General features: G+C 60.5%; 53 protein-coding genes (1 of these 53 running past the window's edge). 17 read left to right on the top strand and 36 right to left on the bottom strand.

Features of this window, described 5'->3' with window-relative positions:
• Positions 1–81 precede the first annotated feature (81 nt).
• On the top strand, positions 82–1,521 hold the full coding sequence (locus GSQ83_RS29210) for a hypothetical protein (RefSeq protein ID WP_158806587.1): 1,440 nt from the start codon (positions 82–84) through the stop codon (positions 1,519–1,521).
• A 121-nt stretch (positions 1,522–1,642) separates the two neighbouring features.
• Here the strand turns inward: GSQ83_RS29210 and GSQ83_RS29205 are convergent, their stop codons facing one another.
• Both GSQ83_RS29205 and GSQ83_RS29200 read right to left on the bottom strand, forming a co-directional pair.
• The gene (locus GSQ83_RS29205; protein ID WP_158806586.1) at positions 1,643–2,149 is read right to left on the bottom strand and encodes a hypothetical protein; all 507 of its coding nucleotides are present in this window, start codon (positions 2,147–2,149) and stop codon (positions 1,643–1,645) included.
• A gap of 2 nt (positions 2,150–2,151) precedes the next feature.
• On the bottom strand, positions 2,152–2,292 hold the full coding sequence (locus tag GSQ83_RS29200; protein WP_158806585.1) for a hypothetical protein: 141 nt from the start codon (positions 2,290–2,292) through the stop codon (positions 2,152–2,154).
• Positions 2,293–2,576: 284 nt separating this feature from the next.
• On the opposite strand from GSQ83_RS29200, the gene GSQ83_RS29195 reads away from it, so the two are divergent.
• Positions 2,577–3,614, top strand: a complete 1,038-nt coding sequence (locus GSQ83_RS29195; protein WP_158806584.1) for a hypothetical protein — start codon at positions 2,577–2,579, stop codon at positions 3,612–3,614.
• An 81-nt stretch (positions 3,615–3,695) separates the two neighbouring features.
• Here the strand turns inward: GSQ83_RS29195 and GSQ83_RS29190 are convergent, their stop codons facing one another.
• The 11 genes from GSQ83_RS29190 to GSQ83_RS29140 form a co-directional block, all read right to left on the bottom strand.
• Positions 3,696–4,721: a hypothetical protein gene (locus GSQ83_RS29190; protein ID WP_158806583.1), complete on the bottom strand. Its 1,026-nt coding sequence runs from the start codon at positions 4,719–4,721 to the stop codon at positions 3,696–3,698.
• Positions 4,722–4,724: 3 nt separating this feature from the next.
• A complete protein-coding gene (locus GSQ83_RS29185; RefSeq protein ID WP_158806582.1) occupies positions 4,725–5,825 on the bottom strand; it encodes a carbohydrate kinase family protein in 1,101 nt (366 codons plus the stop codon).
• An 85-nt stretch (positions 5,826–5,910) separates the two neighbouring features.
• Entirely contained in the window at positions 5,911–6,687 is a 777-nt protein-coding gene (locus GSQ83_RS29180) for an ATP-binding cassette domain-containing protein (protein WP_158806665.1), read from the bottom strand.
• Positions 6,688–6,692: 5 nt separating this feature from the next.
• Entirely contained in the window at positions 6,693–7,697 is a 1,005-nt protein-coding gene (locus GSQ83_RS29175) for an ABC transporter permease (RefSeq protein ID WP_158806581.1), read from the bottom strand.
• 69 nt (positions 7,698–7,766) lie between these two features.
• Positions 7,767–8,792 carry a substrate-binding domain-containing protein gene (locus tag GSQ83_RS29170; RefSeq protein ID WP_216850624.1) on the bottom strand — a complete coding sequence of 342 codons (1,026 nt, stop codon included), beginning with the start codon at positions 8,790–8,792 and terminating at the stop codon, positions 7,767–7,769.
• 188 nt (positions 8,793–8,980) lie between these two features.
• The gene (locus GSQ83_RS29165) at positions 8,981–9,829 is read right to left on the bottom strand and encodes a carbohydrate ABC transporter permease (RefSeq protein WP_158806580.1); all 849 of its coding nucleotides are present in this window, start codon (positions 9,827–9,829) and stop codon (positions 8,981–8,983) included.
• Positions 9,826–10,749 (bottom strand): carbohydrate ABC transporter permease, encoded by a 924-nt coding sequence (locus tag GSQ83_RS29160; protein WP_158806579.1) that lies wholly within the window; start codon positions 10,747–10,749, stop codon positions 9,826–9,828. The genes GSQ83_RS29165 and GSQ83_RS29160 overlap by 4 nt, the downstream gene beginning before the upstream one ends.
• A 7-nt stretch (positions 10,750–10,756) precedes the next feature.
• Positions 10,757–12,061, bottom strand: coding sequence for a sugar ABC transporter substrate-binding protein (locus GSQ83_RS29155; RefSeq protein WP_254065980.1), 1,305 nt, complete (start codon positions 12,059–12,061; stop codon positions 10,757–10,759).
• 13 nt (positions 12,062–12,074) lie between these two features.
• Positions 12,075–13,247: an aminotransferase class I/II-fold pyridoxal phosphate-dependent enzyme gene (locus GSQ83_RS29150; RefSeq protein ID WP_254065979.1), complete on the bottom strand. Its 1,173-nt coding sequence runs from the start codon at positions 13,245–13,247 to the stop codon at positions 12,075–12,077.
• Between the two features lie 34 nt (positions 13,248–13,281).
• Entirely contained in the window at positions 13,282–14,052 is a 771-nt protein-coding gene (locus GSQ83_RS29145; protein WP_216850623.1) for a FadR/GntR family transcriptional regulator, read from the bottom strand.
• A gap of 54 nt (positions 14,053–14,106) precedes the next feature.
• A complete protein-coding gene (locus GSQ83_RS29140) occupies positions 14,107–14,889 on the bottom strand; it encodes an SDR family NAD(P)-dependent oxidoreductase (RefSeq protein ID WP_216850622.1) in 783 nt (260 codons plus the stop codon).
• A gap of 194 nt (positions 14,890–15,083) precedes the next feature.
• Between GSQ83_RS29140 and msrB the strand changes: the two genes are divergently transcribed.
• From msrB to GSQ83_RS29125, 3 genes are read left to right on the top strand one after another with little or no spacing between them, the layout of a single operon-like run.
• The gene (gene msrB, locus GSQ83_RS29135; RefSeq protein WP_158806578.1) at positions 15,084–15,566 is read left to right on the top strand and encodes a peptide-methionine (R)-S-oxide reductase MsrB; all 483 of its coding nucleotides are present in this window, start codon (positions 15,084–15,086) and stop codon (positions 15,564–15,566) included.
• Between the two features lie 12 nt (positions 15,567–15,578).
• On the top strand, positions 15,579–16,316 hold the full coding sequence (gene msrA / locus GSQ83_RS29130) for a peptide-methionine (S)-S-oxide reductase MsrA (protein ID WP_254065978.1): 738 nt from the start codon (positions 15,579–15,581) through the stop codon (positions 16,314–16,316).
• A gap of 24 nt (positions 16,317–16,340) precedes the next feature.
• Positions 16,341–17,039 carry a thioredoxin family protein gene (locus tag GSQ83_RS29125; RefSeq protein WP_158806577.1) on the top strand — a complete coding sequence of 233 codons (699 nt, stop codon included), beginning with the start codon at positions 16,341–16,343 and terminating at the stop codon, positions 17,037–17,039.
• A 223-nt stretch (positions 17,040–17,262) separates the two neighbouring features.
• Here GSQ83_RS29125 and GSQ83_RS29120 read toward each other — a convergent pair whose 3' ends face one another.
• The 5 genes from GSQ83_RS29120 to GSQ83_RS29100 form a co-directional block, all read right to left on the bottom strand.
• Positions 17,263–17,904 (bottom strand): NrsF family protein, encoded by a 642-nt coding sequence (locus GSQ83_RS29120; RefSeq protein ID WP_158806576.1) that lies wholly within the window; start codon positions 17,902–17,904, stop codon positions 17,263–17,265.
• Positions 17,894–18,424, bottom strand: a complete 531-nt coding sequence (locus GSQ83_RS29115) for a sigma-70 family RNA polymerase sigma factor (protein WP_254065977.1) — start codon at positions 18,422–18,424, stop codon at positions 17,894–17,896. Before GSQ83_RS29115 ends, GSQ83_RS29120 begins: the two co-directional genes overlap by 11 nt.
• A gap of 195 nt (positions 18,425–18,619) precedes the next feature.
• Complete coding sequence (locus GSQ83_RS29110; protein WP_158806575.1) at positions 18,620–19,675, bottom strand: 2-oxoacid:ferredoxin oxidoreductase subunit beta; 1,056 nt, start codon at positions 19,673–19,675, stop codon at positions 18,620–18,622.
• Positions 19,672–21,528, bottom strand: coding sequence for a 2-oxoacid:acceptor oxidoreductase subunit alpha (locus GSQ83_RS29105; protein ID WP_158806574.1), 1,857 nt, complete (start codon positions 21,526–21,528; stop codon positions 19,672–19,674). The genes GSQ83_RS29110 and GSQ83_RS29105 overlap by 4 nt, the downstream gene beginning before the upstream one ends.
• Positions 21,513–23,306 (bottom strand): FAD-dependent oxidoreductase, encoded by a 1,794-nt coding sequence (locus GSQ83_RS29100; protein ID WP_254065976.1) that lies wholly within the window; start codon positions 23,304–23,306, stop codon positions 21,513–21,515. Before GSQ83_RS29100 ends, GSQ83_RS29105 begins: the two co-directional genes overlap by 16 nt.
• A gap of 607 nt (positions 23,307–23,913) precedes the next feature.
• Between GSQ83_RS29100 and GSQ83_RS29095 the strand changes: the two genes are divergently transcribed.
• Both GSQ83_RS29095 and ggt read left to right on the top strand, forming a co-directional pair.
• Positions 23,914–24,198: a hypothetical protein gene (locus GSQ83_RS29095; protein WP_158806573.1), complete on the top strand. Its 285-nt coding sequence runs from the start codon at positions 23,914–23,916 to the stop codon at positions 24,196–24,198.
• Between the two features lie 256 nt (positions 24,199–24,454).
• Positions 24,455–26,173, top strand: coding sequence for a gamma-glutamyltransferase (ggt, locus tag GSQ83_RS29090; protein ID WP_254065975.1), 1,719 nt, complete (start codon positions 24,455–24,457; stop codon positions 26,171–26,173).
• Positions 26,174–26,258: 85 nt separating this feature from the next.
• On the opposite strand, the gene GSQ83_RS29085 is transcribed toward ggt, so the two are convergent.
• Positions 26,259–26,705: a DUF2501 domain-containing protein gene (locus GSQ83_RS29085; protein WP_158806571.1), complete on the bottom strand. Its 447-nt coding sequence runs from the start codon at positions 26,703–26,705 to the stop codon at positions 26,259–26,261.
• 290 nt (positions 26,706–26,995) lie between these two features.
• Between GSQ83_RS29085 and GSQ83_RS29080 the strand changes: the two genes are divergently transcribed.
• Positions 26,996–28,021 (top strand): aldo/keto reductase, encoded by a 1,026-nt coding sequence (locus GSQ83_RS29080; RefSeq protein WP_158806570.1) that lies wholly within the window; start codon positions 26,996–26,998, stop codon positions 28,019–28,021.
• Here GSQ83_RS29080 and GSQ83_RS29075 read toward each other — a convergent pair.
• A complete protein-coding gene (locus GSQ83_RS29075; RefSeq protein ID WP_254065974.1) occupies positions 28,018–28,329 on the bottom strand; it encodes a hypothetical protein in 312 nt (103 codons plus the stop codon). The two genes, GSQ83_RS29080 and GSQ83_RS29075, sit on opposite strands and share 4 nt — an antisense overlap.
• A 232-nt stretch (positions 28,330–28,561) precedes the next feature.
• Here GSQ83_RS29075 and GSQ83_RS29070 point away from each other — a divergent pair, with 232 nt between their 5' ends.
• From GSQ83_RS29070 to GSQ83_RS29055, 4 genes are all read left to right on the top strand, one after another.
• Positions 28,562–29,188: an ABC transporter substrate-binding protein gene (locus tag GSQ83_RS29070; protein ID WP_158806569.1), complete on the top strand. Its 627-nt coding sequence runs from the start codon at positions 28,562–28,564 to the stop codon at positions 29,186–29,188.
• Positions 29,189–29,921: 733 nt separating this feature from the next.
• Entirely contained in the window at positions 29,922–31,868 is a 1,947-nt protein-coding gene (locus GSQ83_RS29065; RefSeq protein WP_158806568.1) for a PrkA family serine protein kinase, read from the top strand.
• 10 nt (positions 31,869–31,878) lie between these two features.
• Positions 31,879–33,168, top strand: a complete 1,290-nt coding sequence (locus GSQ83_RS29060) for a YeaH/YhbH family protein (RefSeq protein WP_158806567.1) — start codon at positions 31,879–31,881, stop codon at positions 33,166–33,168.
• A 27-nt stretch (positions 33,169–33,195) separates the two neighbouring features.
• A complete protein-coding gene (locus GSQ83_RS29055) occupies positions 33,196–34,722 on the top strand; it encodes a SpoVR family protein (protein ID WP_158806566.1) in 1,527 nt (508 codons plus the stop codon).
• 47 nt (positions 34,723–34,769) lie between these two features.
• Here GSQ83_RS29055 and GSQ83_RS29050 read toward each other — a convergent pair whose 3' ends face one another.
• The 13 genes from GSQ83_RS29050 to GSQ83_RS28990 form a co-directional block, all read right to left on the bottom strand.
• Positions 34,770–35,000, bottom strand: a complete 231-nt coding sequence (locus GSQ83_RS29050) for a hypothetical protein (protein ID WP_158806565.1) — start codon at positions 34,998–35,000, stop codon at positions 34,770–34,772.
• Positions 35,001–35,229: 229 nt separating this feature from the next.
• Positions 35,230–36,288, bottom strand: a complete 1,059-nt coding sequence (locus GSQ83_RS29045; RefSeq protein ID WP_158806564.1) for a class I SAM-dependent methyltransferase — start codon at positions 36,286–36,288, stop codon at positions 35,230–35,232.
• Positions 36,289–36,484: 196 nt separating this feature from the next.
• Positions 36,485–36,988 carry a DUF1993 family protein gene (locus GSQ83_RS29040; protein WP_254065973.1) on the bottom strand — a complete coding sequence of 168 codons (504 nt, stop codon included), beginning with the start codon at positions 36,986–36,988 and terminating at the stop codon, positions 36,485–36,487.
• A 130-nt stretch (positions 36,989–37,118) separates the two neighbouring features.
• Positions 37,119–38,198 carry an AI-2E family transporter gene (locus GSQ83_RS29035; RefSeq protein WP_158806560.1) on the bottom strand — a complete coding sequence of 360 codons (1,080 nt, stop codon included), beginning with the start codon at positions 38,196–38,198 and terminating at the stop codon, positions 37,119–37,121.
• 39 nt (positions 38,199–38,237) lie between these two features.
• Positions 38,238–39,656 (bottom strand): DUF4070 domain-containing protein, encoded by a 1,419-nt coding sequence (locus GSQ83_RS29030; RefSeq protein WP_254065972.1) that lies wholly within the window; start codon positions 39,654–39,656, stop codon positions 38,238–38,240.
• Positions 39,657–39,943: 287 nt separating this feature from the next.
• Complete coding sequence (locus GSQ83_RS29025; RefSeq protein WP_158806556.1) at positions 39,944–40,345, bottom strand: GFA family protein; 402 nt, start codon at positions 40,343–40,345, stop codon at positions 39,944–39,946.
• Between the two features lie 4 nt (positions 40,346–40,349).
• Positions 40,350–41,495 carry an LLM class flavin-dependent oxidoreductase gene (locus GSQ83_RS29020; protein WP_216850621.1) on the bottom strand — a complete coding sequence of 382 codons (1,146 nt, stop codon included), beginning with the start codon at positions 41,493–41,495 and terminating at the stop codon, positions 40,350–40,352.
• A 126-nt stretch (positions 41,496–41,621) separates the two neighbouring features.
• Positions 41,622–42,551, bottom strand: a complete 930-nt coding sequence (locus GSQ83_RS29015) for an MBL fold metallo-hydrolase (RefSeq protein ID WP_216850620.1) — start codon at positions 42,549–42,551, stop codon at positions 41,622–41,624.
• 54 nt (positions 42,552–42,605) lie between these two features.
• Positions 42,606–43,622 carry an ABC transporter permease gene (locus GSQ83_RS29010; RefSeq protein WP_158806554.1) on the bottom strand — a complete coding sequence of 339 codons (1,017 nt, stop codon included), beginning with the start codon at positions 43,620–43,622 and terminating at the stop codon, positions 42,606–42,608.
• Positions 43,619–44,602 carry an ABC transporter permease gene (locus GSQ83_RS29005; protein ID WP_158806552.1) on the bottom strand — a complete coding sequence of 328 codons (984 nt, stop codon included), beginning with the start codon at positions 44,600–44,602 and terminating at the stop codon, positions 43,619–43,621. The genes GSQ83_RS29010 and GSQ83_RS29005 overlap by 4 nt, the downstream gene beginning before the upstream one ends.
• Entirely contained in the window at positions 44,599–46,146 is a 1,548-nt protein-coding gene (locus tag GSQ83_RS29000; RefSeq protein WP_158806544.1) for a sugar ABC transporter ATP-binding protein, read from the bottom strand. The genes GSQ83_RS29005 and GSQ83_RS29000 overlap by 4 nt, the downstream gene beginning before the upstream one ends.
• Before the next feature lie 106 nt (positions 46,147–46,252).
• Positions 46,253–47,428 carry an ABC transporter substrate-binding protein gene (locus GSQ83_RS28995; RefSeq protein ID WP_158806542.1) on the bottom strand — a complete coding sequence of 392 codons (1,176 nt, stop codon included), beginning with the start codon at positions 47,426–47,428 and terminating at the stop codon, positions 46,253–46,255.
• A 211-nt stretch (positions 47,429–47,639) separates the two neighbouring features.
• The gene (locus GSQ83_RS28990; protein WP_216850619.1) at positions 47,640–48,920 is read right to left on the bottom strand and encodes an alpha/beta fold hydrolase; all 1,281 of its coding nucleotides are present in this window, start codon (positions 48,918–48,920) and stop codon (positions 47,640–47,642) included.
• Positions 48,921–49,211: 291 nt separating this feature from the next.
• Here GSQ83_RS28990 and GSQ83_RS28985 point away from each other — a divergent pair, with 291 nt between their 5' ends.
• The 3 genes from GSQ83_RS28985 to GSQ83_RS28975 all read left to right on the top strand — a co-directional run bounded on the left by GSQ83_RS28985 (position 49,212) and on the right by GSQ83_RS28975 (position 51,668).
• The gene (locus tag GSQ83_RS28985) at positions 49,212–49,904 is read left to right on the top strand and encodes a GntR family transcriptional regulator (RefSeq protein WP_216850618.1); all 693 of its coding nucleotides are present in this window, start codon (positions 49,212–49,214) and stop codon (positions 49,902–49,904) included.
• A 79-nt stretch (positions 49,905–49,983) separates the two neighbouring features.
• Positions 49,984–50,571, top strand: coding sequence for a TetR/AcrR family transcriptional regulator (locus GSQ83_RS28980; protein WP_256367143.1), 588 nt, complete (start codon positions 49,984–49,986; stop codon positions 50,569–50,571).
• Positions 50,572–50,609: 38 nt separating this feature from the next.
• Entirely contained in the window at positions 50,610–51,668 is a 1,059-nt protein-coding gene (locus GSQ83_RS28975; protein ID WP_158806538.1) for an aldo/keto reductase, read from the top strand.
• Between the two features lie 26 nt (positions 51,669–51,694).
• Here the strand turns inward: GSQ83_RS28975 and GSQ83_RS28970 are convergent, their stop codons facing one another.
• From GSQ83_RS28970 to GSQ83_RS28960, 3 genes are read right to left on the bottom strand one after another with little or no spacing between them, the layout of a single operon-like run.
• A complete protein-coding gene (locus tag GSQ83_RS28970; protein WP_158806536.1) occupies positions 51,695–52,732 on the bottom strand; it encodes an ABC transporter permease in 1,038 nt (345 codons plus the stop codon).
• A 10-nt stretch (positions 52,733–52,742) separates the two neighbouring features.
• Positions 52,743–54,233 (bottom strand): sugar ABC transporter ATP-binding protein, encoded by a 1,491-nt coding sequence (locus tag GSQ83_RS28965; RefSeq protein WP_158806534.1) that lies wholly within the window; start codon positions 54,231–54,233, stop codon positions 52,743–52,745.
• A 10-nt stretch (positions 54,234–54,243) separates the two neighbouring features.
• The gene (locus GSQ83_RS28960; RefSeq protein ID WP_158806532.1) at positions 54,244–55,275 is read right to left on the bottom strand and encodes a sugar ABC transporter substrate-binding protein; all 1,032 of its coding nucleotides are present in this window, start codon (positions 55,273–55,275) and stop codon (positions 54,244–54,246) included.
• Positions 55,276–56,078: 803 nt separating this feature from the next.
• Between GSQ83_RS28960 and GSQ83_RS28955 the strand changes: the two genes are divergently transcribed.
• Both GSQ83_RS28955 and GSQ83_RS28950 read left to right on the top strand, forming a co-directional pair.
• Entirely contained in the window at positions 56,079–56,549 is a 471-nt protein-coding gene (locus GSQ83_RS28955; protein WP_158806530.1) for a cupin domain-containing protein, read from the top strand.
• Between the two features lie 1,055 nt (positions 56,550–57,604).
• On the top strand, positions 57,605–57,671 hold the 5' end (the start) of the coding sequence (locus GSQ83_RS28950; RefSeq protein WP_158806528.1) for a hypothetical protein. It continues 206 nt past the right edge of the window; only the first 67 of its 273 coding nucleotides appear in the window; its start codon is at positions 57,605–57,607; its stop codon lies beyond the right edge, outside the window.

Here is a 57,671-nt window from a genome sequence, read left to right as displayed (position 1 = left end):
GCTTGCCCGGGCCTACGGCCCAGGGCCGCCGCGATTTCATTCCGTTCAACATCGAAAGCTTGCTTGAGAGTATGTCTGATCATGAGTGAACCGAACCTTCAATTTGTCATCCCGACGAATCGCCTGCGCGATGTCGGTGAGACCGTCGAGGCCTATGACGATAACTTCTGGCGGAACGGGCAAACCGCGCCGATCGTCATCTTCGATGACTCGTCCGTCGCCAATCACGAGAAATATTTCGCTTCGTTGGAGCATACGAAAACCTTTAACCCACTCTTTTATGTCGGCCCGGCGGAAAAAGAGCAGTTCGTCAGCTATATCTGCCGTCGCCTCAGGGACAAAAAGCTTGACGTGCTCGTCCGCAATCTGTTCCGCCCGAGCTATGGCGGCAATCGTAACTTCAGCCTGATGTATAGCCTCGGCGACCTCCTTGTCAGCGCGGATGATGACATGAGGCCCTACGCGCTGATCGAAGACAGCCCGGAGTCGCTCGGCGAAAATGAGATGAGCCGGGGAAAGTTACTAAGGCGAGGTTCGAACGGCCATACGAAGAAGTCCTTCGACATCCTCCGCTCGTTTCGGGACATCCTGGGTAAGACGGTTTCAGAAGCACCCGCCAACTATGAACGCGGCGAGCTCCTCGTCGATAGCAGTATGGACCTCGAGTCCAATACGTCTCTCGGCTTCTCAAGAGAAAACTCACTCATTCTTCAGCCCGCGAAGCTCTCTCGCACCGCCGTCGTCAAAATGGCACAGACATTCAGGACCGGCACCAATGACGTCGATGCCGTCGATTATATCGACATGTTCCTTGAGGACGAGAATGAGACCGATGCCGAAGCTCTCAATGATACCTATGTTCTGGTGAATTTTCGTCCCTGCCTGACGAACAAGAACTGGCGCATGGATTGCGGCGTCGCGGGCTACGACAACCTCAGCGGGCTTCCGCCCTTCTTTCCTACACGCCTCAGGTTCGAGGACTACATATACCGATTGTGGATCCAGCAGCCGCACATAACCGCCGCACACGTGGATTCCGCACAGACTCACATCAAGAGCAACTATATGCGCAATCCATTGGCATCTGAGGTATTCAACGAAGCGATTTGCGGTCTTCTGAAAAGAAAAATTCGCAACAGCCTGAGGAAAACCGACGAGCTCGCCATAGCCTTCGACTACGATGGCGCTGTCACGCTGCAAGATACAGAGGAGATTTTGGATGGTGCCGTTCGGCTACATGCCCGCGTAATGGCGGCACAGCAGCACGCGAATTCCACAGAGCGGCGAGAGGCCCTCGGACTATTTGCGGCGAGCCTATCCCGGGCATTTTATGATTTCGAGCCAGATTTCTTCCAACAGAACGTGAGTCGCATTGTAGACGATGAAATCGGGCTCATAAGATCTTCTCTCGAGATTTGGCCCACGTTGCTCGAGATTGTGTATTTCCAGAAGAATTGCCGGACTCTTCCGATACGGCGAGTTAAGAACAAGGAACGAAACAGCAGCCGTCAGGCTGCCTAAGGGTAGATGCAAAAGTCGCATACGGCAGCTCGTCAGCGGTCGTGATGCCCATATGAAGGCGCGCGCCTCCGCTTTGGAGAGCGCGCGACACTTCGGAGATGAGCAAGCATCCGGACTTTGATTAGACCAGTCGGTGTGCCATCATGGCGAGGAGCGCCAGGCCATTGAACGCGAGAGCTTCGTCCCAACTTCCAAGACTCTGCCCAATGCGTTCCCGTCGGACCAAGGCGGAGAGAGCCGCCGCGCCTCCACCTACGGCGAATGCCAGCCCCAGGACGCTCAGGAAATTGGCGATGCTATAGGCGCCGAAAATCCGAGGGGCAAGCGCACAAGCCGAGAGAATTGCGACGCGTGCCACGGCGCCTTCCAGCGCCGAACGTGACGGGTCATCAAGCCGATCCGCCAGAGCTGCACGCGGCGCTGCGCTCTGACGTTTCTCCACAACCGCGCCAGATGCGGGTTGCCACAGACTCGCCTCTGGGCGCCACTTGCCACCGACAGAGAAACGCGGTCGGCTTTTGGCCGCGGTTGTTGCGTCGGAGACCGGAGCCGCATCCGGCGACGGGTGACGCTTCTCGTTGCCGTCAGAATTGATCTCGGCCTGAGCAGCGAAGTTCTTGTTATCCATGTTCACCTCGTCGCAAACGTATGGAACTCAGAGGTATAAGTTCCGTAAGCGATGTTCTCGAAGGTTTCAGTGCAGCTCCGCACGACGGCGGAGCCGATTGCTATGAGTGCCAGCACCGCGATAACGCGCACAACTGTGGTCACAACTCGATCCATCAGCATCGCCCGTCGACCTTGGCGTATATGACTCTGCTATTCGCCGGCGGATCATCGCCACGGCGCGCCCCGCCGGCACCGTGGTTGTGATACAACACACATAGTTTTTCGATGGGGAACGGAGGAAGAAAGTATAGTATTCGCGTATACGATGAGCGTGGCCGGCGTTATACTACCTACAATAGCCGGCGCGGTGACACCGCCCCGTCGTCGTGAGGCTGGTGCCATTTGGGACTCTCTGATCCAAGCTCTAGGTCGATGGAAGCACTGAAATGAGTCAATCCTGGTCAATCGCGTGGTCGCATGGTCGTGCCACCGTTCATGCCGGCGGCGGCGCGTTAGGACATTGCGAATTTCGCCTCGAAGATGGCCGGTTGGCCGAGCCATTCCATGAGGCGCCCTGGATCGGTCAAGGCCGTAGCGTCGAACCCCCGATCCTGGCAAATCTGCGCGGCGACTTGCTGTGCCTTCCCTTCGGGCGTCCCTACGACGCGTCCGACAACCTGCCCGAGCCTTGGGCCACCGCCGTTACGCGGACGCCTGCAGATTCAGTGTCGGGCGGTCTCTCCGAAAGTGACGAGTATCTACACGGCTATTGCGCCAATTCGGATTGGTCGCTCGTGTCTGGTTCAGAACAAAGCCTGGTGATAAAGCTGGAATACCCGCAAGATTCTTGCATCTTGAGCGTCACCCGAACCGTCCTGCCGGTTCCCGGCAAGCCCGCGCTCGACGTCTCTGTAGAAATTCTCGCGCGCCGCATCTGCGCGCGCCCAGTCGGGTTTCATCCGAATTTCGCGCTACGCGGAAAGCCTGGCTCGTTCCGCATAGAACCGGGCAGCTTTGCCTTTGGTCTAACCCATCCGGGCGCCGATGGCGTTACTCATGCCAAAGCAAACGCTCGCTTTGAAAGACTCGCCGCTGTTCCTGTTTCCGCCGGTGGCACGGGAAGCTTCGACCGTCTCCCGTTTGCCGAGGACCGCGAGGAGATACTGCAGCTGTGCGGGATCAATGGAAGCATGCGGCTCGTTGACGACTCGACACAGGTTGCGTGGACGCTCAGTTGGGATCCGACGAAGCTACCGTCATGTCTTCTCTGGATGAGCAATCGCGGCCGCCATTTCGAGCCCTGGAATGGCGAGAATCTCTGCGTCGGCGTCGAGCCCGTTGCCTCGGCTTTCGACCTCGGGACCGCCGCGGCCGTGAACGTCAATCCGATATCTGAGGAAGGCGTGCATACGGCCATCAAGCTGACGCCGGAGACGCCCTTCGTCCTCGCCTACCGCATCGAGGGAACGAGCCTGGCGCGCTGATCGGACTGTTGGAGACGGACCTGCATTTAGGTATTTTCTGCGGCCCTAATGCAGGCGGCTCCATGGCGATCCAACCGGAAGTCAACTGTGTCGCAACGGCGCTTCAGTGATCTCCAGATCCGCGTCCAGGGAGCGTTGCGGCCGAATACCTACCTTTTGAAGTTCCGCGTGGTAGGCACGAACCGCTTCCACCGGCGCGATCTCTCCATCCGCCACCCGGCGCATGAATTCGACGAGCGCCAGGGGTGAATCGGCAAGATTGATCTTCCGCCCGAATAGCGCGAGCCGGGCGCCTGAGCGCTCCGCCTGAAACAAGAGCTCGAACGTGTCGCGCGTGGTTCCCGCGCCGCCGCCAAGAACTCCGACAACAATCGAAGGATCGAAGGAGGCCAATTCTTCCAATGCCTTCGGACCATTAAATGGGATTTTCAGGAAGCGAGGCCTGTCCGCCTTCGACACTCCAGACAGGCAACGCAATAGGCAATCATTGACAAAAGCCGGAACGGCTTCCGCCTCGATATGCTCCGACGCATTCGGATTGAAGACTTCGAGAAAATATTTGAACCCGATCGCCGCGGCTTCATGCCGGAAGGCGGTAAATGCTTCCAAGGACCGGATATCGGCATCGAGATTGTTGTTGAATGTTACCGAATACAAACCGAGATCGGTACCCGTCACGGTTCGGCCCGGCTCCGGGCTAGCAGATCCATACATCACCCGACTCAGTACCGCTGTGCGGAAGGGACGCGAGCCGTGCTTTGCATAGGTCGAGCCACGAATGCCGCCCCAGCAATCAGTCGCGTCATTGGCCCGGATTGCCGGCTTCACAGCGGAATTCTGGAATACGCCCTGTTCCTGGAGAACCTCAAGATTCGCCGCCGAGGTGAGCATGATATCGACGATATCCTGCTGCACGACAGCCCTGATCTGGTCGAGGTAGTCTTGCCGCGTTTTCCACCCCACGACCCGGCCTTCGGCATCATAGCGCGGGCCACCGACAGTGATACCGGAGCCCATGTCACCATCTTTTGCATCCGCGATGATGAAATCCTGGCGCTTATATTCGCCCTTCAGGATCCGCGCTAATTTCTCGTCCAGACGAGTCATGCTCTAACCTCGCAGTGAAAATGTCGATGGCGAATATAGTCTAGCATATGACACGGCCTGACGATCGAGGGGCTGATCCCGGGAGCCCCAGCGCGTCGCATATGCCAGACAAGTTTCCCAACTCTCCATCGACCCTGTTGTCGAGACGCTGCGGAGTGAAGCCGCAGCCGCCGCATGGGCCAAAACCAGACACCGCTCCAAAGACCAGTTCTCGTGATAGCCGTAGAGAAAGCCGGCTGCGAAGGCATCGCCTGCCCCGTTCGCCCCGATTATCTCTTCCGGTGGAACATTCACAGAGGGATGCACAGCGACTCTGCCGTCCTTCGTGACCGCAACCGCTCCCACCGGAAAATGCACAACCACAGTTTCCATTTCGCCGCGTTCAAGGATGTTCTGAGCGGCTTCGATGCAAGCCTCCACATCCGTCTTTCCATCGATGACAGTTATTCGATCCGCGAGAACGCCAATCTCCGTATCATTGACGATGAGAAGGTTTAGGTGGGGCAAGCACGGAAGCACGAGCGGCACCAGACGCCCGGGAGCGACGCTTGCCAGCTCCAGGTTTGTGACTATCCCCAAGGCGCGCGCGCGACGCAGAACCGTTACCCAGCCATTGGGATCATCGCGATAGGGCTGGTCCATGGTTTTGTGGACGCCGGGAAGGCCAAGGTGAAGAATCTTCGCCGTTGTTGCAGCGAGGTCAAAGTCGTCCGGTGCGAGCAGTGCGCTTGCGCCAGCACGATAGATATGGGTGCGCCGGCCCGAAAGCTTGGACGTATAGGCTTCGGCGAACTGTGTCGTCGTGTCCTTGGCCACAGTGAGCTGAGAGTTCCGGATCCCATGCAACTCCGCTTGCTCGAGCAGAAAGCGCCCCGCGCTATCGTCGCCAACCAAACCGATCGTTTCGACGGGGAGATCGGAATCCAGTTTGCGTATGTCGATGGCGAGGTTGCAGGCTGAACCACCGCCCTGCATTTCGTCGGAGAGTATTTCCGCAACCGCGTCCTCGGCGGGCCAGAACTCTATGACTCGATTGTGATCGACACACCAGGTGCCGCCAGTCAGGATGCCGCGCCGTGTGCCCTGGAACTCCGGATTGGTCACGTTTCGCTAGACTCCGCGACTCTCAGCAGCGATGAGCAAAATATAAGTCTCGGCACGGCTCTCTCAATCCTCCAGAAGATTTCGATTATGCTTCGGGAACAGGGTCTGTTCCTGGCATCGCGCCCGTCATGATCGCGACGACGTCAGCCATCGAATGGGATTTCGGATCCGTCAGCGCGACGCGACGTCCCAATCGCATGACGTGGATCCGGTCGGCTACCTCGAATACATTGGGCATGTTGTGGCTGATCAGAATGACCGGCAGGCCGCGATCGCGTATCGCTTTGATGAGGTCAAGCACCTGCCCAGTCTCGCGAACACCCAATGCAGCCGTCGGTTCATCCATGATCACGAGCTTGCGGGCGAATACGGCGGCGCGCGCCACCGCGACACCTTGTCGTTGCCCGCCGGAGAGATCCTCCACCGCGTGGGTGATTCCGGGCAGGCGAAACTTCAGCTCATCCATATGACGCTGAGCTTCGCGTTTCATTTTTGGCTTATCGAGCATACGCAACCAGCGCCCCAGAGGGCCGGCTCGGCGCAATTCGCGACCGAGATAGAGGTTGCTCGCGATATCAAGCGCGGGCGCGACCGCCAACTCCTGATAGACAGTCTCGATCCCTCGTATGCGTGCATCGAGCGGGCTGCTGAAATGGATCGCCTGTCCGTCCAGCAGGACTTCGCCTTCGTCTGGATTTATAGCACCGCTCAGCACCTTAACGAGGGTACTCTTCCCTGCGCCATTGTCGCCGATGACCGCCAGGACCTCACCATCGCGCAGCTCGAAGTCGACCCCGCCTAATGCCGTGACATGGCCATAGCGTTTGACGATGCCCCTGGTCTCCATGATGAGGGAAGTCATCGCCGTCACATGCGCCTCCAGCGGGAAAGCTGGTCCAGTGCGACAGCGGCAATCACCAACACGCCCGTCACCAGATCCTGCCATAGCGGATCAATGCCCACGAGCGTCAGCCCGTTACGGAGCACGCCGACGATCAGCGTGCCTATCAGCGTGCCCCAGATATTACCACGTCCGCCAAAAAGGCTTGTGCCGCCAATGACGACTGCGGTGATGCTATCGAGGTTGGCAGTTTGCAGCGCATTCGGATCGGCATTGGGAATGCGCCCCAGCGCGAGCCACGCGCCAAGCCCGTACAAAAGCGCCGCGAAGGTATAAACAGAAAGGATGCGGCGCCCGACCGGGATGCCCACCAATCTCGCGGCCGAAGGGCTATTGCCGATAGCGTAAACCTGCCGGCCCCATGCCGTCTGTGTCAGAATATACCAGATCAGCGCGTACAGGCCCAGCATGATGACCATGCCGTAGGTCACTGGCGTTGTGCCGAGGGTGAAGACGTTTCCAGTCCAGGACAGAAGGTCGTCGGTGACAGGAAATGCACCGCCTTGGGAAATTAATCGCGTCGCAGCGGTGACGATTCCAAGCAGACCGAGCGTGACGATGAACGGTGGCAGCTTCAGGCGACTCACGAGCGTCCCGGACACCACGCCGACAAGTGTGCAGACCACGATGGCGAGCACCAGACAGCCCAAGGCATCGTAGCCGTCATTCACCAAGCGTCCGGCGATGATCGTGCCGAGAACCGCAATCGATCCATTGGCGAGATCGATTCCCGCCGTGAGAATCACGAGCGTCTCACCGATCGCAAGTGTGCCGACAATCACGCTTTGCTGCACAACCAGAGAAAGGTTGCTCGGCGCAAGGAATGTATTCGTGACAATCGAAAAGATCACGCAGAAGGCGATCAGAACGATCAGGGAACCAATCGGCGGCCGCGCCAGGGTTTGAAGTATCGACCCAAAACCCCGTTTGGGCTTCACGTCAGAAGGCGGCGCTGAGATAGTCGTGCTCATATCCGCCTTCCGGTGGAGAGGGGCAACGGCAGTCGGACAAACATCCGGCCGCCGTCAGCGATGGGCGCCTCAGCCCCAGCAGTTCTTCTCGCCAAAGGCGACGTCCTTGGCCGTCACACCCGGCAATGGTGTTCCGGTGATGATATACGAGCCGGTATCGATGAAGCCGGTCGGCTTCTTGCCGGTTTTCGCATAATCGACGATCGCGTCCAGACCCTGTTGCGCCATCTTCTTCGGGAACTGCATGACCGTCGCCGCAATCTTTCCCGCCGCGACATATTTCACGCCGAGGCAGCCGCCATCGATCGATGTCAGCACAATGCTTTTAGTCTTGCCGGCCGCCCGGATCGCTGCGTAGGCGCCTTCAGCCGCGGGCTCGTTGATTGTATAGACAACATTGATGTCGGGATGCGCGGAGAGCAGATTCTCCATCCCGGTCTGGCCTTTGTCCTGCTGCCCGTTGGTGTCCTGCTTGCCGACAATCGCGGGATCACCCTCGGCGATTCCAATGCCTTTGAGGAAGCCATTGTGGCGGAAGGTATCGACCGTGCCGCCCGGCGTGCCATCCAGCATCGCGAGCTTCGGTGTTTTGCCCGCGAGTGCGGCCCGCGCATACTGGCCCTGCTGCACGCCAGCCTGGAAGTTGTCGGTCGCGAAGGTAGCATCCACCGCGTCCGCAGGGTCCGTCGCCGTATCAAGCGCGATAACAATGATGCCCTTGGCGCGCGCCTCTTTGACGATGTTGAGGACGCCACTTGAGTTACTCGGCGTGACCATGATGCCCTTTGCACCAGCGCTGATCAGCGATTCCATCGCCGAGACTTGGCCCTCATTGTCACCGTCGAACTTTCCGGCGCGCGCGATGAGTTTCACGCCCTTCACCTTGGCCTCGGCCGCGGCGGCCTGCCTCAGCTTCACGAAGTATGGATTCACATCGGTTTTTGTAACAAGGCCGACGATGATCTGGTCAGCAGCTCTCGCTGAGCCGGTGCCAGTCAGCACCGCTGCCGATGTCATCAGCCCGAGGATCGCGGCTGAGGCCAGCAGTGACTTGCACCGAAACGAAATAGCGGCCGGGCGCATTTGGCGCTTCATTCTTGTGTCCTTTCCTGGTCGTCCCTGACGGTTGCCCGAGCATCAACCTGGCGCGGCCCGTCCCCTTCCAAAACGCTACGGCCCGCCCTGGGTACCGTCAACAAGATTATGATTTGTTTAGGTCATCCCGTACGGGGCTGCCGCGTTATCAGGATCTTTGGCCCGAGGCACGCCCTCGCCCGGCTCCCTCAACCTTTGACGGCGCCCGCAGTTAGCCCAGCCACGAGGTAGCGCTGCAACAGCGCAAAAAATAGGCACGCCGGAATCAGCCCGAGCATGGACGCCGCCATCATCTGACCCCAATCGACGTCAAACTTGCCGATGAAGGTCAGCAGCCCGACCGCGAAAGTCTTGCGGTTTTCGTCGTCGATCAGCATGAGCGCGAACAGCAACTCGCTCCATGCCGCGGTGAAGACAAACCCGATGGTCGCACCCATGCCCGGGAGCGTGAGCGGCAGAACCACCCGCATCAACGCCTGCGGCCGCGTGCAGCCGTCGATAAGTGCTGCCTCCTCAAGATCACGAGGGACCCCGTCGCAGAAGGACTGCATGAGGAAGGTGGCGAAGGGAATGTTGAAGGCGACGTAGATGATGACGAGGCCGGTGAGGCTGTTCGTCAGATGCAAGCTTCCCATGATGCGATAGATCGGCGGGATGACCATAACGAGCGGAAAGGTCTGCGTGAGAAGCAACAGAAAGGCGACGACGTTCTTCCCCCGAAAGCGAAACCGCGAAAAAGCGTATCCGGCGGCCGAGGCGATGACCGTCACCAGCACCGCGGTCGAGACTGAAACCACGATGCTGTTGAGAAAGTAGCGCGGAAAGTTCGTCACCGCCAAAACGCTGGCATAATTATGCAACGTGGCCTTGCTCGGCCAGGCGGTGATGCCCTCGGAATAGAGCAGCGACGAGGGCGTCACCGATATCTTCAGGGTCCAATAGATTGGAAACAGCGCGAAGACCACGAAGGCGGTCACCGCCGCATAGAAGCCGATGCCTCCGAGCATCCGTCCTGGCGAGTATCTCGCGCGGCTCATGGCTGGGTCAGCAGCCGGCGGCGCATGCCGATCAGAACGAGCGCATAGAGAACCAGCAGCACCAGCAGCAGCACTGCGACGGCCGACGCATATCCCTTGTCCATCGCGCGGAAGGCGCTGACATAGACATAGGTCGCGATGGTATTCGTGGAACCGGCCGGGCCGCCGCCCGTCATCACGAATATCAGATCGGCGAAGGTAGCAATCCAGATCGTTCGCAGCATGACGGTTATAGCGATCGTGGGCGCCAGAAACGGGATCGTCAGCCAGGTGAAGCGCTGCAGGACGCTTGCGCCGTCGAGCGCCGCCGCCTCGTAAAGCTCGTTGGGAATGGATTTCAGCGCGGCCAGCAGGGTGATGGCGAAGAACGGCACACCGAACCAGACATTCGCGAGGATCGGCCCCCACATCGCGGTTGCTGGATCCGACAGAATATTCGTCGGCTGCGCCTGCACGCCGAGGTGAAATAGCCAGTGGGGCAATGGGCCGATCACCGGATTGAACAGCCACGCCCAGGTAAGGCCCGCCAGGAAACTCGGCACTGCCCAGGGGAGGAAGACAACCGCTTGCACGAATTTCCGGCCGCGAAAATCTCGGTTCAGCAGCAGTGCTAGGGCAAGACCTAGAGCGAATTGCAACACCAGGCTGCCGGCGGTCCACCAAACGGTATTGACCAGCGCCTGGCCTAAAGCCGGATCGCCCAGCATGCGGCGATACTGATCCAAGCCGACATATTCGGATCGGAAGGCCGTGAACCTGCGGAAGGAATAGCCAATGCCCACGACAAGCGGGATCAGCAAGACCAACAACAGGATCGTCAGCGCCGGAGTGATATAGAGCCAGGGCTCGATCGCCCGGCGAAAAGCCCGACCCAAGGAGGGTCGGTGCGCATCGCGGCCCTGGCTCAATGTCACAGACATCGGGCGCTCAGTTTTGACCCTTCTTCGCCTTATAGGCTTTCAGCTGATCGACCAGATAGGCCGCCCACTGGTCCGCCACATCCTTTGCGGTCCGTTGTCCCAGCAGAACTTGCTGGAACGTCTTGATCGAGATGTTATCGTAAAGATCGCCGAAACCCTCCAGATAGGTCGGCGGCGTCACCATCTCGTATTTCGTCGTGTCGTTGAGTTCAGCGAACCAGCCCTTGAACTTGTCACTCGCGAAATAGGCGTTCTGCTCGGCGTTCTTATGCACGGGCAGGGTGCCGACGACCTTCGACCAGGCCAGGTTATTCGCCGGCGACACCATGAACGATAGCAGCTTCCATGCGTCGTCTTTCTTTTCCGAACTGGCGAAGATCGCCCAGCCGCCGTAGCCAAGGGTCGGGAAGGCTTTGCCGCTGGGCCCGACCGGGATGGGTGCCACCGCGAAATCATCCGGTGCCATTTTGTCCGCGATGCCGATCAGAGCGTCAGGGTCCTGGTCCAGCATGGCGCAGGTGCCCGAATAGAACCCCGCCACGATTTCGTTGAAGCCCCAGTTCACGCTATCCTTCGGAGCCGAGCCGTCTTTGTACATCTGCGCCAGCAATTCCAGGCCCTGCACAGAGCCTGCATCACTGAAGGTCGAGCTGCCGTCTTTGTTGAAATAGCCCGGCTTGCCATCCATCGTGTTCATGAACATCGTGATGCCGGAGAACCCGCCCGGACCACCGCGCAGGCAATAGCCGTATTTGCCGGGAATGGCCGAAATCTTCTTGCTGTCAGCGACAAAGTCATCAAGGGTCGCGGGGGGTGCCGTGAGACCGGCCTGGGCGAAAAGCTTCTTGTTCCAGAACAGGCCGCGCACATAGAAGCCGTAGGGAATCTCATAGAGCGTGCCATGCACGGCGGAGCCGAATTGCTTCGCACGATCGCTCAGCGTGGCGAGATCCGGCGAAGCCTTCAGGTAAGACCCGAGATCGAGGAGCTGATCGTTATTGGCATAAAGCCCGAGCCAGCGATCCGGCATCTCCACGATGTCGGGAGTATCGCCGGCCTGAACCATATTGAGGAACTTCTCGAAGGCCTCGCCCCAGGGCAGAGAAGTCAGCTGAACATGCACGCCAGGATTGGCCTTCTCGAAGGCCGCGAACTGCTGCTGAAGCAGTGCCGTTCGGGCGGGGCTTGGAATGACCTCCACGACCTTCAGCGTGGTATCAGCCCAGGCGGTTCCCGCGAACATCCCCACCACAAGGGCGGCGGCAGCCGCCTTCGCGCATAGACTGCGGAGCTTGCTGGTCGTTCTGGTCATCTTTTCCCCCATTTTAACGTCGCGCTTTGAGCAGCGCTTGCTCGAGATCAGCCCATAAAGCCGCCGGATCCTCTAGACCGACATGCAGGCGGATCGTTCCCTCGGTAACCCCGAAATACGACAGCGAATTAGATCCTGGCGTTTGCTGCAGGGTCGCCAGCGCGGGCACGACCAGGCTCTCATGGCCGCCCCAGCTTACACCAATGCGAAACAGCGTGAGAGCATCGACGAAGGCCGGAACGTCGATCGTGCTATTGGCCTCGAAGGAAAAGAGCCCGGTCGAGCCCAGCAACGTCGCCCCGCCCGGATGATTCGAGAAAGCCGGATGCATGACGCGAAGAACCGACGGATGGTCGCGCAACTGCGCCGCGATGCGCAGCCCGCTTGACTCGTGACGTTGCAGCCGCAGTGGCAGACTACGCAGGCCCCGCAGCAACAACCATGCCTCAAAGGGCGAGAGCTTGGCGCCAAACATCGAATAGGTGGTTTCATTCACCCGCCGGATAAGCTCGGCGCCGCCGGCCACGACACCGGCGACCGTATCCGAATGCCCTCCGAGGTATTTCGATGCGGAATGCAGCACGAGATCAATGCCGTGTCGCGCGGGCTGCTGAAATAGCGGGGTCGCCCAGGAATTATCGACTGCTGTAAGGACTCCGTGGGACCGAGCCAGAGCCGCAAGCCGAGGCAATTCCTGCAGCTCGAAAACATTCGAGCTCGGGCTCTCCAGATAGAGAAGACGAGCGCCCGGTAGCTGTGCCGCCACCGACTCGGGATCTGTCGCATCGACATAATCCACGGTGATGCCGAAGCGGGGCAGCAGGCGCTGAAACAGCCTGAAAGTATCGCCATAGATGTGTCGGGCCGAAAGGATGCGGTCGCCGCTGCTGACGAAAGCGAGCACAGTGGCGCTGATGGCGCCCATGCCCGAGGAGAAGGCTCGCGCCGCCTCGGTTCCCTCGAGCGCGGCGACGCGGCGCTCGAATTCCATGACCGTGGGATTGTCTCCGCGGCTGTAGATCGGGCGGCTGATCCGGCCGGCGAAGGCGTCTTCCATTTCTTGGTAACTGCGGAAGGTAAAGAGCGACGATTGGTAAATCGGCGGAACGACGGGGTCGAACGGCAGGTTCTCGTCATGCGCCAGTAGGGTTGCCGCCCGCTCAAGAACGGCAGTGCGATCTGGCACGCTGGAAACCTTCGTCGTTTCGCTTAGCGGCATGTCAGCCATCGATCTCGACTTTTCGCATTGTGGCGCCGCGCATCAGATCGTGCCGCACGGTCTCCAGCAGCTTGAATGTCTCTTCCCGGGCGCCCGTAGCGTCGCCGCGCGCGATCGCCTGGAATATCGTGCGATGGAAGGGGAAGCTCGCATGGCCGAAATCCGCCATGCCCAGAGGATGCTCCCAAAACCGATGCATAAGGTCGCGCATCGCGCCCAACATCTGGGTGATGAGCGGATTGGCCGCGCTCGTGATGATGGCCTGATGAAACTCCCAATCGGATTGCGTCGACACCTCTCCGGGCTGGAAGAAGACCGGCTCCATCCGGTCGAGCCGGTCTCGGATAAGAGCCAGTTCCCCGGCACTTGCCCGCTCCGCGCATATCGCGGCGGCCTCCGCCTCAAGGGCGCGGCGAACCTCCAGCATATGTAGCAGGCTCTGGAGATCATGACCCGGTAGAGTGAGCGGCAAGTGGAGGCTGTCGGGCGAGATGGCGCGCAGAAGAAAGGTTCCGGACCCCTTCCTCATGTCGATGACGCCCAGGCTTTCCCAGCGCTTGAGCGCCTCGCGAATTGTCCCCCGGCTCACCGCCAGCTTCTCGGCAAGCGCGCGCTCGGTGGGCAAGCGCGCGCCGGGCGAAAGTCCGGCCGAGGCAATGAAAGCGGCGAGCGATGTCAGGACCGCCTGGTCGCGAGTTTGCGGCCGGATCGGCGCCAAGGCGAAATCGCTAATACCAGCCTCCCGCCAAAATTGGTCCGACAACCCGACCAAGGTTGGATCAACCGGAAGGCGGCGTCAACTCCCCGGCCCTCCTTCGTCCGTGCCCTATTGGGCGAGAAAGCCGCCATCGACGGCGAGCGTATGCCCGGTAATCATCGCCGCCCCGGGGCTCGCCAGGAAAGCGATGGCATGCGCGACTTCCTCTGGCTCGGCGAGGCGACCAAGCGGCGTCACTTCGCGAATCCGGCGCATCAGATCAGGATTCTGTTCGAGCTCGCCAATGAAGGCCGTGCGCGTCCAGGTCGGCGCGACGGCGTTGACGCGAATCTTGTGAGGCGCCCATTCCACCGCCAAAGCACGCGTCATATTCACTACAGCGCCCTTGGTCGTCTGGTAGGAAATATTCGGATAGAGGCCGCCACCTGACAGACCCAAAATCGAAGCGGTGTTGACGATCGCGCCCCCGAAGCCGCTTTTGATCATCTGGCCGGCGGCAGCCCGCGCGCATAAAAACACGCCTGTCATATTGACGGCGACCACCGCGTTCCAATCGTCAAGCGCGAGTTCAAGCGACGGCCGGCGGATAACCCGGCCGGCGTTATTGACCAGGATGTCGAACCGCCCTTCCCGCGATCCGATCTCCGCGAAGGCGGTCTCGATACCGGCTTCGTCCGTGACGTCCAGTTCAAGACCCGTGGCGAAATCCGACCCGATCTCCGACGCAGCACTCATCGCGGCGTCTCCGTCACGGTCCGCCAATACGACCCGACAGCCCAGCGACGCCAAAACTTTGCCGGTCGCGAGACCAATGCCGTTCGCGCCGCCGGTAACCACCGCTACGAGGCCATCGACTCTATAGGGATTCGGTATCGCTTCAGACTCGGACACGGCGGGGACCCCATACTGTAAAGTGCCACCCGGAAAACCTCTGGCAGATCTAACGTTGGCGCAAGGCTCGCGGGGTTCTGAGCATCCGCCCGAGTGATCCGGACGTAGGCTCTTTACGACGCCCGACGGGTGTAACCCGAGCGCCAACGGCCACGAATGAGATAGCGGATACACTCTAGCAGGGAGACGCGGACATGGTGACCAGACGGGCGATCTTCGGAGCGACGGCGCTTGCCGGCCTGGGGGTGCTTATCGGGCTGCCGCGGCGGAAACCCGCATTGGCGGCGACGTTCGAGGTGACGCATACCGACCAGGAATGGCGGGCCATGCTCAGCCCGGCCGCCTATGACGTCCTTCGACACCAAGGCACCGAGGCACCGTTTTCTAGCCCGCTCGACCTCGAGACGAGGAAGGGCGTCTATAACTGCGCCGGCTGCGCCCTGCCGCTCTATTCCTCGGCGACAAAATTCGACAGCCACACGGGCTGGCCGAGTTTCTGGCAGCCGCTGACGAACGCGGTCGCGACGTCAACTGACACCAGCTTCGGCATGGACCGCGACGAAGTCCATTGCAAACGTTGCGGCGGCCATCTCGGCCATGTCTTCACGGACGGACCGAAGCCCACCGGCCTGCGCTATTGCATGGACGGCGTCGCGCTTACCTTCAAACCGGCGTAAAGGACCAAGATCGTGTCGATCATTTCCATGGTAAAGGCATCCCCGGCGCGCTCGGCGGCTGTTGGCCTGGGCGCGCTTCTGGTTGCTGCTTTCGGTTCGGGTCAGTTCCTGACGGCCCGCGCGGCCGATCTCGACCAGCGGCTTCCCCTCCCCGCGGTCAGTGAACCGGCGAGCACGGCGTCTTCCGAGACGGTTGTCTTCGCGGGCGGCTGCTTCTGGGGCGTGCAGGGGACATTCCAGCACGTCAAAGGCGTGACGGAGGCGATGTCTGGCTACGACGGCGGCAAAGCGGATACCGCGCAATACGAAACGGTGAGCACGGGCACGACCGGCCACGCGGAATCCGTGCGGGTGACCTTCGATCCGAAAGTCGTGTCCTACGAGCAGCTTTTGCAGATTTTCTTCTCGGTCGTCTCCGATCCGACTCAGGTCGATCAGCAGTCGCCGGATACGGGCACGCAGTACAGGTCAGAGATCTTCACGACGACGCCGGAACAAGCGCAAGTCGCGAAGCTCTACATCGCGCAGCTCGACCAAGCGAAAGTGTTTTCCGCGCCCATCGCGACGATTGTCGGCCATGACACGGGCTTCTACAAAGCCGAGGGCTATCACCAGAACTATCTAACGCTGCATCCCGACAGCGGATATATCAGCACCTTTGACCTGCCAAAGATCGAAGCCCTGAGCAAGGTGTTTCCGGAGCATTTCTCGACGAGCCCGGTCTTGATCGCCAATACTGGAAAGTCCTGAGATCTGCACGCGGGATTAGGAAGCATGCGTGCTGTTCTTCTTCTGGCGGGGCTGGGACTTTTCGCGGTTCCCGCGACAGGTTGCTTCGCTCAGAAGGCACCGGTTGTCGTTGAGCTCTTCACGTCTCAGGGCTGTTCCTCCTGCCCGCCCGCGGATGCGTTTCTGACTGACCTCGCGCGGCAACGGCGTGATGTGCTGCCATTGGCGTTTCACATCACCTATTGGGATAATTTGGGTTGGAAGGATCCGTATTCGCTGCAAGCGGCCACGAGCCGGCAACAGGACTACGCGAGTAGGCTTGGCGATGGGCAAGTCTATACGCCGGAAATGGTGGTTGGTGGCGTGCATGCCTTCGTCGGCTCGGATCGCGCGGAAGGGCTTGACGAGATCTCCCGCGCCGCAAATGCCCCGAGTGTTCCGCTTCGGCTGGCCCGCACGGGGGAGACCCTAACCATCTCGATCGCTCAGGGAACAGGGCGCGGCACGGTCGTGTTGATCGGGTTCGACTCTCACCACCGAACGCCTATCGCGAGAGGCGAGAATGGCGGGCGCACTGTGCTGGAGTCCAATATCGTCAGATCCTTGGATGTGGCTGGAAAATGGACCGGCGCCGCGCTTGAACTACAACATGCGACGCCGGCGGGGGAAGAATTCGCCGTACTGCTACAGGCTGGCGATGGCCGCATCCTTGGAGCGGCACGGCTCAACGGCGCGGGATCCTGACGGCTTCAGAATTGCTGCGACCGCTTTGCGTTGATGTCGCCGGGGCGCGATTCTCTGTTTTGAATCTCTCACCTCCACCACGTCGTCCTCTGTGAAGGCCGAGAATCCACGCCTTGCCTGCGTGACGAAGGCAAGGTGTGGATGGCACGCCTTCGCGTGCCATGACGGATCTTTTGGGTCGCAGTCCACTATTGGATCGTCATGCCCTACGCCGCCGCTCGTTTCACCACCGCGTCAGCAACGGGAGCAGCAACCGCGCGACAAGCGTCACCAATCCGCATCCCACAGTGTACCAAACAGCGACGTAAAGCGGATCGTCATGCGGGCAGGCAAAGACGAACACGAACGCACCCCAGGCCGCCGCGGCGATGCCCACCGCCAGGGCCGTGCCGCCAGTATCCGTCGGCGCCCCCCGCCGCATAAGAAGTCCGAGACCAATCACCGGCGGCACTGACAGAACGACCATTTTGTAAACGCACTGAAGGCCGTCATGCCAAGCCAGCCGGGCTGCCAAAGTTGGGATCCCGGCACGCGCCGCATCGACCAGCCATCCCGTCGCGAAGCACAAGGCGATGACGATAATGAGCAATCTCAGTCCGCGCCGTGGTGAGGTCGCCGGGTCCAATGACCAGATAGCCGTGACGCCGCCCGCGACCGCGATCAGGCCCATGCTTCCCAGCTTCCACCAGAATGACGGCAGACCCATCGCCATGTGCATATCCGGTCGCGCCTGGCCCATTCCCAGGAATAGTGCGAGCTCCAGGACGCAAAGAGCCATCAGCAGCAGCCCCTCGATTCTCGGGCTGCGGCGGCGAACAGGTTTGAGATCGCCCGCGAGGCGGTCGATCAGCTGATTATTCGGCATCTGATCGCCCTCGCACCACGGACGCCAGACGCGCCAAGCCACGATGAATATTGACTTTGACGAGTGAGACCGACTGGCCCGTTTTGGCGGCGGCCTCCTCGATGCTGAAGCCCTGCAGCTTGACCAGCCGAATTACTTCCGACTGCGCCGGTTTCAGGTCGCGCAGAAGACGCTCGAGAGATGTGGCGCTGGTGACCGCCTCCTCGTGATCGCCGACGGAGATCGTGTCGCTCAGCGCTTCCGTTGGCCGAGCTTTCATCGATCGCAGACGGTCGATCCACTTGTAGCGGGCGATCGCCGCAAGCCAGGGCCCGAATGGGCGCGCCGGATCGTAGGTATGCCGCTTCTCGTGAATTGCCAGGAGCGTGTCCTGAACAGCATCTTCGACCATCGAAGGAGGTAGGCGCCGGGCGAAATACTGGCGCAGCCAAACACGGATCTCACTGAGAAGGCGGTGATAGACCCCGCCATTTCCCGACTGCGCGGCCGCCATAAGCGAACCCCAGTCGCTATCGACCACGCGAGACTCCCGGCCTGGCGCGAGCATCACTACGACCGGGCGGACCCATCGAAGCAAGGTCGGCGACCCGGCACTCCTCGGCATTTGCGCGGCGACCATGGTCTCTCATTCGAAGACGAGGAGCCATGGGTTACACCTGCCTGTTCAGCGAGGAGCGAAGCTCGTCCGATGCTTCGCCCGGCACTCCGGCCAGGGTCAGCGCAGCGCCGCGTTCAGTTTATCGAGCGCGGCCGAGCCTGGGCACAGATCCGCTTCAACGAGCTCGTTGAACGGCGTCGAGACGGTGTTCATATAACCGTGCAAGTCGTCCGGTTCCTGATCGACATAGAGCAGACCGGTCACGATTTCCCCGGATGCGCGCCGATGCTGCAGGAAGCTGATCGCCGCCGCCCGGTCATGCACATCATAGTCGCCCGCGATCTTACGAAGCCGTAGCAGCGAGCCGTCATGCTGCTTGACCACCTCCACCGAACCAGGCGCGTAGTCGACCGTGATCTCCTCGCGTTCGGTGATGAAATCCAGATAGTTCACCGCCTCATTATGCTCGCGCACATAGTCGAAGCTTTTGGTCGAACCGACGTGATTGTTGAATGCGACACAAGGCGAGATGCAGTCGATGAAGGCGGCGCCTTGATGCGTCAGCGCCGCCTGGATCAGCGGCACGAGTTGGCCCTTGTCCCCGGAGAAGCTGCGCGCCACGAAGCCCGCACCGAGTTGCATCGCCATGCTGACAAGATCAATCGCCTCGTCATTATTGACCACGCCTCGTTTGCTTTTAGCACCCTTATCGGAGGTCGCGGAGAACTGGCCCTTGGTGAGGCCGTACACGCCATTGTTCTCCACGATGTAGACCATATTGACGCCGCGCCGCATGGCGTGGGCGAATTGGCCGAGGCCGATTGAAGCGGAATCTCCATCGCCGGAAACGCCGAGATAGATCAACTCGCGATTCGCCAGATTGGCACCGGTCAGGACGGACGGCATCCGTCCATGCACGCTGTTGAACCCATGCGAATTGCCGAGGAAATAGGTCGGCGTCTTGGACGAACAACCGATGCCGGAAAGCTTGGCGATGCGATGGGGCGGCAGGTCCAATTCAAAGCAAGCATGGACAATCGCGGCACTGATGGAGTCATGGCCGCAGCCGGCACAAAGGGTCGAGATTGTCCCCTCATAGTCGCGGCGCGTGAAACCGAGGGTGTTCGCGGCGAGGCCAGGGTGATGCAGCTTGGGCTTCGGCAGGAAGGTCATGGCGCGCTTCTCCGGATCGGCACGACGGTCGATGAAGCGTGCTCCTCGATCATTTCCACAATCATCCCCGCCGTGATGGGCGAGCCATCGTAGTGCAATACCCGCTGCAGCTTGGCCGGGTTGATCTCTAACTCGTTCACGATCAGCGTGCGCAGCTGCGCATCACGATTCTGCTCGACAACAAAAACCTTGTCATGCGCTTCGATGAAGGCGCGAACCTCCTCGCTGAACGGAAAAGCCCGAACCCGCATCAGATCGAGATGGACGCCCTGTTCCGCAAGGCGATCATCCGCCTCATGCATCGCGGCACTGGTCGAGCCATAGTAAATCGCGCCGAGACGGGTGGGCTCACGCGCCGCCCTTACCTCGGGCGCCGGAACAAGAGTCGCCGCCGTTGCGAACTTCCGCAGCAGCCGCTGCATGTTCTCTTCGTATGCCTCGGCCCGCTCGGTGTAGCGCGCGTGCCGATCCTTCGACGTGCCGCGCGTGAAGAACGAACCGCGCGTCGGGTGCGTGCCGGGATAGGTGCGGTAGGTAATGCCGTCACCATCAACGTCTAGATAACGTCCGAATTCGCGTCCGGCTTCCAGATCAGCGGCGGTCATGACCTTGCCGCGATCCATCTGGCGTGTGTCGTCCCATGTGAAGGGCCGCGTCAGCCGCTCATTCATGCCGATATCAAGGTCGAGCATGACGAAGATCGGCGTCTGCAACCGATCCGCCAAATCGAAAGCCAGCGCCCCGAATGTGAAGCACTCATGCGGATCTTCCGGCAGCAGCATCACATGCTTGGTGTCGCCGTGGGACGCGTAGGCGCAGGCCAATAGATCGCATTGCTGGGTCCGTGTCGGCATGCCGGTTGAGGGGCCGGCGCGCTGCACGTCAAAGATCACCGCTGGGATTTCAGCGAAATAGGCCAGGCCAAAGAACTCCTGCATCAGCGAGATGCCGGGGCCGGAAGTGGCGGTAAAGGCACGCGCGCCATTCCAGGCCGCGCCAATCACCATGCCGATAGAGGCCAGCTCGTCTTCGGCCTGCACGATCGCAAAGCGATTCTCTCCGGTTACCTTGTCCACCCGGTAGCGGGCGCAGTATTTCTGAAATGCTTCGGCAAGTGAGGAGGACGGCGTGATCGGATACCAGGCGGCGACCGTGGCACCACCGTAGACGGCGCCGAGTGCGGCAGCCGCGTTACCCTCGATGGAGATCCGGTCACCGACCGCGTCGGACCGCCGCAGCGTCAGGCCGATGGGGCATTTGAGGTGGGCTAGCGCGTAGTCTCGTCCCATATGCAGTGCATGAATATTGGGAGCGATCAGCTTATCCTTGCCCTTGAATTGTTCGCCGATCAGGGTCTCGAGTTCAGCAATGTCGATCTGCAGCAAGGCGGCCAGCGCGCCAACATAGATAATGTTTTTGAACAGTTGTCGCTGGCGTGGATCGCTATATTCTTTGTTGCACAGCTCGGTTAGCGGCATACCGATTACGACGATATCGTCGCGAAATTGGCTGGCGGGCCGTGGCTTAGTTGAATCGTAGAAAAGATAGCCGCCCGGCACGATGGATGCGATGTCTTGGTCCCAGGTCTGCGGATTCATCGCAACCATGAGGTCGGTGCCTTCGCGGGCGCCAAGATAGCCGGCTTCCGAGATGCGCATCTCGTACCAGGTCGGCAATCCCTGAATATTGGACGGGAAGATATTGCGTGGCGCCACCGGTATGCCCATCCGGAGGACGGACTTGGCGAATAGCTGATTGGCACTCGCGGAACCCGAGCCGTTGACGTTAGCGAATTTGACTACGAAATCATTGACGCGTTGTAGGCTGTTAGCCGCATTCAATGCTTGGAGCATGCCGATCCCGCCTGTGCCACATCGAGAAGAAAGCGTTGCATATCCCAGGCACCGGTGGGGCAACGCTCAGCGCAAAGGCCACAATGCAGACAGACGTCCTCGTCCTTCACCATTACCCGCGCAGTCTTTAACGGACCGGAAACGTAAAGGTCTTGGGTGAGATTAACCGCCGGAGCATTGAGTCGCGTGCGCAGCTCGGCTTCCGGACCATTTTCGGTAAAGGTGATGCAGTCCACCGGGCAGATATCGACACAGGCATCGCACTCGATACAAGCCGCGTCGGAGAACACAGTCTCCACGTCGCAGTTCAGGCATCGCTGTGCTTCCGCGAAGGCCTGCTTCAGGTCAAAGCCAAGCTCGACCTCGGCCTTGATGTCGGCGAGGGCAATCGCCTTGTCCTGGTGCGGCACGGCGAAGCGCAGATCGTTCGAGACGTCGTTGTCGTAGCTCCACTCATGGATGCCCATCTTCTGGCTGCTCAGCCAGACATGCGGCGGCGGCCGGTTTTGCAGTTCCTCACCGCGGCAGGCGAGGTCGATCGAGATCGCCGCCTGATGACCATGCGCTACAGCCCAGATGATATTCTTCGGCCCGAAGGCGGCGTCGCCGCCAAAGAATACCTTCGGATGTGTCGACCGAAACGTGACCTGATCCACCACCGGCATGTCCCAGCGGTCGAACTCGAGCCCGATATCGCGCTCGATCCATGGGAAGGCATTCTCCTGGCCGACCGCGACCAGGACGTCGTCGCAGGGCATATGCACGTCGGGCTCACCGGCATTCATCAGCTTGCGCCTGCCCTTTTCGTCGATCTCAGCGCGCACCTTCTCGAACAGCACGCCGGTCAGACGGCCGTCCTCATGGGTGAACTCCTTGGGCACAAGGAAATTGAGGATCGGGATGTCCTCATGCATCGCGTCGACCTTTTCCCAAGGCGACGCCTTCATCTCCTCAAATCCGCTGCGCACCACGACCGTCACCTCGGTGCCGCCTAGGCGGCGGGCGGAGCGGCAGCAATCCATCGCGGTATTGCCGCCGCCCAGCACGATCACCCGCTTGCCAATGGCGGTGATGTGGCCAAAGGACACCGATGACAGCCAATCGATGCCGATATGAATATTGCCAGCGGCCTCCTGGCGGCCCGGAAGCACCAGGTCCCGGCCACGGGGCGCCCCTGACCCAGCAAAAACCGCGTCAAAGCCCTCATCGAGGAGCCCTTTGAGGCTATCGATTCGGGTGTCGAACCGGGTCTCGACACCGAGATCGAGCACATAGCCCACCTCTTCATCGATGACCTGCTCGGGGAGCCGAAATTTCGGGATCTGGCTCCGGATCATGCCGCCGCCGCGGCTTTCCCCGTCGAATACCACGACCTCATAGCCGAGCGGTGCGAGGTCCCGCGCTACAGTCAGGGAGGCGGGCCCAGCGCCGACGAGCGCAATGCGCTTGCCGTTGCGGGCCGTCGCTGGCGTGGGCAGCCTCGCCGAAATGTCGCCCTTGTAGTCAGCGGCGACGCGCTTGAGGCGGCAGATCGCCACCGGCTCTTCCTCGACCCGGCCTCGCCGGCAGGCAGGTTCGCAGGGACGATCGCAGGTGCGCCCCAGGATGCCGGGGAAGACGTTTGATTCCCAATTCACCATATACGCATCGGCATAGCGGCCAGCAGCGATGAGGCGGATGTATTCGGGAACCGGCGTATGCGCCGGGCAGGCCCACTGACAATCCACAACTTTATGGAAATAGTCAGGATTCCGAATATCGGTCGGTAGCAAAAGCACCCCCCAACTCCAGCCCGCTTACCAGCCTAGCGGGGCCGGGCAATCAAGCTGCTACAGGCTTAAGCCGATCTTTCGCGACATTATAATCCCGTCGCTTAGGCGGGAACACTAGGCGGAAAGGTGAACCCCAGCAACCATAGGCAGCTTGCGCCGGGCGCATGGCGGTCACCGGAAGAAGCTGGGGACTAGGTCAATCCGACGCTGTGCGGGCCACCGCGATCCCAGGCTACAGGGGGGCGCCTCAGAACTCCGTAATCGGGAGAAATGCCTCAAATTTGTTGACGGTCTTCCCCAGATATCCGATCTTCCGCCAAGCTCAACCGGACGGTCCAAAACACAATGCTCCTGTCCGAGTCGGGCCAATTCATGATAACCCTCACGCTGGGCCGGCCGACGAGACATCCTCGGCTAAGGTCAGCCAAGTCGGAGCTTATTTTTTGCCAGCTCAACCATAGACCAGGGTCGGAGCGCTCCTTTAGGTCACCATCTTCGATCAAAATCCCTTGAGTTGTTCGGATTTTGAATGCTTTATGGATCGACCTGGGAGATCTGCGTCCACGGTCGCGCCGACTAGATCGCCCGTCACACTTGCAACAGGATGCTACTGATGCGTAAACCTCGCTCTCCTCTGGCTCTAATTCTCGGGCTTGCCATGTCCGCCGCGGTTGTCACGGCGGCGTCAGCACAGGTGACCGGCTCTCCGGTCCCGGCCCCGGGCTCGGTAAACACCCTGACAGGCCAAAATGCAGGTACTGTCGGCAGCGGCGCCAACAATTCGGCCCCGTCTGGTGGACCGGCTTTGACCGGCACCCCTCACGTCAAGACCCACAAGCGCCACAACCGGCACATGTACGGCAAGAACTACAACTACATGAAGCATTCCAAGCGCTAACTCAGGATGAGCGGGCCGCGTATCTAGCGGTTCATCAGCGCAGAATCGGCGGCCGTCAGATCGCGGTGGGCATCCTTGGTGCCCACCGCGATCTGACTCAGCCGCAATCAATCCGGCCAACAGCGCAAACCCAATCCACAGCAGATCTGAAATTCCGCCCCGAGTCGCGGTCGATTTTTCGCGGCGATCGGAGTGGCCCTCGATGCTTCGGCCTCAGCCTTCGGGTGGCCGAGGGCGCTCAAGGCAACCGTCTCGAATGAGCGGAAAGACCAGCATGAGATATGCCTCGCTCTTCCTGCTCCTGCTCCTGCTCCTGCTCCTGCTCCTGCCGCCAGGGGCCACGCGCGCCGCTCAGGAACAGCCGGTGGAAGCGACCCGGGGCATGGTCGTTTCTTCCCAGCACCTGGCCTCGGAGATCGGAGTCGAGATCATGAAGGCCGGGGGCAACGCCATCGATGCCGCCGTGGCCGTCGGTTACGCTGAGGCGGTCGTCAATCCGTGCTGCGGCAATATCGGCGGCGGCGGATTCATGACCCTGCACCTCGCTGACGGACGGAATCGGTTCATCAATTTCCGCGAGACCGCACCCGGCTTGGCAACTCCGGATATGTATCTCGATTCGGCAGGCAAGGTCATTCCGGGTGCCAGCCTCTATGGCTGGAAAGCCGTTGCGGTACCTGGAACAGTGTTGGGATTGGACACCGCGCTTCGCGAATATGGCACGCTGCCTCGGGCCGAGGTGATGGGCCCAGCGATCCGCCTGGCTCGCCAAGGCTTCGTCTTGGTCCAAGGGGACACCGACCTCATCGAGATAGTGGCTCCCCAACTGCGCACGCGGCCGGACCTAGCCCAGATTTTCCTGCGGCCTGATGGCAATGCGCTGCAGCCTGGAGATCGGCTCGTCCAGCCCGAACTTGCCGACACGTTAGAAGCTATCTCGAAGAACGGATCAGACGCCTTCTACAAAGGGCGGATCCCGCAAGCGGTGGAGACTGCATCCGATGCCGCGGGCGGAATCCTGAAAGCCGCGGATTTCGCGAACTACACGATAAGCGAAAGCGAGCCTCTGAAGTGCAACTATCGCGGGTATCGGGTCTTTTCCGCGCCACCGCCTTCCTCGGGCGGAACGACGCTTTGCGAGATCCTGAATATCCTCTCCGGCTACAACATGAAGGCGCTAGGGTTCCACTCCGCCGCAGCCGTCCACGCGATTACGGAAGCCGAGCGTCACGCCTATCTCGATCGCAATACCTATCTGGGCGATCCGAACTTCGTCACCAATCCGGTTGCCCGCCTGCTGTCGCCGCAAAACGCCGCCGCCATACGCGCGGTCATTCCCGCGCAACGCGCTGGCGCATCGAACGAGCTTCGGCCCAGCACATCATCGCAGGAGAAGACGCAAACCACGCATTACTCGATCCTCGACAAGGCGGGGAATGCCGTGAGCGTCACCTACACGATCAATGGCGGCTTCGGCGCTTTCGTGATGGCCCCGGGCACAGGCTTCCTACTCAACGATGAAATGGACGACTTCACCGCGAAGCTTGGCGTGCCGAACAAGTTTGGATTGGTTCAGGGCGCGGCAAATGCCATAGCCCCAGGAAAGCGTCCCCTCTCATCAATGGCACCGACGGTGGTAACAAAAAATGGCCGGGTTTTCCTCGTGCTGGGATCACCCGGAGGGTCGCGCATCATTACGATCGTCCTGGAGACGCTGCTGGATATCTTGGACTATGATCTATCGCCGACCGCGGCCGTGAGTGCTCCGCGCTTTCATCATCAGTGGCTGCCGGACGCGATCGATACCGAGCCACTCGCTCTATCGGCGGATACCCTCAAAACATTGAAAGCGATGGGCTATGAGATACGCCCCGCGCGTCGCTGGGGCGCCATGGAACTCATCCTGGCCAAGCCGCACAAGCTTTACGGGGTAAACGATGATCGCAGCCCAGCAGGGGCGGCAGTAGGCTACTGATCACGCGGTCCCGCGATCCGACACGTACTCGGCACCAACCACCGCTTCTCCGGATTAGCCGCAGCAATCCAAGCAGGCGTGTTGGCTAGAGCAGCGACTTCGCCCGCTTCAGAACCTCCGAACAAACGCGTTGTGTCAGCTGCTCCTTCAAGGAGCTTCCGCCGAGTTGCACGTTCTGCCCGCCCGCCTGCAAGACGCCCTGACTGCCCTCGGTGAATTGGCTGGAGGAAGCCCCGCCCGAGCCTGTCACCTTGTTGACGAGAGCATCCTTCACCGAACTCGCCGACCCGCCGCTCACGAAATTGTTCTGAACGCAATATTGGAGGACACCGGCGATGTTGCTGGTGCTCGCCGAACCCACGGACGAGCCGGAGAGGCCGCCTAATCCACTCATAGCCGACCCTAGCGCACTGCCCTGGCCCGAGCCGGTGGCACCCTGGAGTGCGTTCAGCAATTGCGCCTGGGCGGGCACGCCTGGGATTGCAACGGCGAGAAGCGGCACTGCCAAGAGGCCCAGAAGCAGCTTTTTCATCGGACATCCTCGCATGGCTAGGCTCAGCAAGGTAGAACAGTGAGCATTCGACGCCCGAGGTCAAGAGCAAGAAATAATGCGATCGCCAATCTCGTGTGATCCGCCGACGTTGATGAACAGCTCTCGCGGTAGCGCTCCGCGAGCGTGTCTCATGTGATATTTGTAAGCGTGTGGAGCAGGACCACACGACAGATTACTGCTTCCCGAAGCTGGGTTCCTGAAGGCGGTCTTGTCGGTCTAAACTCGCCTTAGCCACGAGGCCAGCTCATGTGCTTCAGAGGAGAAAGCTAGTGGAACAAAGACGTCTCGGCAGATCGGGTTTCATGGTGCCCGTTCTCAGCCTCGGTACGGGTACTTTCGGCGGCAAGGGTGAGTTTTTCAAAGCCTTCGGCACTACCGATATCGCCGAGGCTACCCGCCTGGTTGATATCTGCCTCGAAGCCGGCCTCAACATGTTCGACAGCGCCGATATCTATTCGGCCGGCGCGGCGGAGGAAGTGCTTGGCGGCGCGATCGCGGGTCGGCGCGAGAAGGTGATCATCTCCACCAAAGCTACTTTCCGTAATGGCCCCGGTCCAAATGATGTCGGCTCTTCACGCTTCAACCTGGTCCGCGCTTGCGAACTCGCATTGAAGCGTCTGGGTACCGACTACATCGACATTTTTCAGTTGCATGGCTACGACGCTCTCACCCCGGTCGAGGAAACCCTCTCCGCACTGGACGACCTCGTGCGCGCCGGCAAGATCCGCTACGTCGGCGTTTCGAACTTTTCAGGCTGGCACCTCATGAAGTCGCTCGCGGTCGCAGAGCGCTACAATCTGCCGCGCTACGTGGCCCATCAGGCGCACTATTCCCTCGTTGGCCGCGACTATGAATGGGAATTGATGCCGCTGGGCGTCGAGCAGGGCGTCAGCGCGATCGTCTGGAGTCCGCTGGGCTGGGGTCGTCTGACCGGCAAGATACGCCGCGGCCAGTCGCTGCACGCAAACTCACGCCTGCATGTGACCGCCGAAATGGGACCGCCGGTTCCCGACGAATTTCTCTACACGGTTGTCGAGGCGATCGATCAAGTCGCGGAGGAAACCGGCAAGAGCGTGACGCAAATCGCGCTCAACTGGTTGCTGCAGCGGCCGACGGTCGCGAATGTTATCATCGGCGCGCGGAACGAGGAGCAACTCCGGCAGAATCTCGGTGCCGTCGGCTGGAACTTGACGGCCGAGCAGGTCGCGCGGCTCGACAAGGCCAGCGAGCGGACCTTGCCATACCCCTATTGGCACCAGCGGAGCTTCACTGAGCGCAATCCTGTTCCGGTCTAGCGGAGCCCAGGCGAGAGCAATCGTTTCGCGAGCTCCTCCCACTCCTCCTCCAGCGAGACGGCGGGCATCGATTGGCCAGCCCGCCGATACCAGTAGCCTGCATTCGCTACGTCGCCTTCCTGCCGGTGCAGAAAGGCGTGAACCTGATCGCAGCGCGGGTCGCCTTCCCGCTGCTGCGCGCAGCCATGGGCTTGGTCCCATTCGCCCTTGCCGGCCCACCACAAGGCCGCCAGGGCCAGATCCACATCATCGGGAGGCACGGCGGCGGATAAACTGGCCCGGAAGGCTTCAACGCTCAACATTTTCATATTTGATTCCAGTGTCATCGGTGACGCCCGTTAGCCGGCGAGGAAGCGCTCATATTCGTTCCAAAGTGTCGTGCCCCTAAAGCCTCCGATCCGACTTGATTTTTAGTGCGCCCACGGCGCGACACGTTGACATTCACGATAAAGCGATCTGTCCTTCGTGAGAACGACCCGTTGGGCGGTTAGCCGTGCCAGCGAGCGTCGAGTGAATGATCACAAGGGGGAACATCTCGTGATGACAACATCAAGGCGTGGCTTTCTTACGGGAAGCCTTTCGATGGTGCTTCTCCCGTCTCTCGCCCTTGCTCAGTCGGGCAATCCGGTCACCGCGCCGATCGAGCAATTCAGCGCAGTTCTGCTCAACGTCATGAAGGCGGGGAACAACACGCCTTTTCCCCAGCGCTACCAGATGCTCGCGCCTGCGGTCGATGCGACCTTCGACCTTGAGCGCATCCTCCGCATCTCGGTCGGGTCCTACTGGGCAGGCCTGCCGCCCGATCAACAGCAGAGGCTGCTGCAGGTTTTCCGTGCTTTCATCGTCGCGACCTATGTGTCCAATTTTCACTCCTACCGAAATCGGCGAATTATTGTGTTCCCCGCCACACGAGCGGTCGGCTCTTTTCAGGTGGTAACCAGCACCATCAACAAGCCTAATCGCGATCCGGTGCGAATCGACTATGTCATGGGGCAGAGCGGCGGAGGCTGGAGAGTCCAGGACATCCTTCTGGATGGGACGATTAGCCGCGTGGCGGTTCAACGGTCGGACTTCGCCTCGCAACTGTCAGCAGGCAATGCAAGCCGGCTGATCGCCACGCTCTCCCAGAAAGTTTCCCTCCTGTCGCATGGCACAGTGAGGGTTTAGAGCGCCGTCCTCGTCGCTCGATTCTTTAGGATTGGGTCCGGTTGAGGACGTTTGGCGTCCCGCTCGGCACGACTTCCGAGCGGCAGCGGTGAGGTGTCGATCTATCGGCCGTCTGCCCGGCGTCGCGTAAGCCTCGCCTATCGCATGCGTGCTTGTCGGGGTCTGGCGCCCCTGCGGCAACTGCCAACACTCTTTCCATCCCGAGCCCCTGCTCGCGGCGACGTGCGGCCCCACCCTCATAGGCCAAGCCCCCGCGTCAGCTAGCCGAACGGGACCTCCGACAACCGCGCTGGAGCGACTGGACGGCCGGACAATCGGACGTAGGCGGCAGGTTTCCGCGACGTGAGGTCGATTCGCCCGCGAAGAGGCAGCGATTCCTGGACCTGGGTCAGCGACGCCTTCCGAGACAATTTCACCATCTCCGCAAAGGTTCCTGGAATGGAACTTGCAGGGACGTGTGCGGGGCGCTCCGCGAGCTATTCGGCTGTTTTCGCGTCACGTCTCAGCAGGAGGGTGTCCTGTCCAGACACAAAGACGTTTTTAAGTCGGTTGATACGGCATGTTCTTGATGCATTGTAAGAGATCTCTACGCTACACTTGGTTGTGGTCGGATAAGCGACACAGGCGACGCGGTCTGCCGCCCTGATGGGGTAGTCCGCAGCACTGGTAGCTCCGGAAGCTACCTATCCCAACCGCAATCGCGCTCACGCGGCCAGTACGCTTGGAGGGCTCTATGAATCGACAGGACGACGTTTTCCTTCTCCACGCCAGCCTCCGCGATCAGACGCGCGAGGTGGAGATGAGCCTCGCCGAGTTCCTGAACCTGTGCCGCGATGACCCGCAGACCTATGAGAGCCCGGCAGAGCGCATGCTCCGGGCGATCGGGGCGCCAGAAATCGTAGATACCTCGCGGGACCCACGGCTCAGCCGTCTCTTCCTCAATCGCACGATCAGGGTCTACCCCGCCTTCTCCGATTTCCACGGCATGGAAGAGACGATCGAGCGCATCGTCGGCTTCTTCCGACATGCCGCGCAGGGCCTGGAGGAGCGCAAACAGGTACTCTATCTGCTAGGGCCGGTCGGCGGCGGAAAGTCCTCGATCGGCGAGCGGCTGAAGGCGCTGATGGAGCGCGAGCCGATCTATGTGCTCAAAGCGGGCAAAGAGCTCAGCCCGGTGTTTGAGACGCCGCTTGGCTTGTTCGACCCGGACATGATGGCCGACGCGCTGCGCGAGCGCTATGGCATCCCTCGCCGCGTATTGACCGGCATCGCCAGCCCTTGGGCGCTCAAACGGTTAGAGGAATGGGGCGGCGATATCGAGCGTTTCCGTGTGGTTAAGCTCTTCCCGTCCCGGCGCAAGCAGGTCGCGATCGCCAAAACCGAACCCGGAGACGACAACAACCAGGACATCTCGGCGCTGGTTGGCAAGGTCGATATCCGCAAGTTGGAGACCTTCAGCCAGAACGATCCAGATGCCTACGGGTTTTCGGGCGGCCTCAACCGAGCCAATCAGGGCATCCTCGAATTCGTCGAGATGTTCAAGGCGCCGATCAAGATGCTGCATCCCCTGCTGACTGCGACGCAGGAGGGCAATTATCTGGGCACCGAAAACATCGGCGCTATCCCGTTCCAGGGCATTCTCCTCGCTCATTCGAATGAGGCCGAGTGGCAGAGTTTTCGCAATAATCGCACCAATGAAGCTTTTCTCGACAGAGTCAGTGTCATCAAGGTCCCCTACTGCCTGCGGGTGACAGAGGAGAGCCGGATCTACGAGAAGCTGATCAGCGGATCGGCCTTGGTGGACGCGCCCTGCGCTCCGCATACGCTGGAGATGCTGGCCCGCTTCGCCGTGCTGTCACGGCTGAAGCCGCATGCGAACTCGCGGCCCTTCGCCAAAATGCGCGTCTATGATGGGGAGAACATCCGCGAGACCGACCCCAAGGTAAAAACGATGCAGGAGTATCGCGACACGGCGGGTGTCGATGAGGGGATGGACGGCGTCTCGACTCGCTTTGCCTACAAGGTTTTGTCGGCGACCTTCAACCACTCCTCGAACGAAGTCGCCGCGGATCCGGTGCATCTGATGTATGTGCTGGAGCAGGCCATCCGACGTGAGCAATTCTCACCTGACACAGAGGCCGCATATCTGGCCACCATCAAGACCGAGCTCGCCTCCCGGTATGCCGAATTCATAGGCAACGAAATCCAAAAGGCATACCTGGAAAGCTACGGCGACTACGGTCAGAACCTCTTCGACCGCTATCTCGATTACGCCGATGCCTGGATCGAGGACCAGGATTTCAAGGATCCCGACACCGGGCAAATGCTCAATCGCGAGCTCCTCAACACGGAGCTGACCAAGATCGAGAAGCCGGCCGGCATCGCAAACCCGAAAGACTTCCGCAACGAGGTCGTCAAGTTTGCATTGCGCAATCGGGCCGCCAATAGTGGCCGCAACCCATCCTGGACCAGCTACGAAAAGATCCGTGAAGTCATCGAGAAGCGCATGTTCAGCCAGGTGGAGGACCTACTGCCGGTGATCAGCTTCGGCTCCAAAAAGGACAACGAGACCGAAAAGAAGCACGATGAATTCGTCAGTCGCATGGTATCGCGCGGCTACACCGAACGACAGGTACGCCGGTTGGTCGAGTGGTACATGCGGGTGAAGCAGTCAGCCTGAGCGCGCGAAATTGGACATCATCGACCGAAGACCTAACCCACACGGCAAGAACCTGGAGAACCGGCAGCGGGTGCTCGTGCGAGCCCGCGCCGCGGTGGCACGGGCGACTCGCGCTGCGATCGACGAAGGAACCTTGCGGGAAGTAGGGCGCGATCAGGCTGTCACGATTCCGGCTGATTCCCTGCACGAGCCAAGTTTCCATACCATCTTCTCCAGCGGCCAGCGACAAGTAGTGCTGTCTGGGAATCGCGAATTCTCCGCAGGCGACCGGCTATCGCGACCCTCCAGCCGCGGCGGAGGCGGCGATGGTGGTAGCGGAAGCGGCAAGGGCGGCGGTGATGGAGAAGATGGCTTCCGCTTCGTGCTCACACGCGACGAATTCCTCGATTTGTTTTTCGAGGATCTCGAACTGCCGGATTTGGTCAAAAATCAGATCGTCGCGACCGAAACCACGTCGCCTACAAGGGCCGGTGTCAGCGTGGACGGCTCACCTTCCCAGATCGACATGGCACGCAGCTTACGCCAGTCGATGGCGCGCAGGATCGGCCTGCGCCGGCCGACCTCGCCGGAGGTGCTTTTGCTCCAAACCGAAATCGCGGCGCTTGAGGAGACTGGCGACGCCGCACAGCGGCTGCCGATTTTGCAGGCCGAATTGGCGCTAGCGCTGCGGCGGCTCGCAAGGGTTCCGTGGATCGATCCTATGGACCTGCGCTACCGCCGCTACACTCAGACACCAAAGCCGTCGGCGCGTGCCGTCATGTTCTGCCTGATGGACGTCTCCGGCTCCATGAGCGAGGCGATGAAGGACATTGCCAAGCGCTTTTTCCTCTTGCTGCATGTCTTTCTGGAACGCCGATACAAGCGCGTCGAACTGGTGTTCATCCGCCACACGGAGACGGCCGAGGAAGTGGATGAGCAGACCTTCTTTACCGATCCGCGCACTGGTGGAACGGTCGTCTCCACGGCGCTCGCCGAACTCAACCGCATCCAGCGTGCGCGGTATCCGAAGGATTCGTGGAACATTTACGCAGCGCAAGCCTCGGATGGCGATAATTCCGGCAGTGACACGCAGAAGGCGGTCGCGATGCTGGAGAATGATATCCTGCCGGTGGTCCAGCACTTCGCCTATATCGAGGTCGCGGCCTCGCTGGCGCAGATCAGAGGCGAGAGCGACCTCTGGCGTGGCTATGACCCACTAGCGCATCGCCAGCCGCGCCTCGCGATGCGCCGCGTGTCGGAGGCGCGCGAGATTTTCCCTGTGTTTCGCGAACTATTCGGACGAGCGACGACAGCAGCATGAACGAAATAGCACGGGCGAAAAGCGCTTATGGACTCATCCCCGCTCTATAGCGGTACCGACTGGGATTTCAGCACGCTGCGGCGGAGCTATGACGCGATCGAGCGTATCGCCCATGAGGAGCTTGGCCTAGAGACCTACCCGAACCGTATCGAAGTCATCACCGCCGAACAGATGCTCGACGTCTATACGGCGCACGGAATGCCTCTCACCTATCGCCACTGGTCATATGGTAAGCGCTTCTTGCAGCACGAGAGCAGCTATCGCCGCGGATATAGCAGCCTGGCTTACGAGGTCGTCATCAACTCGAACCCCTGCATCAGCTATCTGATGGAGGAGAACTCCGCGACAATGCAGGCGCTGGTGATCGCGCATGCGGCATTCGGACACAACCACTTCTTCCGCAACAATCATCTCTTCAAGCAATGGACTGAGGCTTCCGCGATCCTTGATTATCTGGAATTCGCCCGGTCCTATATTATCGGCTGCGAAGACCGCCACGGAGTTGCCGCCGTGGAGCGCATACTGGATGCGGCGCATGCACTTTCACGCCAAGGCGTGCATCGGCATGGCGGCGCACGCCCGCTCAACCTGAAGACAGACCAAAAACGCGAGCGGGAACGGCGTGAATACGACGAACGCGTGTTCGACGATCTCTGGCGCACGGTTCCAGGAACTAAAGCCATCGTCGACGCGGATCCGCTCGGCGAGCGGCGGCGGCGGCTCGGCCTGCCCGAGGAAAACCTCCTCTATTTCATCGAGAAGATCTCGCCGAAGTTGCAGTCGTGGGAAAGGGAAATTATCCGCATTGTGCGGCTGATCGCCCAGTATTTCTACCCGCAACCCCAAGCGAAAGTCATGAACGAGGGCTGCGCGACCTGGGTACACCAGCGCATCATGACCCGCTTGCACGAGACCGGGCAGATCGACGACGGCGCATTTCTCGAGGTACTGCATTCGACAAGCAATGTGATCATGCAGCCGGGCTTCGACCACCCAGCCGGTGGCCCCGGTTTCAATCCCTATGCGCTCGGCTATGCGATGATGAGCGATATCGAGCGTATCTGCACGCAGCCGACGCAGGAAGACCGCACCTGGTTCCCGGACATTGCCGGCAATGGCGATCCGCTCGGTACACTTCGCTACGCCTGGGCAAACTACCGTGACGAGAGCTTTATCCTGCAATATCTCTCGCCCAGCGTCATGCGGCAGTTCCGCATGTTCCGGCTGCTCGACGACACGGCCGAGACGACTTTGCTGGTCGATGCCATCCATGACGATCCGGGTTATCGCGCCATTCGGCGCAGCCTCGCGCGCAGCTACGATCCCGGCGAAAGCGATGCCGATGTTCAGGTTGTCGATGTCGATCTTGCCGGCAACCGTCAGTTGATGCTGCAACATCGGACACGCCCCGGCCGCTTGCTCGCGCAGCATGACGCACAGCTTACGCTGCGCCACATCGCGTCGCTCTGGGGCTACGAAGTGAAGATGCAGGAAGTCGATGCCGACACCGATGCGGTCTTGGCGACGCACGTCGCCGGACCACCCGCCAGCTGACGATGCCGCCCGCGCGGAAGCGGCGGTGAGCGGCTATTCCCGGCGTCTTACTCCTTGTCGCTTACGGCATGAGTCTCGATGATCTCCCGCAACGCCGTATGCTCGGGACCGGAGCCGCCTCGCGCGAGGAAATCCTCTATCTCCATATCCGTGACCTGGCCGCCGGCCGAGAGGTTCGCTTCGTGCCGAACAAACGCCTGCCCGCCCTCGCTATCGCAAACGAGCAGCCAGCGATCACCGTTCGAGCTGCGATAGATGTCTTCAATCAGGAGAGGCATTCACCGCTTACTTTCGTACTGACGTCTCAACTGGGCATCAGGTGCCACGACGGAACCACCCAATTCTCGACCCGCACTCAGGTATGCAGCGCGCCTCTCGGCGCCTGACAACCACGGCGGAGAACCTGAATGGGCCTATCGGCAGGGATGAGCAAGGTGCAAAAACTTCCCACCCGGGTGTCGCGTTTGCTGGGTGAGAACCTAAAAAAGGCCGTCTTCCCCACACAAACTATGGCCGAGCCTCGAGCACCATATTGAAAGGCGTTTCCGTGGCTCGCCGAAACCGCGTGAAACCGCCCGCCGTCACGACCTGGCGAAGTTTTGCCTCCCCCGCTTGGGCACCGAGCCCAAGCCCAACCTCTTGCGAGAGAGACGCTGGAGTGCAAATTAAAGTCGACGCGGCGTAAAACACCCTGCCCACAGGATTGAGATTGCCGGAGAGCTGGTCGTGCGCGAATGGCTCGACGATCATCCAGGTTCCATCCGGCGCAAGCGACTGCCGCGCGTGGGTCGATGCGCCAACCGGGTCGCCCATATCGTGCAGACAATCGAAGAAAGCGACGAGGTCATACTTGCCCGGATAGGATTTCGCGGATGCGACCTCGAACTTCGTATTGCCGGAGACACCATTCTCCTCCGCGGCCTTGCGGGCGCGCTCGATCGACGGCGCGTGGTAGTCAAAGCCGGTGAAGTGTGACCGGGGATAGGCGCGCGCCATGAGCACCGTCGAAGCGCCGTGTCCGCAGCCGACATCGGCGACTTGCACGCCGCGCTCAAGCTTTTCCACGACGCCATCGAGTGCGGGAAGCCATGACCCAATGAGATTTGCGTTGTAGCCGGGGCGAAAGAAGCGCTCGGTCCCACGGAACAGGCACGCGCTGTGATCGTGCCAGCCGACACCTTTGCCGGTGCGAAACGCCTCCGACACTTTTGGCTCGTCGATCCAAAGGGCCGCCATCAACTCGAAAGCCCCTGCCATGAAGGCCGGACTGTTTTCTTCAGCGAAAACCACCGCTTGTTCCGGATCGAGATAGAAGCGGTCATCAGTAGCATCGTACTGCACATAGCCCGCGGCGGCCTGGGCTGAGAGCCACTCGCGAATGTAGCGCTCGTGCGTGCCAGTACGCGCCGCAACTTCCGCGGCCGTTACCTTGTCGCCGCTTTTCATCGCTTTGAAGAGGCCGAGACGATCGCCGAGTACGACAAGCGCACCGGTGGCGATCGCACCGAGATCTCCGACCATGCGGCCGAGAAAAGCGTTCAATTTGTCTTGGTCAAGCTGCGGCATCGGCATTTCCCTCCCAGGAGATGCAGCGCGGTCAAACCGCTTATAACCCAGCGCGCTCTTTGTAACCTAACGTTACATTTTGCCTAGCACTCAGAAGGTAAATTGTCAACAAGAACCTTGCGTTCCGCGCCGCGCGGCTTATGACTTTACTTTGGCTCAGGAAGCTAAGGTCGGCGCCCTCGGGAAGCCCGCCTACTTATAAATATTCGAGAGCACCGAAATAGTCGTTCTTGCCAACCTTCAGGCCGTTTTGACGAAGGATGTCGTGCGTGGTTGTGATGTGAAAGAAAAAATTTGGTATGAGAACCGACAGAAGATAGGTATCTCCACGCAGCGTGCCGCTGACGATTCCGGTTCTCATCTCGACCGGCCGGCTTTCACTACCCTCAAGCTGCTCCGGCTTGACGGCTTGCAAAAACAGCACGGTCTTGGCGATGCGGTTTTTCAATTCCTCAAAGCTTGTCTCTGTGTCTGGAAAGCTTGGAGCCTTGACGAGCGTCAGGCGGCTTATGCCGCCTTTTGCATTGTCACTGGCACGCTGCACCTGGCCCGCGAGTGACATCATATCAGGCGCAAGCCTCGCGCTTATCAGGACCGCTGGATCGATATTCCTCTCGGCCGCGAAAGTGGCTGCCTTGTCGAGATAGGCTGAGAGAATATTAAGTCCTCGAAGCAGTACCGGAACGGAGACGTCGTACATTGATAGCGCCATAGGCTTGCATCCTTGCTGGCCAAAATTATCGACCGACTATGACCTAACTCATTTTGTCGCTTCTCGTAGCGATGGGTTACACCCATGGCATGCCGCCGTCGATGCTTGCGTCCCAGGGCTACACTCGTCCTTCGCCCGCCCATTCCCGCCACAACAAAATCAATGCGGCCATGATCGCCGGACCAATGAAGAGGCCGATGAGACCCCAGGCTTCAACGCCTCCCAAAATGCCCAGGAGAACCCAGATGAATGGTAATTTTGTTGTGCCCCCGATGAGCACTGGCCTGACGAAATGATCCGCCGCCAGCGTAACCGCCATTCCTGTGCAGAACACCACGATCGCCCATGCGAATGACCCTTGAGCGACCAACAAGAGTGTAGCAATCGAGAAAATGACAGGAGCGCCGAAGGGAATCATCGCGGCGATCGCTGTCAACACGGCAAGTACCGTGGCGTTCGGCACACCCGCTATGGCGTAGACAATCCCCAGCAGCACGCCTTCGCCCAAACCTACGAGCACCAAACCATTGACTGTGCCATGCACGGACGCAATGATTTGCTGCCCTATTCGCTCACCGCCGCTGCCGAATGCACGAGTGGCAACACGTCGCATCTGCTCCGTCAACGCATGTCCCTCCTTGAATAGAAAGAACAATGTCAGCAATGTAAACACGAATGACGTCAATCGTCGGACGACTTGTTCGCCGATGATGCGGCTGACGCCGGCGACGTGACCTCGCGTCGTGCGTTGCACGAGCTCCTTGGCACTGCCCGGATTGCCCAGATTCTGTTGCCACCAATCATCGACCTGAGCCCGGCCGAAAGGTAGGTGCTCCAGGAATTCCGGCTCCGCGATGCCATTTTCCTGAACATCGCGGAGCCAGTCATTCGCGGTTGCGGATTCCCGGGCCAGTTGCAACCCCACAAGACCGAGCGGCACGATGAAGAGCAAGGCCACGCCCAGAGTGAATACGGTAGGCAGCAGCAGGTTGTGACGCCCGGTTCCGAATCGCGCGACGACCCTGCCATATGTCGGCCAAAGAGCGATGGCGAAGATCCCCGCCCAGGCCAGCGCGCCGAGGAAGTGCCGGAGCGTGAATAGACCAAGGAGAAACAGGCCAAGCGCCAATGCGCCGACCGCAAGCTGTTGCGCGCGGCTTCCGCCATTACCGTTTTGGCGAGCTGGGAGGGTGTTCATCGGCAGCCATCCTGGGCGGCGGCGGGGCGGCTGGTCCGCCTAGAACGTATTGCTGATCGCTGTCTCGCCGCGGGCCATCTCGCGCGTGAGCGCGTAGACATGTGCATGCATCGCACATTTCATGGCGAAGACAAGCAAAACCTCGGGTCGCGGTCTCGCTCGCATCACCCTGAACATCCGCCAACGATACTCGCGCCTCAGCTCGACCTCATTCACGCTCCAGAGCAGCCGTGCCAGGATCGCTGCGGCTTGCACGAATGCTCGCGCCCCGGATTGGGCACGCCGCCACGGGTGTTTGGACCAATACCCGCGACGGGCCTGATCGAAGCCGAGCTGCCCACGGATAAACAGCGCTTCGAACCGATCGAAATAGGGGGTTGGGGCATAGAGGCTGCTCATCAACTCTACATAACCACGACGCAATTCGTCGCGGGTCAAACGCAGCGGAATAACGTTTGTGCCAAATGGTGAGCGATCCGTCGGGTCCAGCCGTCCCTCACTGGCCAGCCGGGCGTGAAGCGGTGTCTTTGGCAGGGCGGTGAGCATGCCGGTCATCGAATGGATGATCCGAGCCTCTGAGAGGAACTGACGGTGTGCTTCAAAGATCGTAGCATCGTCGTTATCGAAGCCCAAGATCATTCCGGACCAAACTTCGATGCCCGCTTCCTGAATCGCGTGGACTTTTTCTACGAGTGATCGCTGACCGCGAAGGTTTTGCTTCTTTTTAGTTTCGATGAGAGCGGCCTCGTTTGGGCTTTCGATCCCGACGAAAACCGAGACGATATTGGCCTGTGAAAACAAGACTAGCAATTCCGCGTCGTCGGCGAGATCGAGAGAAGCTTCTGTGAAAAGTGTGAGCGGGAATCCTCTCGCTTCCTGCCAATCTCGAAGCTCACGCAAGATCGGTTTGATCGCTTTCTTATTGCCGATCAAGTTATCGTCGACGATGAAGACAAATTCCATTCCTTGCTTCTCGAGCGCCTCCACTTCCGCGATTATCTGCTGTCTCAGTTTCAATCGAGGACGGCGGCCGAATGTCACGATGATATCGCAAAACTCGCAAGTGAATGGGCAGCCGCGGGAGAACTGCACACTGCCGAATGCGTAGTTCTTCATCCTCAGAAGATCGTGACGTGGAACAGGCAAGCGAGACATATCGGTGCGGTCAAGCTGCTCGTAGCGAGTAAGATGACGACCCTCGCTCCACTCCAAAAGAAATTGCGGCCAGGTATCCTCCGCCTCGCCTACGAATATTACGTCGGCGAGATTCCCGAAATAGTCTTCTTGCAGCGTTACCCAGGGGCCGCCCACAATCGTGAAGGCATTCAGGCGCCTGAGTTCATGCAGTATCTCACGCATACGGAAGCGCTGCACGCTCATCCCTGTGAGACCAACAATATCGGCCGAGGCGCAGAGCGCGAAATCAATCTCCTCCACATTCTCGTCGATCAGCGTCACCCGATGCTCGCTTGGGCTGAGCGCGGCTAGCAGAGGCAGAGCCGCCACAGGGAAGACGGCACGCTTGCCAAAGAATGGCATTGCGTGCTCTAGCCCCCAAAAGGAGACTTCGAAGCGCGGATTGATGAGAACGATATGCGCCATGTCAAGCGTGCCCTTGACCTTCAGGAGCGGCGGACACCTTAAGACATGCGGATCGCCCCTCCAACAGCTAATTCGGGGTCACCGCTCCGCCGCGCGAGGCGAAGATAGAGGCGTCGGCATCGGAAACTGAGTTGGCCTAGACCTTATGCTGGCGAGGCTTCCGGAAACTCGGGCAGTCCATCCTGATGCGCGAGCCATGGCTTGGAATGGGACATCCAGACGGCGCGCACGGCTTTAAGCCCGGGATCGGTGTCAAGCGTGCCGGTGCGCAGCACAACATCCGGCAATTCCGGCCGCTCGGCATAGACATGCGAGCCGCAACGAGAGCAGAAGTGCCGAAACTTCCCCGGACAGGACTCGTAGTGCGTCAGCAACTCGGCGCCGCGCACAATACGAAAATCCTCCCGGCGCACCCTGGCCGCGGTATTGCGCTCCGCGGCGTGGGTCTTTCTGCACGTCTGGCAATGGCAATGCCAAAGGTCGCCATTGATCGCGGCCGCCTCATAGGCGACCGCGCCGCAGTGACAGCTTCCCAACAACGTCATTCTGCTAAGCGACTTTCAGCGCGGGCTGCACGGGCTTACGCAATCCCACCTGCTCCAGCAGCGGCAACACTCGCGCGTTGAAGAAAGGAAGTTCCTCGACATAATCAACAAACGACAGCAGCGTGCCATCAACACCGGTATCCGAGAGCTTCACCAGCATATCGGCGATCTGTTCCGGCGTGCCGACCATCGGATATCCGCCCCAGCCGGCGATGAAGCGCTCCTTGAACAACCGGTACATCTCCGGGCTGTGGTTCGCGCTTTCGATGCTGAGAATACGGCAGATGTTCTCGCAAGCCTCCCAATCGCCTTTTTCATGTACGTAGTAGTTGTAGTAGTCGCGCGCTTCCTTTTCGGTTTCGCGACAAACGACAGGGCAGGAGGTGAAGGTTCCGATCTCGCGGTCATAACGCTCATGCGCGAGCTTCTTCGTGTCGCTTACCCAGGCTTTACCCTTCTCCATGCTCTCCATGAAACCGAAGTTGATGTCGCAATATTTCGCTGTGAAATCCTTCCCCTTTGAGGAAGAGCCAGCGCAGATCAACACCGGGCGCGGCTGCTGGTAAGGCTTGGGGTAACTTTCGCCATCATTGATGGTGAAGAACTGGCCTTTGTAATCAAAGTGATCTTCGGTCCAGAGCTTCTCGACGACTTCCACCCATTCGGTGGCATATTCGTAGCGTGTGTCGTGCTCCATCATCTTCTGGCCGAACATCTCCATCTCGGGCGTGAACCAGCCGCAGACGAGGTTCAGACCGAAGCGGCCCTTAGAGATATGGTCGATCGTCGTTGCCATCTTGGCGCCCACAATCGGATGCAGTGTCGGCACATGGGTGGTCGCGAAGAAATGGAGCTTGGAGGTCGCCGCCGACAAGGAGGCCGCCCAGGTGAAAGTCTCCATGCAGTCGCCATTGAAGTTGGACGGGCCGCCGAACCCGCGCCAGCGGGCGATGGGCACCATGCATTCCCAGCCCGCCGCCTCTAGCTGGCGCGCGATGGCGAGGTTGACGTCGAAGGTTGGCCTGAAGGTCGTCTCGGCCATCGTCACCGCGCAGGCATTGGCGCAGTTGCTGCCGAAGATGCCGAGTTTCAGCTTGTTCTCGTTGAACATCGGATTGCCCGCGGCGCGGAAACGATCCAGATTTTCCATTGTCCTACCTCCCGTAGCCTTGGCTTGTCGCCTTCCACGCCTTCCGGTCGCGGCCTCGATCTGCGATCACTAGGTGATCAGCAGACAATCCGTCAATTGAATAAGCAGCGCGCCGCCTTCCAACCCTCAGAGGGGATCGAGCTGCATGGGCGCGGGGAAATAGCGGAACCCATCGCCGTCCCGGCCAACATTGCCGAAGCCCGGCCAGGCAAAGTGGTAGGACATCACAGGGATCCGCTGGTCAGCCAGCATGCCGAGCAGGCGCGTGCGCGTTTGCGCGGACTGCTTCGGATCCGCATCGTAGGCGAACTCCATGAGCGGCTTTTCCATCAACAGCACATGGTGATGCGTCAGATCGCCGAGAAAGCAGAAGGACGCCCCTGCGGAACTCACCATGAAGCAATGATGGCCGAATGTATGGCCGGGCGCCGCGATGGCTTGGATGCCCGGTAGAAACTCCTGGCCGTCTTTGAAAAACACCAGCCGATCGCGCACCGGCAGGAGGTTTTTTCGAGCAACCTCGACCTGATTGCCGAAGGGCGAGCTCAGCCGGCTTTCATCCGTCCAGTCGATGAAGTCACGTTCGCTGATATAGATTTGCGCGTTTGGGAAGAGCGGCGTGCCATCTGGCGCGCAGACTCCGCCCGCGTGATCGATATGAGCATGGGAGAGAACCACCGCATCCACCGAAGCCGGATCGATGCCAGCGGCCCGCAGGCTTTTCTGCAATTGACCGGTGCGCGGCCCGAAGATTTTGACTTCGCCCATGCCGGTCTCGAACAGAACAGTTTTGCCGCCGATCTCGACCACCGGCACATTCTGCTCAAGCACGACATCGTCGGTCGGCAGATAGTGCCGAGCGAGCATGCGGCGCACCTCCTCCTCGCTCACCCCGACGAAATTGCTACTCGCATCACCGAGTTCCAATGGCCCGTCGGTCACTACCGAGACATCGGCGTCGCCGAGCTTGAAGCGATAGAAATAGGGGCTCTGCGGGCGCGCCGTCCGGGCGCTCGCAGGTGCGGATGGTGTTTCGCCCGGCTTGATCGATGACAAGACTTTTTCTCCTATATCTTAGTTTGTCCGTTCAGGGACTCGGCCCCGCGGAATTTAAATCTGCATGCGGATCGGCGGCGAGCGTGCGTAAAGCGCCACCACCGGCACGATAAGCAAGCCGAACACCGCCTGTTGTGCTGCGTAGTTCAACCCGATACCGACCAGGATCGTCGTCAGCACTGTGAGCACCAGCGTCCCGATGACCGTCGCACCATAGCCGCCCCAACCGCCTAACAGCGAGGTGCCGCCAATGACGACCGCGGCGACTGTCGTAAATAGATAGGGATTGCCGACATCGGCGAAACCCCCGCCGCTAAACCCGAGCAGCAACACACCTGTGATCGCCGCCATCAGCCCACTGATCGCATAGACAGCGACCCATAGCTTCAACTCCGAAATCAGCAGGCGGCTCGCCGCCAGCCGGCTATTGCCAAGCGCGTAGAGGCTGCGCCCGAACCAGGAGCGATGCATGATCATGATGAGGCCGGCCGAGATCACAAGCCACACCAAGATGATCGGCGGAAAATGCAGCCCGAAGGTCGTGCCATTGATCGCCGCCATATTGCTCAACCAGACGGGCACGACGCCATAGACTGTACCGGCGAAGGAGGAACCCAGGCTGGTAAGGATCTGTGCTCCACCCAGCACCGCGAAACCGACGCCGAGGGTGACAATCAACGCCTGGCCCTGCAACCTGAAGCTCAGCAGACCATTCACCGCCCCAATCACCGCGCCGCCAATTGCCACGACGATGACCGCGAGCACCGGCGGCAGGCCAAGATTGATGAGCTTGGGCAGCAGAATATTGGCGGCACCGATGACATAAGCGATCGAAAGATCGAGGCCTCCCAGCAGGGCGCACAACGTCTGCCCGAGCGACGCAAGGCCAAGGAAAGCCGCCAGCAGCAGCATGGAACGCAAGTTCTCCGCCGCCAGGAAATTCCCCACCAGCGCCGCGCCAATGACGAGGAGAACAATCAACACGCCAAGACCGATCGCGATGCTCCGGTTTCGCGAGAGCGCCCCCGAAACCGATGCCTGCTTCGCCGCGGGTCGCAGGGCTGCGGTCATCTGGCTGTCGCCTTTCCGCCGGTCAGGAAGATATTCGACAGAAGCGCCACCACGAGAACCGTCCCGAAGGCGAGTTGCGTGACGAAGCCCGACACTATGCCGAAGTTGAAGGTCGAGAGCACGTAGGTGATCAGATACATGTCGAGCGCCCCGACCGCCGAGCCAATGATCCCGCCTCGTCCGCCGCCAATGCTAGTCCCACCGAGCACCAGCGCGGTGATCGCGGACAGAGTGTAGTTGCTTCCCTGGGTCGGATCGCCCGAGCTGATGAGCCCCGTATAAGCGAGTGCCGCGAGCCCGGCGAAAAACCCGCCAATCGCATGCGCGCCCAACCGCACTAGGTTCGTCTGCACGCCGCTGGCATAGGCCATTCGCTCGTCGGCGCCAGTAAGGCGCAGATGCTGGTAAAAAGCCGTCCGGGTGAACAGTAGCCACGCCACCAGCCCGATCACCAAGACCAGCAGAACGGGCGTGAAGACGGTTGTGCCGCTTCCCCAGTCGCTCATCCAATCAGGCACGGAGCCGGAAGGCTTCGGCATGATGACAAGGTTCACGCCCGACAGCACCAGATAGCCGCTCAGCGTGACGATAATCGGGGCGACACGCACGAAGACAATGATAGCGCCTTGAAGAAGCTGATAGGCGACGCCCACCGCGATCACCCAGGCGATGACCGCAACCGGCGAGGTCACGTCGTTCGCGATCAGCACTTGGACCAAGGTGACGTTGAGGAAACCGATCAGCGGCCCGATGGCCAGATCGACGCTACCCCGCCCAACAAGCGCGATCGGCGTCAACGCCATAGCGGCGAGCACCAGCGGCACGACGACGATGATCGCCCCTGCGGCGCCGTCCAGCGTGAAAAGATGCGGACCACAAACCGCCGAGATGACGAGCAGCACGACGAACAGCCCCACCGCCACGCCGTAGTAAGTGCCGCCAAGGCCGAAGCGGCGGGTCCGGAGCACGGCTGCGCTCATCCCACCGTCTCTCCGGTCTCAAAGACCACCTCGGTCGGTGCATGGCCGAACATCGCGGCGAGGATCGGTTGCTCGTCGATCTCCGCACCGGCGAGCGAACGGCTCAGACGATCGTCGCGGAATACATCGACGCGGTCGGCGAAGCCGATGAACTCCTCGATCTCGCTTGAGAGATAGACCACCGACCCCCCTCCCGCCGCGAACTTCCTGAGTTCCTCGTAAAGCTCGCGCTTGGTGCCCAGATCCACGCCGCGCGCCGGATCGTTCAACACGATGACACGCGGCAGAGCGGCAAAGGCGCGGCCGATCAACACCTTCTGCTGGTTGCCGCCGCTCAGCGACGTTATTTTGTTTGATGCGGCGCCAGTCTTGATCGACAGCCGCACCACCTCTGCCTTGAAGGCGCCGACAATCGGCACCCTGCGGATCCAACCACCGAAAGCAAGATTGCGGCGGTAGAGCCCGAGGGCGAGATTCTCGTAAATGCTCAGTTGGGGAAAGATTCCGTCGCGCTTCCGGTCCCCCGAGACATAGGCGATCCCAAGCCGGTCAGCATCGGCCAAGCTTCCGATAGAAGCCTCGCCATTCGCGCCATTATCGATGACGGGCAGTCCAGACGCCGCCGGCCTGATTCCGGCGAGTGCCTTGATGAAGCCGTCCTGTCCCTGGCCGTCCAGCCCTGTCACCCCAACGATCTCGCCCTTGCCAAGCGTAAAGTCGAAGGGCTCCGCCACAGCCGTCAGGCGAAGTGCTGAGGCGTGGAGGACCCGCGCGCGCTCGGAACTGCTGGGTGCAATTTGCGCCGCGCGCGCCGCCCGCTGGCGCGACTGCGGCGTCATCAGCGCCATGAGATTTTTCTCGGTGATCTCGGCCTTCGGCAGCGTGGCGACGGTCTGGCCGTCCCGGAGGATCGTGGCGCGATCGGTGATCCGCACGAGTTCGGCAATGCGGTGCGTGACGATGATGACGCATACGCCCTCGTCGCGCAGCCGTCTGATTTCCTGGTGCAGCCGAATGGTCGCGTCCAGGTCCAGGGCGGCTGAGGATTCGTCGAGGATCAGAACCTTCGGATTCGCGAGAATTGCCCGCCCGATAACGATCCACTGCTTCACGCTCAGCGGAAGCTGGCCGACCGGCGCATCCGGGTCGATCTCCACACCCGTCAGGCGCCGCATGATCTCGGCCGTCTGGCGGCGGCGCGGCCCAGGCCTCGCGTTGCGCGCCCACAACCCATCGGCACCCACGAAGAGATTGGCGGCGACGCTCGCCTCGTCGGCGACCAGGATTTCCTGGAAGATCGTCGCGATGCCGAGCCTGCGCGCCTCGATCGGTGAGCGCGGCATCACGCCCAGGACCGAAACCTCCCCGGAATCCGGGTGCAGCACGCCCGAGAGTATCTTGGCGAGCGTGCTCTTGCCGCTGCCATTCTCCCCGACGATGGCATGAACCTCGCCAGCGGAGGCCGAGAACGAGCATCCATCGAGCGCCTTGGTCTCCCCAAACGACTTGTGCAAGTCGCGGACGACGATCTCGCCTCTAAGCATTCTCACCTTCGACGCAAGCTTGCAGTCATCTCTATATTTCTACGGCCTCAGCAGTCAAAACCCGGAGGTGTCACCTCCGGGCTTGGCTCCGATCCAGGCCTCCGGACTATTGCGCGGCGCCCGGCTTCCAGGTCAGCGGATCGTGGGGATGGGCATAGAAGCTGCCCAAGGCATCGCCGAACCACGGACCATAGGCTGGTTCCACCCAGCCATTCGCATCGACCGAGCAATCTGCCGGCACGGACTGCGTCATCTCATCATAGCTCAGCGGCTTGATGTTCCAGGTGATCGTCTCGATCTTCGGTCCCTGACCCTCAAGCACACGGATCGCGGCGTCGAAGACAAGCTCGATATCATTGCCGGGTGGCCAGAAATTCCAGCTCGTCGATACCCAGTCCTTGTGCTGGCGCCAGTAGCATGACGGACCCGTCTCGCCACCGAGCGTTATGGGCATGAGCGGACGGCCAGATTGCAGAACCGCGCGGAGCACGCCAGCTTCAGCCGCCGACTGCACGACGATCCCATCGAGCTTCTCAGGGTGGGTCGCCAGGAACTTCTGCACCTCGACCTGCGCCACCTGGTCGGTCCACTTGCCGGCGACGTCACCGACCACCTTGATGTTCGGATATTCCTTGAAGGCGCGCATCGCCCCTTTGTCGAAAGTATCCGACGACGCATAGCCGGGGATGCCGCTCACGAGAAGAACATTGCCCTTGCCACCGATCTGCTCGGCAAGCGCCTTCGTCATGTCATAGCCGCCGTTATCGATATTCTCGGTCACGTTGATCGCATAAGGCGAGGTCACGTAGCCGCTGTAGGAAAATACCGGAACGCCGCGGTCATGCGCGTATTTGATCGCGTTATTCATCGCGGTCACGTCGGAGCAGCAAATGATGATGGCATCCGCGCCCTGGCCGACCATCTGACGCATCTGCTGGATCTGCGTCGCGTTATCGAGGTTGGATTGCGTAACGACGATTTTCTTGACCAGGCCCGCCTTCTGATACTTCGACAGCACATCGCCCATGAGGCGGTCCATGACCGCCGCGCGCCAGGTATTGCCTGCGTAGTTGCTGGCATAGCCGATGGTCCAGGGTGGCCCCTTCTTCGGCTTGAAATCGCCGTAGGCGCTCGGCCCAACCGGCACCAACGGATCGAGATTCTGGTAGCCAGGCTGGAGATCGGATGGCAGCGCGCTGACCACGCTATCCGCCGCGTGCGCCGCTCGGCCCAATCCTATCAGGCTTCCCGCCAGCAACAGGCTGAGAACTATCTTCCTCAAGCTACCCTCCCAACTCTTCTTATGTTTTCGTTTCTCGAAACGCCCTTGGCCTGCTCACCATCGCCCGTTGAGGCGCCTGGTCATCCTGTCAGACACCTGCTGCGCCTTTCCGGCTTCAAGCGGCGAGGCATGATCCGGTTTCAGCCGGCGAACTACAGGCATCGCACGATCACGCGATATCGCCCGACCGTCGCAGGTCCCAGACAATCCGTCAATCTTGAATCTCGGAGGGCGCGGAAGACGCGGACGCGCCCATACGCAGATTCGCCGCATCAACGACATGCTGCAGCGCATGACAAAGATATGGACGAAAGTGATCGGCATGTTCGCACATCGGAAAATGCCCGAGGCTCGGCATGATCTGTAGATATGCGCCTGGTATGAGTGCTTCGAGTTGCCGTCCGTCGGCAGGACTTGCCGAATAGTCGTAACCGCCGCAGAGCAATGCAACCGGAGTGCGCTTGGCATCGATCCGAGGCGCCGTCACCGCGCCATCGAATTCCAGGCTGTAGAACGCAAGGTCGCCAGGATAAACGCCTGGAGCCCCTTGTGAGTAAATCCAGGAAGCGCGGCGCCGACCGGATTGCGGGCTTTGCGGAGACATCAAGCCGCGCACGAAAGCCCCGTTGTGTAGCGCGCCATGCACGGCGACATTGTTCTGAAATGGGTTGATGCGGCCTTTGGCGCGGAAGGGCGGCTCCACAGCCACCGCGCCAAGCACAAGATCGGGCCGCTCCGCCGCGAGATGCAATGCCATGGCGGCACCCATCGATCCGCCGACGACGATGCAGGGCTCGCCGATCACCTGTTCGATGATCGCGCTACACCATTCGGTATAAAGCGCCGTGGTCAGCGTATATGGCTCTCCATCCCAATCACGCGGAGGCATCGATCGCCCGTGGAATGGCAAGTCCACCGCTGTCAGCTTGAACCCTGCCGCGAAGCCGACATCCGACATCTGGTCCAGATACTGACGGCTATCCGCTCCCGCGGTATGCAGGAGCAGGACGGGGAGACCGCTGCCAGCGGTCTCTGAGTAGACCTCGTAAGTCTTGCCGGCCGCCCGAACCGTCGTGTAGCCGCCGCGGATCTGGCTAAGGTCACGCCGGACCGGAGAAGCGGGTGCGATCGGTGAGGTCGCAATCAGGTCGAAGATGCGTTCAAGCGCGGGCCGGGCCCTCGCGATCAGCGCCCCCTCTCCCCGCACGGCAAATTCCGGATTAGCAATGTCGAGAGCCGTGAAAGCATGAAAAGTAGGAGGAGGAGGAACGAGCAAGACCTTGCGCCATGCCTCCGCATCGGCCGAGATCTCGATATCCGGCGGCCCGGAAAGCGAAGCTAAACTGAGAGCACCTTCCGCGAAGGCGAAATCCACGCCGTCCTCACCCACCAGAAGCCTCACCCGCACGGATAGATGCGGCGCCTGTCGTGGAATCTCCGGATCCGTCAGAGCGCGTGCAATCCGCTCACGAAGCGCGCCGGCGATGGCCAAAGTCCGTTCTCCCGACCAAAGTCTTCTATTGTCCAGGCGAAGTTTCGTCGCCAGCCCGCACCCGCCGCAGGCAGCGACACGGAATGGCTAGCGAGGTATAAGACAATCTGTCAAGACCGCCGAAGGGTCCCGGAGCCTACCCTTGCCTCTCGCCTTGACCGACCAGACGTTCCTCCGCCAACATATCGCTCAGGGTGTGTAGTAGACATGGCATTGAACAATACGTTGCCGGGGCATCCGCCGGTCGCTCGGAAGCCGAAAGCCAAACAGTCATTAAAGGCAGTGCAGCCCGTGAACGTGATCAGGAAGGTCAATCTGCAAATCTCGAAGCAGCCGGCAACCCTACGCCTGATCGTTGAGGGACGGTTGCGCTCGGCAATTTCGGCCGGCGATTTCAAGCCCGGACAGCGCCTCATCGAACGCGAACTCTGTGAGCTGACCGGAGTGGGCCGAACCTCCATTCGGGAGGCGTTGCGTCAGCTTGAGGCGGAGGGCCTGATCACCAATATTCCGCATCGCGGCCCGAGCGTCAGCACGATTTCGGCGGAGGAAGCGCAGCAGCTCTATGCTTTGCGCCAGTTGCTCGAAGGTTTTGCTGGGCGCTGCTGCGCGGAACGGCGAACCCCGGAAAGCTACGCCTTGCTGGCGAGCGCGGTCGCCGAGTTCGAACGTGCCGCGCGGTCGCGCAACCAGCAGAAGCTGATCGAGGCGAAGTCGCGTTTCTACGAACTCCTCATGGATGGCAGCGGCAACATCTTTATCAAGCAGGCGCTGACCACGCTGCATAACCGCATCACCCTGTTGCGCCTCACCTCGATGACGCAACCCGGCAGGCTAAAGCGCAGCAAAGTCGAGATCCGCGAAATTCTGGCGGCGATCGAAGCGGGCGACGGCGACCGCGCGGAGGCAGCGTGCAAGCATCACATCGAGATGGCCGCCGAGGTCGCCCTCGCCTACCTCGCCCGTGCCAAGACCGCAGCCTAGGCCGACGCCCGCAATCCTAGTTTAGATCACCGGCCGCAGCCCCCTTGCGCGTCCGGTTTCAGCCTCGTAGAGTGCCGGAATGAACGTTCACTCCGAACGCGCCGCGCCGAAGGATAAGCGTCGCCAGATACTGGATGGCGCCTTGGCCTTGATCGCGGAGCACGGCTTTCACGGGTCGGGAATGGCCGCGCTGGCGAAGCTCGCTCGCGTGCCGGTCGGGACAATCTATCGCTACTTCCCCAGCAAGGAAGCGCTGATCCACGACCTCTACAAGGAGATCAAGGAACAGATGATGGCGGAAATCCTGCGAAACTTTGAACCGGCTCAGCCGATACGCGAACGTTTCTTCGCCATCTGGTCGAACCTCTTCGACTATTACCGCGCAAACCCACAGAGCTTCATCTTCATGGAGCAGTATGCGAGTTCTCCGTTCCTGCGCGAGCTTCAATCCACCATGTGGGAAACCACCCCTCAGGTGTTCAAGGATTTCTTCGAGGAAGGCTATCGGGATCAGATTCTGAAACCCTTGCCCCCAGAGATTCTTTACGCGCTCATGATCGGACCGATCATCGCCCTGACTAACGCCAACGGCGACGCGGCCCGCCCCATTTCCCAAGACATCAAGCGCGACGTGATGGTCGCCTGTTGGGATTCACTGAAGCTTTGACGCTGTTTGCGATCAACGCTTTCTAATTGGAGACGACAATGCAATATCAACAGCTCGGGACCACGGGACTTTATGTTTCGCGTCTCACCCTTGGCACAATGACCTTCGGCGGCGCCGGCACGATCTTCGGCGCGATCGGCGGCCTGGAGCAAAAGGAAGCCGACGCCCTCATCGGCCGCTCGCTCGACGCCGGCATCAACTTCATCGACACCGCGAATATCTACGCCGCCGGCGAATCCGAGGTCATCACCGGCAAAGCACTTGGCAAGCGACGCAATGATGTTGTGCTTGCCACCAAGGTCTTTGGCCGCATGGGCGAAGGCGCGAACGAGGTCGGACTGTCGCGCTACCACATCATGAACCAGGCGGAAGCCAGCCTAAAGCGTCTTGGCACCGATCATATCGATCTCTACCAGATCCACGGCTATGACAGCGTAACGCCGATCGAGGAAACGCTCCGCGCGCTGGACGATCTCGTGCGCCAGGGAAAGGTGCGCTATCTCGGCTGCTCGAATCAAGCCGCTTGGCACATCATGAAAGCCCTTGGAACGAGCGCCGCGCACAACCTTGAGAAATTCGCGTCCCTCCAGGCATACTATTCGCTGGTAGGCCGCGACCTTGAGCACGAGCTCGTGCCATTTCTTCTCGACCAGAGAATGGGGCTGATGACCTGGAGCCCGCTCGCGGGCGGCTTCCTCTCTGGCAAATTCACCCGCGACAAGGTGGGCGCGAATGACGGCCGCCGCACCGTGTTCAATTTTCCCCCGGTCGATGTGGAGAAAGGCTTCGACATCATCGAGGTCCTGCAGAAGATCGCGAAGCGCCGTGAGGCAACGGTCGCGCAGATCGCACTCGGCTGGCAGCTCCACAAGGATTATGTCACCACCGTCATCATCGGGGCAAAGAACGCGGACCAGTTGAACGACAACCTGAAGTCCGTCGACGTGAAACTAGGGGCCGAAGATCTCGCCGAAATCGACGCCGCGAGCGCGCCGAAATTGACCTACCCAGGCTGGATGTTCGCGACCTTCGGGAGTGACCGCGCCCCCGGCGCCGTCCGTGACTGGTCTAAGATGGCGAAATCGACCTTCGCCTGATCGTTCATGCTATGGGCGAGAATCGCTCAGGCGTCCGAGATGGCAGAGGTGGCGCGCATACGCTGGGCATAGACGTTGATAATCAGGGCGACCAGCAGGATCACGCCACGAATGAGGATCTTGAGAAAGCTATCGATATTGACGTGATCCAGACCGTTATTCAGCACGCCGAGAACGAATAGCCCGATGATCGTGTTGCCGATGCCACCTTGCCCGCCGAACAGGCTCGTGCCGCCGACCACCACGGCGGAGATCGAATCGAGCAGATAGGTGTCGAATTCGTCCTGCTGGGCGCTGCCGAAATAGGCGACGCCCAGCATGCCTGCCACGCCCGAGCAAACGGCCGAGATCACCATCACCGCCGAAATGATCAGCTTCACGTTAACGCCGGAATACTCCGCCGCCTCGCGGTTGCCGCCGACCATGTACACGTATCGGCCGAAGCGGGTATAGGTCAACACAATGTGGCCCAGGAGTAATGTTATACCCAGAACCACGACAATCCATGGTATCGGCCCCAGCGATTTGCTGCCTAAGGTGACGACAAGCTTCGGCACCGCATAGGCAATCTGGCCGCGCACCAGCAAAGCACAAATACCAGCGCCGATCTGCAACATCGCCAATGTCATGATGAAAGACGGGATGCCGACGCGGGTGATGCCAAAGGCATTGACCAGTCCGAGCGCCACGCAAGCCGCCAGCGCGAGCATAATGGCCGCCCAACCCGGCAGCGGGAGGTTGGCGATGTTGACGCTGGCATCCTGCAGCGTGAAGAAAGCCACGACGATGCCGATCGCATTGGCAATGCTGGCCACGCTGAGGTCAATCTCGGCGCAGAGGATAACAAAGGTCAGTCCGACCGCGATAATGCCCGTGACCGAGATCTGCGTCAGGATATTGTAGAAATTGCCCAGCGTGACGAAGGACGGGCTGGCGAACGAGAAAAACGCGACAAGGAAGATCAGGGTAACGAAGGGCGCGATGTTTCTCAGCCGCGCCCGAACCCAGGCTAAAATTCTACTGCCGCCGGCCCGTCGCTTTACCTGAATGGTGTCGTCCGCCATATCTCGCTCCCTAGGCCGCCGCCAGCAGGCGGTCCTTGCTGACCGCTTCGCCGGCGAATTCGCGCACGATGCGACCTTTCTTCATCACCAGGATGCGATCGGCCAGCGACAGCACCGTTTCCGGCTCGGTCGAGACGACAACAATTCCGATGCCTTGCTCGCGCAACCCGCGGACGATGTGCACGACATCCTCCTTGGCGCCGACGTCCATGCCGCGGGTCGGCTCGCTCAACACCAGCACACGCGGCAAATGCGTCAGCCACCGCGCCAGAGCCACCTTCTGCTGGTTGCCCCCGGAGAGCGAACTCAGCGCGCGGTCCACGCCTGGTGGCCGGATATGCAGAGTCTCGGTATGGCGGGCGGCGATCCGCCGTTCCACGGCAGGATGCAACAACAGCCGCCCGATGCGGCGGAGGATGCTGATCGAAATGTTCTTGAACACCGGCGCATCCGCAAACAGCATTGCGCGACGGCTTTCCGGAACGAAAGCGACCCCGGCGGCGCGCCCGCGCGAGGTGCTGCTGAGCTTGACCGGCCGGCCGTCGATGGTGATGCGACCGCGATCAGCCGGAAGCTTGCCGAACAGGGCGCGCGCCAGGTCGAGCTGACCAGAGCCAAGATAGCCGTAGATTCCCAGCACCTCGCCGGCGCGCACTTCCAACGACACATCTGCGTAAGCCCCGGCCAGGCTCAGCTTTTCGGCGCGCAGGATCACCGGTGCGTCGGGCTTGCTGTCGAGGAACAATGCGCCGGTGTAACTCTCCTCCAACTCGCCATGCGTATGGCCGATCATCTTCTCGATCAGCCACGGCTTATCGACCTCGGCGGTCCGCGCATCCGCCACCTTGCTGCCGTTGCGGAAGACCGTCAGGCCGTCGCAGATATCCAGAACGTCGTCGAGGAAATGGGAGATGAAGATGAGACTGCGCCCCTCATCCCGCTGCCGGCGGAGCACAGCGAACAGCAGTTGCACCTCGGGAGGTGATAGGGCGGAGGTGGGTTCGTCGAGAATGATGATGCGGGCTCCCGAGAACAGCACCCGGGCAAGCTCAACCAATTGCTGCACGCCCAGCGCCAGCGTGTCCATTTTGGCGGCTGGGTCCACGTCTATGCCCAAACGATCGAGCTGTCCGCGAGCGCCACGCATCATCGCCGGCCAATCGATGAGGCCGAAGCGGTTCGTCGGCTGCACACCGAGATAGACGTTCTCGGCGACCGAGAGACCTCGCACCGCCGAGAGTTCCTGGTGCACCATGCCGATGCCCGCCGCCAGCGCGTCACGCGGCGAGGCAAAGTGCACCGGACGGCCGTCCAGGTGCATGCTACCGCCATAGGCGGTATGCACCCCCGCGATGATCTTCATCAGCGTGGACTTGCCGGCGCCGTTCTCGCCGACAAGCCCATGGATCTCGCCGGCGCCGAGGACGAAATCGATCTCGCGCAGCGCGATCGCACCACCGAACGCCTTCGAGACCCCGCGTAGTTCCAGCAGCGGGGTCATTGGGGGCGCCTCAGATGAGGAACTGCTCCTCCATCCACATCATGCCCGGCGCATTGGCCTTGGTAACGACCGGGCCATCGGCGATGACGTTCTTCGGAATGCCGCCCGGGCCGGTCTTCTGGCCGTCGACGACCGCGGCGACGCCGGCGATCAAGGCCCCGCCATGGATGCGGCAGGAGGGGTTTCGCACCGTAGCGAGCATCCGCCCTTCCTGCACCGCGGCCAGCGCCGGCGGCATGGCGTCGCAGCCGCCGATCAGGATGCTGGTCCGGTTATGGGCCTTCATCACGTTATAGGCAGCAAGCGCCATGTCGTCATTGTGGAAATAGGCGGCATCGATCTTGGGATATTTGTTCAGCAGCGTCTCCCAGATGCGGGCGACCTTGGTGACATCCCAGTCCCCTGGCTGCGTGTCGAGCACCTTGATCTTGGGGTATTTCTTGACGATCGACTCGAAACCACGGGCCCGGCCCTGCGCGCCGGTATGACCCAGGGCGCCCTGGGTCATGATCATATTGCCCTCGCCGTTGATGGCATCGACCAGCGCCTGAGTAACCGATGCGCCCATGAACTGATTGTCCGGCGCAATGAAACTATGCACGTTGATCGTGTCGAGCGGGGCGATGAGTGTGTCCATGTCGATCACCGGAATGCCGGCATCGATCATCTTGTTCACAGGCGCGGTCAGCGTGCCAATGCCGAAAGCCTGAATCGCCACGAAATCCCACTTCTGCGAGGCCATATTGTCGATCGCCGCGCGCTGCTTGGGAGCGGAAAGCTCGCCGTCGAACCAGGTGACCTCTACGTTGAACAGCTTGCCCCAATACTCGGCCGCGCGCTTGCCCTGGGCGCACCAGGTAGCCTGCAGCCCCGCATTGGAGAAGGCTGCCTTCAGTGGCTTGCCGGAACGGCCGGCAGCCTCCGCTAAAGCGGGCGAGATGCCAAACCCCGCCATAGCGACCGTAGCCGCGCCTGCGGAGAGGCCAGCGAGTTGCAAAAACCGGCGGCGCTCGGAGCCCGCCTCGATAGTGTCATCGGTCATGACCGTTTTCCCCAGAAAGGCCGATGCTCCGTGATCGGGCACCGTGATCGTTGGTCGCCGGCCCCAGGCTAGTGCCGGGTTGGCGACATGTTGCGTCGTTAACTCATGCTAGTCTAAGTCGTTGGCGATCCACAATAAGGCGGCCGCGCTCCCTTGCGGCATGGCTCCGATTCAGAAGCAGACAATTGGCGGATCACGCAAGCCTATTCCGCGCCCACGCCGCGTTATCTTCGGGTTCAGTCGCTGCAGCCAGGGCGGACTCTCGACTATAGGAGGTTGCGAGGGGCAATCGGCGGACCGCACCGATGGTGGCGGGTCCAGACCGGAGGGTCAAGGGTGCAGTCGCGCCGCCGCCATCTTCCCGCGGCGGATAGCTGGCAAGGGCGCGTCCGGTCGGCGGCATTCATTCGTTGGAGATCTCGGCTTCGCACCCCGGGTCGTCCCCTCTTCGGGGGGAGGTAGAACCGATCGCTTGTGATCGTTTCGCTGCTTCGCCGCATCACAGGGTATTTTTATTGGATCGCTCGCGCCGGGCTGTTGTTGCGTTCCGATAAAGATGACAGAATTTCGCGAATATCCTTTCATCGTCAGCAGGAACCAGAACCTCATGAAAAAGAAACAATACTCCCGACTTCAGGAACGAGGGCCAACGCGAGACGGCCGCCCAAGATCATCTTGAGGCTGATCGAGCCCGCGTCCAGGCCATCGGCTGGTAGCGCAAACGGTAGGAACCATTTAGGCTTGATTGCGTCTCCACCGCAGCCGCGAGCGAGCCGCTTGTCCAAAGATTGTGAGCTGGAATCATGAAGAAACTCAATACCGACGCAATTCCCACGGAAAGCGGCTGCAACTACCCGCCGCCCTTCGATGCCCCCTGTCTCGGATCGACTTGGCACCGTCTCGGACGCGCCGCGGGGCTAACCGCCTTCGGTGTCAACCTCTCCCGAATTCCGCCGGGCGTCTGGTCCAGCCAGCGGCACTGGCACACCCATGAGGATGAGTTTGTCATGGTACTGGAGGGCGAGCTGATCCTCGTCACCGATAGCGGGGAAGAGACGTTCGGCCCGGGCGACTGCGCGGCCTTCAAGGCCGGCGATCGGGACGGACATCACCTGATCAACCGTTCAAACCGTGATGCGGTAATCTTGGAAGTCGGCAATTCCGACCCGGAACATGATCGCTGCGTTTATTCCGATATCGACATGGTGGCAGAACCTGGTGTCCAAGCTTATTTCCATCGTGACGGCACGCCTTATCCGCTGAACAAAGTCTAGCGCCATCATGTGGTGAAGCGGCTCCGTCTCGACGCAGCCCGATTTTCGGCGGGCTTTTTCACGCCGCTTCAAAGCCTGCGCGGATGACAAATCTCGCCGGTCCGCTCGAAATCATCCCATATGACCGTAGTTCCGTGCGACTCGACCAACTCGTCGAGCGCCACACCAGATTTCGGCCTGTCCCGTTTCATCGAGCAGTTCGAGAACGAACCGCTGTGCCTCTTGATCGTTGCGGCACTGTATTTCCAAGCCCAGCACTTTGTGGGATTGGCCATTCAGCACATAGACTAAGTAGTTGTTTGTTCCCTCCGGCTTGCAATCAACGGTTGTCCCAGACACTCCTTCGGCTGACGTCAACTCAGATCCCTCCGAGAATTTGAGCCAGCTACTCATCATGTGGATTGGATTGCGAATCAATTTTTGCAGTCTTGGCACTGGCTGTTCGAGCCGTGTCGCGGCGCTTCAGGCAAGCCTGCGTTACTCGGGTCAACGTCGCTCAATGAGCGGTCCATCTTTTTCTCGTCTCGACTATCGATAAGATTTTCGTCGATACCACTTGCTTGGAGCGAGAAATCCTAGCGCCCGTCACGCGAAAACCCTCACAACACTTACATAGCGCGGTTAGCCTTTGGCTTGCGCCACTGATGAGTCGGTGTGATATCGTTACGCTCGACCTTATTGGCTCTGCCGTTGGAAACGGAGTCTGGCGGAATATCATCGACGAGTCGGCCGACCATATGAGCCAGCCACATTAGCAGAAAGTAGTATAGCGGGGGCACCTATCGTGGCAGGCGCCCGTCTAGGCGATCTCTGACATACTCTGCTGTTGCCAGGTGGAGCAGGTTGACTGGCCGGCGCAAGCCCTTCTGGCTAGATTGTCCCGGTCGCAGAAACCAAAACTATTGCCACGGCGGCAACAAAGCCTGCATCTCTTTTGTAACTCTGCCATCATAAGGCTGCCCGAAATCGCTACTCCGACTTTCTCGCTGTTGGGAGACCTCCGCGGAGGATTTGATCCAATGTTGGAGCATTGACGTCAAATTTTGGATCGCCCCATGTTGAAGCCACAAGAAGTCATCCGAGCCTTTATTGATCGTCTCCAAGCAGGCGAACTCATTGAGG

The sequence above is a fragment of the Acidisoma sp. L85 genome (assembly GCF_009765865.1).
Lineage (GTDB): Bacteria > Pseudomonadota > Alphaproteobacteria > Acetobacterales > Acetobacteraceae > Acidisoma.
Note: the sequence above shows the minus strand (reverse complement) of the source record. Positions and strands in the feature narration are given on the sequence as shown.

What these genes read in the sequence shown, in the direction of transcription:
- GSQ83_RS29095 (WP_158806573.1), top strand. Translation starts at nt 23,914, where the DNA reads ATGCGTAAACCTCGCTCTCCTCTGGCTCTAATTCTCGGGCTTGCCATG.
- GSQ83_RS29010 (WP_158806554.1), bottom strand. Translation starts at nt 43,622, where the DNA reads ATGACCGCAGCCCTGCGACCCGCGGCGAAGCAGGCATCGGTTTCGGGG.
- GSQ83_RS29205 (WP_158806586.1), bottom strand. Translation starts at nt 2,149, where the DNA reads ATGGATAACAAGAACTTCGCTGCTCAGGCCGAGATCAATTCTGACGGC.
- GSQ83_RS29070 (WP_158806569.1), top strand. Translation starts at nt 28,562, where the DNA reads ATGACAACATCAAGGCGTGGCTTTCTTACGGGAAGCCTTTCGATGGTG.
- GSQ83_RS28975 (WP_158806538.1), top strand. Translation starts at nt 50,610, where the DNA reads ATGCAATATCAACAGCTCGGGACCACGGGACTTTATGTTTCGCGTCTC.
- GSQ83_RS29085 (WP_158806571.1), bottom strand. Translation starts at nt 26,705, where the DNA reads ATGAAAAAGCTGCTTCTGGGCCTCTTGGCAGTGCCGCTTCTCGCCGTT.
- ggt (WP_254065975.1), top strand. Translation starts at nt 24,455, where the DNA reads ATGAGCGGAAAGACCAGCATGAGATATGCCTCGCTCTTCCTGCTCCTG.
- GSQ83_RS29170 (WP_216850624.1), bottom strand. Translation starts at nt 8,792, where the DNA reads ATGAAGCGCCAAATGCGCCCGGCCGCTATTTCGTTTCGGTGCAAGTCA.
- GSQ83_RS28970 (WP_158806536.1), bottom strand. Translation starts at nt 52,732, where the DNA reads ATGGCGGACGACACCATTCAGGTAAAGCGACGGGCCGGCGGCAGTAGA.
- GSQ83_RS29020 (WP_216850621.1), bottom strand. Translation starts at nt 41,495, where the DNA reads ATGGAAAATCTGGATCGTTTCCGCGCCGCGGGCAATCCGATGTTCAAC.
- GSQ83_RS29105 (WP_158806574.1), bottom strand. Translation starts at nt 21,528, where the DNA reads ATGCTCCAAGCATTGAATGCGGCTAACAGCCTACAACGCGTCAATGAT.
- GSQ83_RS29065 (WP_158806568.1), top strand. Translation starts at nt 29,922, where the DNA reads ATGAATCGACAGGACGACGTTTTCCTTCTCCACGCCAGCCTCCGCGAT.
- GSQ83_RS29190 (WP_158806583.1), bottom strand. Translation starts at nt 4,721, where the DNA reads ATGACTCGTCTGGACGAGAAATTAGCGCGGATCCTGAAGGGCGAATAT.
- GSQ83_RS29000 (WP_158806544.1), bottom strand. Translation starts at nt 46,146, where the DNA reads ATGCTTAGAGGCGAGATCGTCGTCCGCGACTTGCACAAGTCGTTTGGG.
- GSQ83_RS29055 (WP_158806566.1), top strand. Translation starts at nt 33,196, where the DNA reads ATGGACTCATCCCCGCTCTATAGCGGTACCGACTGGGATTTCAGCACG.
- GSQ83_RS29175 (WP_158806581.1), bottom strand. Translation starts at nt 7,697, where the DNA reads ATGAGCACGACTATCTCAGCGCCGCCTTCTGACGTGAAGCCCAAACGG.
- GSQ83_RS29075 (WP_254065974.1), bottom strand. Translation starts at nt 28,329, where the DNA reads ATGAAAATGTTGAGCGTTGAAGCCTTCCGGGCCAGTTTATCCGCCGCC.
- GSQ83_RS29045 (WP_158806564.1), bottom strand. Translation starts at nt 36,288, where the DNA reads ATGCCGCAGCTTGACCAAGACAAATTGAACGCTTTTCTCGGCCGCATG.
- GSQ83_RS28980 (WP_256367143.1), top strand. Translation starts at nt 49,984, where the DNA reads ATGAACGTTCACTCCGAACGCGCCGCGCCGAAGGATAAGCGTCGCCAG.
- GSQ83_RS29165 (WP_158806580.1), bottom strand. Translation starts at nt 9,829, where the DNA reads ATGAGCCGCGCGAGATACTCGCCAGGACGGATGCTCGGAGGCATCGGC.
- GSQ83_RS29155 (WP_254065980.1), bottom strand. Translation starts at nt 12,061, where the DNA reads ATGACCAGAACGACCAGCAAGCTCCGCAGTCTATGCGCGAAGGCGGCT.
- GSQ83_RS29035 (WP_158806560.1), bottom strand. Translation starts at nt 38,198, where the DNA reads ATGAACACCCTCCCAGCTCGCCAAAACGGTAATGGCGGAAGCCGCGCG.
- GSQ83_RS29110 (WP_158806575.1), bottom strand. Translation starts at nt 19,675, where the DNA reads ATGACCTTCCTGCCGAAGCCCAAGCTGCATCACCCTGGCCTCGCCGCG.
- GSQ83_RS28955 (WP_158806530.1), top strand. Translation starts at nt 56,079, where the DNA reads ATGAAGAAACTCAATACCGACGCAATTCCCACGGAAAGCGGCTGCAAC.
- GSQ83_RS29025 (WP_158806556.1), bottom strand. Translation starts at nt 40,345, where the DNA reads ATGACGTTGTTGGGAAGCTGTCACTGCGGCGCGGTCGCCTATGAGGCG.
- GSQ83_RS29120 (WP_158806576.1), bottom strand. Translation starts at nt 17,904, where the DNA reads ATGCCGAATAATCAGCTGATCGACCGCCTCGCGGGCGATCTCAAACCT.
- msrB (WP_158806578.1), top strand. Translation starts at nt 15,084, where the DNA reads ATGGTGACCAGACGGGCGATCTTCGGAGCGACGGCGCTTGCCGGCCTG.
- GSQ83_RS29195 (WP_158806584.1), top strand. Translation starts at nt 2,577, where the DNA reads ATGAGTCAATCCTGGTCAATCGCGTGGTCGCATGGTCGTGCCACCGTT.
- GSQ83_RS29050 (WP_158806565.1), bottom strand. Translation starts at nt 35,000, where the DNA reads ATGCCTCTCCTGATTGAAGACATCTATCGCAGCTCGAACGGTGATCGC.
- GSQ83_RS28965 (WP_158806534.1), bottom strand. Translation starts at nt 54,233, where the DNA reads ATGACCCCGCTGCTGGAACTACGCGGGGTCTCGAAGGCGTTCGGTGGT.
- GSQ83_RS29180 (WP_158806665.1), bottom strand. Translation starts at nt 6,687, where the DNA reads ATGACTTCCCTCATCATGGAGACCAGGGGCATCGTCAAACGCTATGGC.
- GSQ83_RS29210 (WP_158806587.1), top strand. Translation starts at nt 82, where the DNA reads ATGAGTGAACCGAACCTTCAATTTGTCATCCCGACGAATCGCCTGCGC.
- GSQ83_RS29040 (WP_254065973.1), bottom strand. Translation starts at nt 36,988, where the DNA reads ATGTACGACGTCTCCGTTCCGGTACTGCTTCGAGGACTTAATATTCTC.
- GSQ83_RS29160 (WP_158806579.1), bottom strand. Translation starts at nt 10,749, where the DNA reads ATGTCTGTGACATTGAGCCAGGGCCGCGATGCGCACCGACCCTCCTTG.
- GSQ83_RS28960 (WP_158806532.1), bottom strand. Translation starts at nt 55,275, where the DNA reads ATGACCGATGACACTATCGAGGCGGGCTCCGAGCGCCGCCGGTTTTTG.
- GSQ83_RS29125 (WP_158806577.1), top strand. Translation starts at nt 16,341, where the DNA reads ATGCGTGCTGTTCTTCTTCTGGCGGGGCTGGGACTTTTCGCGGTTCCC.
- GSQ83_RS29005 (WP_158806552.1), bottom strand. Translation starts at nt 44,602, where the DNA reads ATGAGCGCAGCCGTGCTCCGGACCCGCCGCTTCGGCCTTGGCGGCACT.